Annotated in this window: 37 protein-coding genes and 1 tRNA gene (1 of these 38 running past the window's edge); 28 read left to right on the plus strand and 10 right to left on the minus strand. The window is 65.3% G+C overall.

All coding sequences use genetic code 11. From position 1 onward, the window contains the following. From mdcH to madM, 3 genes are all read left to right on the plus strand, one after another. Positions 1-658, plus strand: partial view of a malonate decarboxylase subunit epsilon gene (gene mdcH, locus EPK82_RS18370; protein WP_134677597.1) — the 3' portion only. 269 nt of this gene lie to the left of the window's left edge; only the last 658 of its 927 coding nucleotides appear in the window; its start codon lies beyond the left edge, outside the window; its stop codon occupies positions 656-658. A gap of 62 nt (positions 659-720) precedes the next feature. Beyond that, complete coding sequence (gene madL / locus EPK82_RS18375) at positions 721-1,122, plus strand: malonate transporter subunit MadL (RefSeq protein WP_037056835.1); 402 nt, start codon at positions 721-723, stop codon at positions 1,120-1,122. 5 nt (positions 1,123-1,127) lie between these two features. Continuing rightward, positions 1,128-1,892 carry a malonate transporter subunit MadM gene (gene madM, locus EPK82_RS18380; protein ID WP_037056837.1) on the plus strand — a complete coding sequence of 255 codons (765 nt, stop codon included), beginning with the start codon at positions 1,128-1,130 and terminating at the stop codon, positions 1,890-1,892. Between the two features lie 79 nt (positions 1,893-1,971). Here the strand turns inward: madM and EPK82_RS18385 are convergent, their stop codons facing one another. Then, entirely contained in the window at positions 1,972-2,883 is a 912-nt protein-coding gene (locus EPK82_RS18385; protein ID WP_134677598.1) for a LysR family transcriptional regulator, read from the minus strand. Positions 2,884-3,052: 169 nt separating this feature from the next. Here EPK82_RS18385 and EPK82_RS18390 point away from each other — a divergent pair, with 169 nt between their 5' ends. From EPK82_RS18390 to EPK82_RS18440, 11 genes are all read left to right on the plus strand, one after another. Then, entirely contained in the window at positions 3,053-3,658 is a 606-nt protein-coding gene (locus tag EPK82_RS18390; protein WP_134677599.1) for a glutathione S-transferase, read from the plus strand. Between the two features lie 447 nt (positions 3,659-4,105). Then, positions 4,106-6,877: a bifunctional glycoside hydrolase 114/ polysaccharide deacetylase family protein gene (locus tag EPK82_RS18395; protein ID WP_134677600.1), complete on the plus strand. Its 2,772-nt coding sequence runs from the start codon at positions 4,106-4,108 to the stop codon at positions 6,875-6,877. Continuing rightward, entirely contained in the window at positions 6,855-10,457 is a 3,603-nt protein-coding gene (locus EPK82_RS18400) for a tetratricopeptide repeat protein (RefSeq protein ID WP_167494372.1), read from the plus strand. Before EPK82_RS18395 ends, EPK82_RS18400 begins: the two co-directional genes overlap by 23 nt. A gap of 27 nt (positions 10,458-10,484) precedes the next feature. Further along, a complete protein-coding gene (locus EPK82_RS18405; protein WP_037056873.1) occupies positions 10,485-11,003 on the plus strand; it encodes a hypothetical protein in 519 nt (172 codons plus the stop codon). 5 nt (positions 11,004-11,008) lie between these two features. Continuing rightward, positions 11,009-12,376, plus strand: a complete 1,368-nt coding sequence (locus tag EPK82_RS18410) for a PelD GGDEF domain-containing protein (RefSeq protein ID WP_134677601.1) — start codon at positions 11,009-11,011, stop codon at positions 12,374-12,376. Then, entirely contained in the window at positions 12,354-13,343 is a 990-nt protein-coding gene (locus tag EPK82_RS18415; RefSeq protein WP_037056857.1) for a HEAT repeat domain-containing protein, read from the plus strand. The genes EPK82_RS18410 and EPK82_RS18415 overlap by 23 nt, the downstream gene beginning before the upstream one ends. After that, positions 13,340-14,866 carry a GT4 family glycosyltransferase PelF gene (gene pelF / locus EPK82_RS18420; protein ID WP_134677602.1) on the plus strand — a complete coding sequence of 509 codons (1,527 nt, stop codon included), beginning with the start codon at positions 13,340-13,342 and terminating at the stop codon, positions 14,864-14,866. Before EPK82_RS18415 ends, pelF begins: the two co-directional genes overlap by 4 nt. After that, positions 14,867-16,237: an exopolysaccharide Pel transporter PelG gene (pelG, locus tag EPK82_RS18425; RefSeq protein WP_047587640.1), complete on the plus strand. Its 1,371-nt coding sequence runs from the start codon at positions 14,867-14,869 to the stop codon at positions 16,235-16,237. Positions 16,238-16,529: 292 nt separating this feature from the next. Next, entirely contained in the window at positions 16,530-18,113 is a 1,584-nt protein-coding gene (locus EPK82_RS18430) for an aldehyde dehydrogenase (NADP(+)) (RefSeq protein WP_134677603.1), read from the plus strand. 255 nt (positions 18,114-18,368) lie between these two features. Next, positions 18,369-18,668 (plus strand): YceK/YidQ family lipoprotein, encoded by a 300-nt coding sequence (locus EPK82_RS18435; protein WP_134677604.1) that lies wholly within the window; start codon positions 18,369-18,371, stop codon positions 18,666-18,668. Continuing rightward, entirely contained in the window at positions 18,665-18,940 is a 276-nt protein-coding gene (locus EPK82_RS18440) for a hypothetical protein (protein WP_134677605.1), read from the plus strand. Before EPK82_RS18435 ends, EPK82_RS18440 begins: the two co-directional genes overlap by 4 nt. Positions 18,941-19,036: 96 nt before the next feature. Here EPK82_RS18440 and EPK82_RS24810 read toward each other — a convergent pair whose 3' ends face one another. Both EPK82_RS24810 and EPK82_RS18450 read right to left on the minus strand, forming a co-directional pair. After that, positions 19,037-19,213 (minus strand): hypothetical protein, encoded by a 177-nt coding sequence (locus EPK82_RS24810; protein ID WP_167494373.1) that lies wholly within the window; start codon positions 19,211-19,213, stop codon positions 19,037-19,039. A 629-nt stretch (positions 19,214-19,842) separates the two neighbouring features. Beyond that, positions 19,843-19,919 (minus strand) — tRNA-Arg (locus EPK82_RS18450). Positions 19,920-20,258: 339 nt separating this feature from the next. Here EPK82_RS18450 and gabD point away from each other — a divergent pair. After that, positions 20,259-21,710, plus strand: a complete 1,452-nt coding sequence (gabD, locus tag EPK82_RS18455) for an NADP-dependent succinate-semialdehyde dehydrogenase (protein WP_037052695.1) — start codon at positions 20,259-20,261, stop codon at positions 21,708-21,710. A 188-nt stretch (positions 21,711-21,898) separates the two neighbouring features. Further along, positions 21,899-23,179: a 4-aminobutyrate--2-oxoglutarate transaminase gene (gene gabT, locus EPK82_RS18460; RefSeq protein WP_037052697.1), complete on the plus strand. Its 1,281-nt coding sequence runs from the start codon at positions 21,899-21,901 to the stop codon at positions 23,177-23,179. A gap of 149 nt (positions 23,180-23,328) precedes the next feature. Here the strand turns inward: gabT and EPK82_RS18465 are convergent, their stop codons facing one another. Then, on the minus strand, positions 23,329-23,688 hold the full coding sequence (locus EPK82_RS18465) for a cupin domain-containing protein (protein WP_037052698.1): 360 nt from the start codon (positions 23,686-23,688) through the stop codon (positions 23,329-23,331). A gap of 255 nt (positions 23,689-23,943) precedes the next feature. On the opposite strand from EPK82_RS18465, the gene EPK82_RS18470 reads away from it, so the two are divergent. Both EPK82_RS18470 and EPK82_RS18475 read left to right on the plus strand, forming a co-directional pair. Further along, on the plus strand, positions 23,944-25,437 hold the full coding sequence (locus EPK82_RS18470; RefSeq protein WP_037052700.1) for an aldehyde dehydrogenase: 1,494 nt from the start codon (positions 23,944-23,946) through the stop codon (positions 25,435-25,437). Between the two features lie 232 nt (positions 25,438-25,669). After that, on the plus strand, positions 25,670-26,821 hold the full coding sequence (locus tag EPK82_RS18475; RefSeq protein WP_037052701.1) for an MFS transporter: 1,152 nt from the start codon (positions 25,670-25,672) through the stop codon (positions 26,819-26,821). Positions 26,822-26,884: 63 nt separating this feature from the next. On the opposite strand, the gene EPK82_RS18480 is transcribed toward EPK82_RS18475, so the two are convergent. Beyond that, positions 26,885-28,309 (minus strand): aminotransferase-like domain-containing protein, encoded by a 1,425-nt coding sequence (locus EPK82_RS18480; RefSeq protein ID WP_134677606.1) that lies wholly within the window; start codon positions 28,307-28,309, stop codon positions 26,885-26,887. Positions 28,310-28,490: 181 nt separating this feature from the next. On the opposite strand from EPK82_RS18480, the gene EPK82_RS18485 reads away from it, so the two are divergent. Next, positions 28,491-28,715, plus strand: coding sequence for a DUF1127 domain-containing protein (locus tag EPK82_RS18485; protein WP_037052706.1), 225 nt, complete (start codon positions 28,491-28,493; stop codon positions 28,713-28,715). A gap of 35 nt (positions 28,716-28,750) precedes the next feature. Here EPK82_RS18485 and EPK82_RS18490 read toward each other — a convergent pair whose 3' ends face one another. Beyond that, positions 28,751-30,064, minus strand: a complete 1,314-nt coding sequence (locus tag EPK82_RS18490; protein ID WP_037052708.1) for an NAD(P)/FAD-dependent oxidoreductase — start codon at positions 30,062-30,064, stop codon at positions 28,751-28,753. Positions 30,065-30,212: 148 nt separating this feature from the next. Between EPK82_RS18490 and EPK82_RS18495 the strand changes: the two genes are divergently transcribed. Continuing rightward, positions 30,213-30,566 (plus strand): YkgJ family cysteine cluster protein, encoded by a 354-nt coding sequence (locus tag EPK82_RS18495; protein WP_134677607.1) that lies wholly within the window; start codon positions 30,213-30,215, stop codon positions 30,564-30,566. A 203-nt stretch (positions 30,567-30,769) separates the two neighbouring features. Here the strand turns inward: EPK82_RS18495 and gcvA are convergent, their stop codons facing one another. Beyond that, positions 30,770-31,687, minus strand: a complete 918-nt coding sequence (gene gcvA, locus EPK82_RS18500) for a transcriptional regulator GcvA (protein ID WP_134677608.1) — start codon at positions 31,685-31,687, stop codon at positions 30,770-30,772. A gap of 109 nt (positions 31,688-31,796) precedes the next feature. Between gcvA and EPK82_RS18505 the strand changes: the two genes are divergently transcribed. After that, the gene (locus EPK82_RS18505) at positions 31,797-32,396 is read left to right on the plus strand and encodes a LysE family translocator (protein ID WP_134677609.1); all 600 of its coding nucleotides are present in this window, start codon (positions 31,797-31,799) and stop codon (positions 32,394-32,396) included. 61 nt (positions 32,397-32,457) lie between these two features. Here the strand turns inward: EPK82_RS18505 and dadR are convergent, their stop codons facing one another. Next, complete coding sequence (dadR, locus tag EPK82_RS18510; RefSeq protein WP_037052716.1) at positions 32,458-32,946, minus strand: transcriptional regulator DadR; 489 nt, start codon at positions 32,944-32,946, stop codon at positions 32,458-32,460. Positions 32,947-33,103: 157 nt separating this feature from the next. Between dadR and dadA the strand changes: the two genes are divergently transcribed. The 6 genes from dadA to EPK82_RS18540 all read left to right on the plus strand — a co-directional run bounded on the left by dadA (position 33,104) and on the right by EPK82_RS18540 (position 39,572). Then, positions 33,104-34,402, plus strand: coding sequence for a D-amino acid dehydrogenase (gene dadA, locus EPK82_RS18515; protein WP_037052717.1), 1,299 nt, complete (start codon positions 33,104-33,106; stop codon positions 34,400-34,402). 39 nt (positions 34,403-34,441) lie between these two features. Next, positions 34,442-34,789 carry a RidA family protein gene (locus tag EPK82_RS18520; protein WP_134677610.1) on the plus strand — a complete coding sequence of 116 codons (348 nt, stop codon included), beginning with the start codon at positions 34,442-34,444 and terminating at the stop codon, positions 34,787-34,789. A 185-nt stretch (positions 34,790-34,974) separates the two neighbouring features. Further along, positions 34,975-36,048: an alanine racemase gene (gene alr, locus EPK82_RS18525; protein ID WP_134677611.1), complete on the plus strand. Its 1,074-nt coding sequence runs from the start codon at positions 34,975-34,977 to the stop codon at positions 36,046-36,048. Between the two features lie 159 nt (positions 36,049-36,207). Further along, complete coding sequence (locus tag EPK82_RS18530; RefSeq protein ID WP_037052720.1) at positions 36,208-36,756, plus strand: cupin domain-containing protein; 549 nt, start codon at positions 36,208-36,210, stop codon at positions 36,754-36,756. Between the two features lie 113 nt (positions 36,757-36,869). After that, complete coding sequence (locus tag EPK82_RS18535; RefSeq protein WP_037052724.1) at positions 36,870-37,292, plus strand: c-type cytochrome; 423 nt, start codon at positions 36,870-36,872, stop codon at positions 37,290-37,292. Positions 37,293-37,418: 126 nt separating this feature from the next. Next, on the plus strand, positions 37,419-39,572 hold the full coding sequence (locus EPK82_RS18540; protein ID WP_134677612.1) for an acetyl-CoA hydrolase/transferase C-terminal domain-containing protein: 2,154 nt from the start codon (positions 37,419-37,421) through the stop codon (positions 39,570-39,572). Here the strand turns inward: EPK82_RS18540 and EPK82_RS18545 are convergent. After that, entirely contained in the window at positions 39,569-40,141 is a 573-nt protein-coding gene (locus tag EPK82_RS18545; protein WP_134677613.1) for a xanthine phosphoribosyltransferase, read from the minus strand. The genes EPK82_RS18540 and EPK82_RS18545 overlap by 4 nt on opposite strands. A gap of 145 nt (positions 40,142-40,286) precedes the next feature. Beyond that, on the minus strand, positions 40,287-42,296 hold the full coding sequence (rep, locus tag EPK82_RS18550) for a DNA helicase Rep (RefSeq protein ID WP_047586067.1): 2,010 nt from the start codon (positions 42,294-42,296) through the stop codon (positions 40,287-40,289). Between the two features lie 271 nt (positions 42,297-42,567). On the opposite strand from rep, the gene EPK82_RS18555 reads away from it, so the two are divergent. Next, entirely contained in the window at positions 42,568-44,241 is a 1,674-nt protein-coding gene (locus EPK82_RS18555) for a putative bifunctional diguanylate cyclase/phosphodiesterase (protein WP_047586066.1), read from the plus strand. Positions 44,242-44,329 lie beyond the last annotated feature (88 nt).

Raw genomic sequence — 44,329 nt, forward strand, 5'->3', positions numbered from 1 at the left:
CGCCGCTGCGGTGGTGGCCGAGGCCCTGGATTTTGCCGATGCGCTGCGCCTGGTCGCCCTGCGCGGCGAGCTGATGCAGCGCGCCTATCCCGCCGGCTACGGCATGACCGCCATCCTCGGCCTCGATCAGGCCAGCGTCGAGCGCCTGTTGGACGACGCCGAAGGGCCGCTGTACCTGGCCAATATCAATGCGGAAAACCAGCTGGTGATCGCCGGCAGCGATGCGGCCATGGCGCAGGTCGCCGAGCGGGCCCGCGCCCTCGGCGCCGCTGCGGTCAGGCGCTTGGCCATGAGCGTGCCGTCGCACTGCGAGCTGCTCGATGCACCGGCGCGCGAGCTGGCGGCGGCCTTCGCCGGGGTTGCGCTGCATGTGCCACGGGCGCGTTACCTGAGCAGCAGCTCGGCACGGGTGATTCGCGAGCCACAGCGTCTGCGCGATGACCTGGCGTTCAACATGAGCCGCCGCGTCGACTGGCAGGCCACGCTCGTCACTGCCTACGAGCGCGGTGTGCGCCTGCACCTGGAACTGCCTCCAGGCGGCGTGCTCACCGGTCTGGCCCGGCGCGTATTCGAACCCGGACAGGCTGTCGCCTTTGCCGGCGCACGTCTGGATACACTCGACGCCATGTTGCGTCAGGAGGTAAGCCTCGACCGCTGAGCCGTAGCGTTTACCGAAGCACAAGAACAACAACTTCGATATGTGAAACGAGGACAACAACAATGATCATCTACGGTGTCGCCTTTCTGGCGTTCTGCACCCTGGCAGGCATCTTCATCGGCTCGCTGCTGGGGCAACTCATCGGCGTGCCCGCCAACGTAGGCGGTGTCGGCATCGCCATGCTGCTGCTGATATTCCTGGGTAGTTACCTGAAGAACCGCGGACTGTTCACCGGCAAGTCGGAACAGGGCGTGGAGTTCTGGAGCGCCATCTACATCCCCATCGTGGTCGCCATGGCCGCCCAGCAGAATGTCTACGGTGCCCTCAGCGGTGGGCCGATGGCGATCCTGGCGGGTATCGCCGCCGTCGTCGCCGGCTTCGCCCTGGTCCCCGTGCTCAGCCGGATCGGGCAAAAGAAGCCTGAAACCGATGTCACCTCCTCCCTGACCAAAGCACCACGGTGATCGCCATGTACGAATCTCTGCTCAAGGTTGTCACCAGCTACGGCATGCTCAGCGGTTTCGCCATCATCGGCATCACCATGTGGGTGTCGTACTGGATCTCCGACAAGTTCACCAAGGGCCGCCTGCATGGCTCGGCCATCGCCATCCTCCTCGGCCTGTTGCTGTCCTATATCGGCGGCGCCTACACAGGTGGCCAGAAAGGCCTGGTGGACATTCCCCTGTTCGCCGGCATTGGCCTGCTGGGCGGCGCCATGCTGCGTGACTTCGCCATCGTCGCCACCGGCTTCGGGGTCAGTGTCGAGGAACTCAAGCGCGCCGGGTTCGCCGGGGTACTGGCGCTGTTCGTCGGCGTGCTGTCGTCCTTCGTCGCGGGTGTCGCGGTGGCCATGGCGTTCGGTTACACCGACGTGGTCAGCCTGACCACCATCGGCACCGGCGCGGTGACCTACATCGTCGGCCCGGTGACCGGTGCGGCGCTGGGCGCCAGTTCCGACGTGATGGCGCTGTCGATTGCCGCCGGCTTGATCAAGGCGATCCTGGTGATGGTGGCCACGCCTTTCGTCGCGCCTTACATCGGCCTGGACAATCCGCGCAGCGCGGTGATCTTCGGTGGCCTGATGGGCACCTCCAGCGGTGTCGCCGGCGGCCTGGCGGCGACCGATCCCAAGCTGGTGCCCTATGGTTGCCTGACCGCGGCCTTCTACACCGCGCTGGGCTGCCTGCTTGGCCCGTCGTTGCTCTACTTTCTGATGCGAGGCCTTCTGGGCTGACCTTTCGCCCGCCGTCATGGCGGGCTTTTTTATGGCCCCGTTCAGGCATGCCTTCAGTCGCGAGGGCGTCGAGATGCCTCTACGCCTGGCGGCTGTACATCCGGCATTCGGCGAGCAGCGCCAGCAGGTTGGGGTCGCGCTCCTTGGCCTTGAGGAACACCACGCCGATATGCTGCTGCAGGTGGTACTTGGCCTGCAGCGGGATCAGCTTCACCCGGTTCTCGTACACCGCCGCCACCCGCCCCGGCAGCAGGGCATAGCCGACGCCGGAGCTGACCATGCTGAGCAGGGTGAAGATGTCCTTCACCTGCATCGCCACCTTCGGTTCGAAGCCGGCCTGCTGGAACACCCGCTCGCCATCGCGGAAGGTGGCATAGCCCTGGGTCAGGGTGATGAAGGTGTCGTTGCGCAGGTCGGCCAGGTCCACCTCGGGCTGTTCGGCGAAGGGCGAGTCGTTCGGTGCGGCGAGGAAGATGTCGTCGGAGAACAGCGCCAGCTGTTCGCAGTCCGGGTCGCTGATGCTGTCGTCGAGTGCGATCAGGATCGCGTCCAGCTCCATGTTCTTCAGCTTGTACAGCAGGTCGACGTTGGAGCCGAGGACCAGGTCGATGTTCAGCTCGCTGCGCCGCAGCTTCAGGCCCATGATCAGTTGCGGCACGGTCTTCACCGTCAGCGAGTAGAGGGCGCCCAGCTTGAAGCGCTCGGCGCCGAAGCCGGCTGCCTCGCGGGTCAGGCGCACCATCTCCTGGGCGTCCTGGATCAGCTTCTGCGCCTTTTCTTCCAGGCAGTAGGCGCTTTCCAGCGGGATCAGGTTGCGCCCCTCGTGCTTGAACAGCGGGCAGCGCAGGGCACTCTCCAGAGAGTGGATGGCGCGATGCACGCTGACGTTGCTGGTCTGCAGTTCGCTGGCCGCGCGCGCCAGGTTGCCGCTGCGCATGAAGGCGAGAAAGACCTCCAGCTTCTTCAGGGTGAGTTCTTCGTCGATGAGCATCGGCCTGTCCTTTTCCTGCGATGCCCGATTGTGCCGTATCCGGACTGTCAACTGGTGTCGGGAATGCTGGTTTCTGCTCTTGTCCGGGGCTATCGTCGCGCTCGGGCAACCTCGCATGAGGCCCGAGGCCTTAACCACCATGCTTGATGAATCACAGAGGACCATGCACATGCAGTTGATCTACGCCGCTGCTTCACCCTTCGCCCGCAAGGTTCGTGTGCTGGCCGCCGAGGCCGGCTTGCTGGCGGACATCGAGCTGCTCGACACTGCCGTGTTGCCGACCACGCTCAACGAGCGGGTCAACCGGGCCAACCCGCTGGGCAAGATACCGGTGCTGCTGCTCGATGATGGGCAGGCGCTGTACGACAGCCGGGTGATCTGTGAGTACCTCGACACCTTGCATCAGGGGTCCAGGCTGTTGCCGGTCGATGCCGGACGCTGGCAGGTGTTGCGCCTGGCGGCCCTGGCCGACGGCCTGATGGAGGCCGCCTTGCTCGCACGTTACGAAAAGGCCGTGCGCGAGCCTGAGCAACAGTCGCAGGCCTGGCTCGATGGCCAGCTGGGCAAGGTGTGGCGGGCGTTGGCCGAGCTGGAGCGTCAGGCCGCACAGCTGCAGGGGCCGCTCGATCTGGCGCAGATCGGCGTGGCCTGCGCCCTGGGCTATCTGGATTTTCGCTTCGCCGACCTCGACTGGCGTGCCACGCATCCGCTGCTGCGTGACTTCCAGCTGGCGTTCTCCGCTCGTGCCTCCATGCAGGCCAGCGCGCCGGTGTGAATCCACCGGCGCGCTGGCGTCCTGGCGGATAGCGCAGCGACGGGCTGCTGGTCTGGATTGAGGTGGCGCCGCGCAACGGCTTCGTGACCGTCTGTCGGTGGAATGGGCGGCGGCATTCGCGAATCCGCGTCTTGACAGGTTTTTGGCGCTCCGCCTCGACACGCCTTTGTCTCTGATATTAAAGGGTTGTTTCCCGTGTGACGGATTTCACGTTAGCGCTCGACGGTAATTTGACTAACTTGAGGGGTGTTCGTTTTTTTGGTCATTGTCTGATCAAAAAATTGACATATCCTTGGTTGGGCTGATTCAATATGCCAGCTTTTTGATGTCAAGTTTCGCTCGGTTTCCGTGGGGTGGAGCCGGTTTCCTGACGTTTATGGGGGAAGTCTCGTCAGAGGCTTTTGTCGAGCAGTAAGCGCACAAGCGCTCTTTCCAGTGCAGTAGGTCATGCAGGTGAAGTCCTCCAAGGGAATTGCCCGGCTTTTCGGCCTGGCGGTCGCATTTTTCGCTTCCACGACATTTGCTCAGCCTGCCAGCGTAGCCTTCTGGTACGCCGATCAGTTGCCCCTGCCCGAGTTGTCGCAGTTCGAGTGGGTGGTGGTCGAGCCCGGTCATGCCACGTCGAAGGATCTGGATTACCTCAAGGCCCAGGGCAGTGAGGTCTTCGCCTACCTGTCCGTCGGCGAATTCGCCGGCGATGTCACCCAGGCGGGGTTGAGCGAGGCGACCAGTGCTGTGCGCAACGCTGCCTGGAACAGCCAGGTGATGGACCTGGATTCGCCGGCCTGGCGCGAATACCTCTTCGAGCGCGCCAGCGCGCTGCGCCAGCAGGGCTACGCCGGCCTGTTCCTCGACACCCTGGACAGCTTCCATCTGCAGGCGCAGGCGCTCCAGGACGGCCAGCGCGAGGCGCTGAAGAGCCTGCTGAACGAACTGCACCGGCGTGAACCGACGCTCAAGTTGTTCTTCAACCGTGGCTTCGACGTGCTGCCGGAGCTGCCGGGCGTTGCCGCCGCAGTCGCCGTCGAGTCCCTCTATGCCGGGTGGGATGCGGGCGGTGGCTACAAGGCGGTGTCGCAGAGCGATCGTGACTGGTTGCAGCTGCACCTCGACAAGGTGCGGGCCCAGGGCATTCCGGTGGTGGCGATCGAGTATTTGCCGCCAGAGCAGCGCGAACAGGCGCGCCAGCTGGCTGCGCGGCTGACCGAGGAAGGCTTCATCCCCTACGTGACCTCCCCAGCGCTGAATGCCATGGGCATCAGCGGCGTGGAGGTCCAGCCCCGGCGTATCGCCCTGGTCTACGATGCGCGCGAGGGCGAGCTCGAAGACAACCCGGGGCACGTGCACCTTGGCGGCCTGCTCGAATACCTGGGGTACCGGGTCGACTACTGGCCGGCCGATACCACGCTGCCGCAGCGCCCGCTGAAAGGGCTCTACACGGGCATCGTGGTGTGGATGACCAGCGGCTCGCCGGTGGACCGCGATTACTTCGAGAACTGGCTGGGCCAGCGCCTCGACGAGCAGGTGCCGCTCGCCTTTCTCGCCGGGATGCCCACCGAGAACGACAGCCTGCTGGATCGCCTGGGTATCCGCACGCGTTCGCAGCCGGTCGGCAAGGATGCCGTGCTGCTGTCCCACGATGCCACGCTGGTCGGCGGCTTCGAAGCGCCTTTGCGTCTGCGCACGCGGGACGTGCCGCCGCTGACCGTGACCGCGCCCGAGCGTACCCAGGCAGCGTTGTCCCTGGAGAGCGACGAACGTGTCTATGTGCCGGTGGCCACCGGGGACTGGGGCGGCTACGCGATGGCGCCCTATGTATTCGAGGAGGGGCTCGATCATCGGCGCTGGGTACTCGATCCGTTCGCCTTCATCACCCGTGCCTTCAAGCTGCCGGCGTTGCCGCGCCCCGATACCACCACGGAAAACGGCCGGCGCATCGCCACCGTGCACCTGGACGGCGATGGTTTCGTGTCCCGTGCCGAAGTCCCCGGTTCGCCTTACTCGGGTATCCAGGTGCTGGAGGATTTCATCAATCCCTATCCGCTGCTGACCTCGGTGTCGGTGATCGAGGGTGAAGTCGGCCCGCGTGGCATGTACCCGCACCTGGCGCGTGAGCTGGAACCCATCGCCCGCAAGATCTTCGCCGATCCCAAGGTCGAGGTCGCCAGCCACACCTTCAGCCACCCGTTCTTCTGGCAGCCGGAAAAGGCCTCGCAGCGCGAGAACTTCGAGGCGGAATACGGCTACATGATGGCCATTCCGGGCTACAAGACGCTGGACTTCACGCGTGAGGTCGTCGGCACGCGGGACTACATCAACCAGCGCCTGACCACTCCGAAGAAGCCGGTGAAGATGATCTTCTGGTCCGGCGATGCCATGCCCAGCGCCGAAACCATCAAGCTGGCGTATGACAGTGGTCTGCCGAACGTCAACGGCGGCAACACCGTGCTGACCAAGGCCTACCCCTCGCTGACCGGTCTCTATCCGCTGATCCGGCCGACCTCCGGCGGGCTGCACTTCTACGCCCCGGTGATCAACGAGAACGTCTACACCAACCTGTGGACGGGGCCCTACTACGGCTTCCGCGACGTCCAGGACACCTTCGCGCTGACCGACAGTCCGCGCCGCCTGCGCGGCTTCCACCTCTATTACCATTTCTACTCGGGGACCAAGCAGGCCTCCATCCGGGCCATGCGCCAGACCTACCAGACCATTCTCGATGGCCAGCCGCTGTCGCTGTGGATGAGCGACTACATCAAGCGGGTCGAGGGACTGTACCGCGCCAGCCTGGCCAGGCGCAGCGACGGCAGCTGGCAGGTGAAGGGCCTGGTAGGCATGCGCACGCTGCGCCTGGATCCGGCCCTGGGCTGGCCGGACCTGGCCCGCTCCAGGGGCGTCGCCGGGGTGCGTGATCTGCCGCAGGGGCGCTACGTGCACCTGAGTGGCGCCGATGCGCTGCTGGCCCTGCGCGACACCCGTGACCCGCGCCCGGCACTGGAAGAGGCGAACATTCCGCTGACCGCCTGGCGTTACCTGGACGACAAGCGCGTGACGTTTTCCTTCCAGGGCGAGTTTCCGCTCAGTTTCAGCGTGCGCTCGGCCGGTTCGTGCCATGTGAAGGCAGGGGGCGGCCGGTTCAGCGGCACGCACGACGATGGCGTATGGCACTTCGAATTGCCGATGAAGCAGGTGAGCGATGCGCAACTCATCTGTAACTAAGAAAAAGGTGCCGCGCACACGCCTGCTCAACCCCTGGATGATCCTGCTGGTTGCCGGGTTCGTGGTGGCGTTGCTGGCGCTGTCGTACAAGAGCGAGGACGTGTTCCTGCCGGACGCGGACGACCGGCCGGACGCCGTCGCCATCAGTTACACCGAACTGCTGATCAAGGCCCACCCGGAAGACGACAAGCTCAAGCTGCGCCTGATCGATCAGCTGATTCAGGTCGGTGACTTCACCCGTGCCCGCGAATACCTGGAGCAGTTGCAGGGCCGTCTGCTGTCCGCGACGCCGTTCTACTCGGCGATGCTCGACGTGCTGCGTGCCCAGGCCCAGCCGGACGGTATCAGCGATGCACAGCGGGCGGCGCTGATCGACGAACTGCGCAGCCTGAAGATCGCCGACCTGGACAATGCCATGCTGGAGCGCCTGGCGCGCTACTCGCTGGAGATCGGCGGACTGGACGTCGCCGTGCTGGCCTACCGCGAGCTGGCCGAGCGCGACAGCGAGAAGCGCACGCACTGGCTGGGCGAGGCGGCGATCTGGAGCCTGGCCAACAACGACCAGAGTGGCGCGGCGCAGCTCTATGAGCAGCTGGCGGCGGAAGACAGCGATCCGCAGGTGCGCATGGAACACCTGCGAGAAGCGTTCGATGCCCTGCTCGCGGCGAATCATCCCGAGCAGGCGGCGCAACTGCTGGCTCTGCACCTGGACGAACTCGACGCGCAACAGGCTTCCCTCGACTGGCTGGCAGCCGGTGTCGATGCCGCCCAGGGCGGGCGCCGCTATGACCTGGCGGAAAGCTTCATTCAGCGCTGGCTGAGCCTGAAGAGGGACGACCCGCGCGCACTGACCGCCGATTTCCACCTGAGCCTGGCATCCGGTGCGGTCGATCGGGCCTGGCAGCTGGCGCCCGAGTTGCTGGCGCTGACGCCCGACGACTACGACATGGTGGCCGAAGTGGCGCGCCTGGCCGAGTGGACCGGGCACACCCAGCAGGCGCTGAGCTACTGGGTGCAGATGCTGGCGCAGCGCGAAGACCCGGAGTTGCGTGAGCGGGTCTGGCGCTATGCCCTGCAGTTGTTCGATTTTGACCAGGTGATCGCGACGCTGTCCACCATCGACGCCCACCGGCAGATGACCGATGTGGAGATCGACACCCTGGTCTACAGCCACGAAACCCGCGGCACCCCCGAGGATGCCGAGGCCTGGCTGGTGGCCTACCTGCAACGCTATCCCAACCACCTGTTCGCGCGGCAGCGTCTGCGCATGCTGATGGAGAACACGCAGCAGTTCAGGAAAGAGGTGGAGCAGTGGCAGGCCCTGGCTGCACGCGGGCCGCTGACGATCAAGGAGCGCATCCGCTGGGCCAAGGTGCACTGGAACCTGTTCGAGCCGGACCAGGCCTGGCAGGTGCTGACCGCAGCCGATTCACCCGAGGTGGACGATCCCGAGTTCTGGCAGCTGCGCGCCAATCTGGCCTGGGAACTCGAACGCGATGGGGAAGTGCGCGCCTCGTACGATCGACTGCTGAGCCTCAACGTGCCATTGGGCCTGGAGGATGAGGATCGCCTGATTCGCCTGTACTGGGATATCGACCCCAAGCGCTCCCTGCGGATTCTCATCGATAGCTGGCAGCGCACGGGCCGGGTGACGCGTCTGATCGTCGCGCTGCAACTGGCCGAGACGTTGCGTGACTGGGATGCCCTGCGAGCACTGCTGGTCGATGCGGAGAAGTCGCCCAACGGACGTGACAACTCGCAGTACTGGATTGCCCGTGCCGCGCTGGCCGCCCAGGACGGCAATTTCGATCAGGCCCAGGCCTACTACCAGCAGGCGCTGGCCCTGTTCCCCGATGACAACCTGGTGCGTCAGCGCATCCTGTGGTTCTACATCGACAACACCCAGCGCGACTCGCTGGCGCAACTGCTGCCGGAGTGGCGTGCTTTGGCCGTGACGGACAGCCGGCTGTGGCTGCCCTATGCCACCGGCTACATGTTGCTCAACAACACCCAGGAAGCCTTGCGCTGGTTCCGTCAGCACCTCAAGTCGAATCCAACCGATCGCCTGGTGCTCGCGGCCTATGCCGATGCGGCCGAGGCCGCCGGCTACGAGGACCTGGCCTGGCGTCTGCGCCGCCAGCTGCTGCGCAACCTCAATCTGCAACGCGTCACTGCGACGCCCGAAGGCTATGCCATGTACCTGCGCCTGCTGGCCGGGTCGCAGGGCACGCTGACGTCGCTGGCGCAGGCGAAGCGTCTGTGGAACGGCGAGCAGGCGACCCTGCAGCTGTGGTTCGAGCATTTCCTCGAGCGCCTCGATGCCAGCAACCAGTCGGCGCTGAAGGACGACTGGCTGGCCTGGGGGGCAGAGCGCGGGTTGAAGGCCGGCAGCTACGACGAGATCCAGCAGGCGCTGCGCAACGACAACCACGCGCAGATGCAGCGTCTGCTCGAACACGGCGGACTCGATGCCGCGAACACGGTGGAAGTGCTCTCGCGTCTCGGCCATGAGGGCGAGGCGCTGGCCTCGGGACTCAGTGCCCAGGGCGATGGGCAACCGGATTCGATCCGCCAGCAGTTGCTCTACCAGACCACCGGCATGCTCGAGCGCTCCCCGCAGGGCCTGCAGCTGGGCTGGCGCAAGACCGACTTCGGCGACCTGGACTTCAAGGGTCCGCGCCTGCAGGTGGCCCGCTACCTCGGCGATGACTGGTATGCCGACCTGCAGCTCGAGCAGGGCCGCTACAACAGCTCGAACCTGGACAGCGCGGTACTCGGCAACGAGCGCAACCTCAAGCTGGAGGCGCGCCGCACCCTGGACGACGGCGACCTGCGCCTGATTCTCGACAGCAGCCTGCGCGACGACGATGACCGCCATGGCCTGGGCATCGAGCGCAGCTGGCGCCTGAGCTCGCGTGATGAGCTGGGGCTGGCGTTCGACTGGCATCGCGAGGCCGAAGACACCGGCCTGCTGCGCGCCCTGGGCATGCGCGACGGCGTGCGTCTCCGGGGCCAGCACGGCTTCTCCGCGCGTGACCAGTTGAGCTGGTCGCTGACGCACAACCACTACAGTTCCCGACAGGGCGATGCCATCGGCAGCGGCCAGGGCGTGTCGCTGGAGTGGGGCCACACGGTGTTCTTCGACGACCCGTCCTGGTTGCTGCGTTCGGGCGTGGACTATCAGAACAACAGCGTGGAGAGCGAGGTCGCCACTGACCTGCTCAACGCCAATGGCGGTGCCTACATTCCGTTCGACAACGAGCCGGGCGCCACGATCGAAGGCACCGAGCTGATGCAGAGCCGCTATGGTCAGCTCTATGTCGCCAGCACCTGGCGGCGAGGCTTCCCGGGCGCCCTGAACAGGACACGTCCGCAGTTCACCTGGATGATCGATACCCTCGCCGGCTGGCAGTGGACGGAGCGGCAATTCAACTACGGCATCAACGTCGGCATCGGCGTCGAGCTGTTCGGCGACGACGAGCTGGCCATGACCCTCGGTTACCAGTCTGCCCCCAGAGGGGGGGAGGGTGATCCCGGTGGTTCGCTCGGTATTACCTACAGCACCCGTTTCGGGCGCTAAGCAAGGATTCTCAAAGGAGGAATGAAGATGCAAAGCATACGTTGCCTGGCCCTGGTGGCCATTGCACTGTTCGTCACGGGTTGCTCCAGTTTCAGCGGCGGCGGCAACCAGACGCTGCCGCGCGATGCCTCGTGGGGCGTCGCCCCGCTGGTCAACTATGCCCAGGCGCCGCAGGCCGGCGAGCGCGCCGAGCAGATCCTGATCAGCATCCTGGCTGAAGAGGGTGTGACCCCGCTGATGTACCCGCAGCAACCGCAGAAGGACCTGCTGCTGCAGGACGACCGTGAGCGTCAGAGCCAGGCGCTGGCCTGGGCGCGTGAGCAGAAGCTGGCCTACGTGATCACTGGTAGCGTGGAAGAGTGGCAGTACAAGAACGGCCTGGACGGCGAGCCGGCAGTCGGCATCAGCCTGCAGATTCTCGAACCGGCCAGCGGTCGTGTGGTCTGGAGTTCCAGTGGCGCACGCGCCGGCTGGTCCCGTGAGAGCGTTGCAGGTGCTGCCCAGAAAGTGCTGCGTAAACTGGTAGGTAACCTCGACTTCGAGTAATCACGATGCAGTCTGCCCACAAGGATTTCACTCTAGCGCCAAGGGCCAGCGGCCGCGTTTCCTGGTGGGAAAGCTGCCTGCTGACGCTCCTGGCCCTCGGTTTCGGCTACTGGCTGTCGCCGGCGGACCCGCTGCTCGTGGCAGCGTCGTTCCCCTGGATGATCCTGGTGCCGATACTGCTCGGCGTTCGCTACGGATTCCTCCAGGGGCTGTTCAGTGCGGCGCTGCTGATCGCGGCGCTGTTCGTGCTGCGCATCGCGGGGAACGAGCTGTACGCGGATACGCCAGCCTCCTTCATCGTCGGCATGCTGCTGTGCAGCATGCTGGTCGGCGAATTCCGCGACATCTGGGAACGCCGTCTGGAGCGTCTGAGCCTGGCCAACGAATACCGCCAGCTGCGCCTCGACGAGTTCACCCGTTCCCACCACATCCTGCGCATTTCCCACGACCGCCTGGAACAGCGGGTGGCCGGCAACGACCAGAGCCTGCGCAGCTCGCTGCTCAGCCTGCGCCAGCAACTGCGTGCGCTGCCGGGGGATCACGATGCGCTGAAGACGCTGGCCGATTCGGTGCTGTCGCTGCTCGGCCAGTACGGCTCGCTGCGGGTCGCGGGACTGTACCGGGTCATCGACAACCAGCGTATCGCCCAGCAGCCGCTGGCCGTGCTGGGGGAGATGGGCGAGCTCAAGGGCAACGACATCCTGCTGAAGCAGTGCCTGGAGCGTGGCGAGCTGGTCAGCGTGCGTTCCGACGTGCTCGATCGTGGAGAGGGCGGGCGCCATTCGATGTTGCAGGCCTGTGTGCCGCTGATCGACACCGAGGAGCGCATCCTGGCCGTGCTGGCCATTCAGCAGATGCCGTTCTTCATGTTCCATGAGCGCAGCTTCAGCCTGCTGGCCATTCTCGCCGGGCACATCGCCGACCTGCTGATGAGTGATGCGCAGGCCCTGCAGCTGCCGGATGCCGATGCCCAGCAGTATTCGCAGCTGCTCAAGCGCTCGCTCAGCGATGCGCGCGATCATGGCCTGCCGGCCAGCCTCTTCGCCTTCGAGCTGGCGGAGGACAACGGCGAGGAGGTCCAGCGTCTGCTGGAGAGCAGCCAGCGTGGTCTTGACGTGCAACTGAAGGTCATCAACGGGCGCGGCAGTCGCCTGGTGCTGGTCCTCCTGCCGCTGACGTCGGGCGAGGGCTCCAAGGGCTATCTGGTGCGTCTGAAGCAACTCTTCGCCGAGCGCTTCGGCCAGGGTCGCGAGCTGGAATCACTGGGTGTGCAGACCCATCGATTCCTCTTCGAAGGCGGCGACGAGCGCGATGCGCTGCGGCACTTCCTGTTCAACGAGTGTGCCCTGAATGATCAGCAAGTGGCTGTTTAGCGGCGCCGCGCTGCTCGAACTGGGCAGCTGGGCCAGTGCGGTCAGCGACCTGCCGGCACACCAGGCAGCGTTGCTGTATGCCTCCGCGCATGGCCTGGGCAGCGCCATGCTGACCGCCGGCATCTGGCTGCTGCTGCCACGCCGCTATCGCTTCCCGCTGCCGTGGAGCCCGCTGTTCATCTTCAGCCTGTCGTTCTTCATTCCGCTGATCGGCATGATCGGCGTCGCCCTGGCGCTGTTCCCCGCGCTCTACCTGCCGCGCAAGCGCAAGGTCCAGCCCTGGGAAGCGACGGCGGTGCCCGAGCTGCCGTTCCGCCCACGGGAGCGCACGCGCGAACTGATGTTCAGCGATGGCGGCCTGCAGGACGTGCTGCGCCACGCGCCGGACCCGGACCAGCGCCTGACGGCGATCTTCGCCACGCGGCGCATGCGCAGCAAGGAAGCCATCCCGATTCTCAAGCTGGCCCTGCGCGACCCCTCCGATGACGTGCGCCTGCTGGCCTACTCGATGCTCGACCAGCGCGAGAGCCGCATCAACCAGCGCATCGAACAGGCGCTGGCGAGCATGGAAAAGACCAAGGCCGAGCGCAAGTTCGCCCTGCATGGCCAGCTGGCGCGCTGGTACTGGGAGCTGGCCTACGTCGGCCTGGCCCAGGGCAGCGTGCTCGAGCACGTGCTGCAGCAGGCCTGGAGCCATGTCGGTACGGCGCTGCAGGGCGAGCCGAGTGGCGAGCTGCATCTGCTGGCCGGGCGTATCGCCATGGAACTGGGCAACCTGGACGAAGCCTCGTCCCAGTTCGAGCAGGCGGCGCAGACCGGCACGGGCGCAGCGCAGCTGGCGCCCTACCAGGCCGAGATCGCCTTCCGTCGGCAACGCTACGACGAAATCCCGCAGATGCTGGCCAGCATGCCGGCTGACATGTTGCAACGCCCCCCCTTCGCGGCATTGGCAAAATACTGGCTATGAGTGAGAAAACCACCGTTCCCGACGTGCGGAACGTCGATATCTGCCTGCTGCTCGAGGGTACCTGGCCGTACGTGCGCGGCGGTGTCTCCAGCTGGATCAACCAGCTGATCCTGGGCCTGCCCGAGCTGACCTTCTCGGTGCTGTTCATCGGCGGCCAGAAGGAGGCCTACGGCAAGCGGCACTACGCGATTCCGGACAATGTCGTGCACATCCAGGAGCACTTCCTCGAGGACGCCTGGAGCGCCATGCCCGCGACCAGCTCGCGGGCGACGCCGGAGCTCGCCGAGCTGATGATGGACGTGCACCGCTTCCTGCATTACCCGGAAGAACCGGGCAGCGAGCAGGGCGATGCCTTCGTCGACACCCTGGCGGTGGGGCGCATCGGCCGCGAGGCGTTCATGCAGAGCCGCGCCAGCTGGGACGCCATGGTCGATGGCTACACCCAGCACTGCGCCGACCCCTCGTTCGTCAACTACTTCTGGACGCTGCGCTCGATGCAGGCGCCGCTGTTCATGCTCGCCGAGGTGTCCCGGAGCCTGCCGCGGGCGCGCATGCTGCACTCCATCTCGACCGGCTACGCCGGCCTGCTCGGTAGCGTGCTGCAGCGCCGCTGGGGTTGCCACTACCTGCTCAGCGAGCACGGCATCTACACCAAGGAGCGCAAGATCGACCTGGCCCAGGCAGGCTGGATCGCCGAGAGCCCGGACGAGCGCCTGAGCACTGGCCTGGATGCGGAAGTCAGCTATATCCGCCGCCTGTGGATCCGCTTCTTCGAGCGCATCGGCCTGATCACCTATCGCTCGGCGCATTCGATCATCGCCCTGTACGAAGGCAATCGCCTGCGCCAGGTCAGCGATGGGGCGCCGGCCGAGCGTACCCGGGTGATTCCCAACGGTATCGACCTCGACAGCTGGGACCAGGCGCTGGCCAGCCGTCCCGAGGGCGTACCGGCGGTGGCGGGGCTGGTCGGGCGCGTGGTGCCGATCAAGGACGTCAAGACCTTCATCCGCGCCATCCGTGGCGTGGTCAGTGTCATTCCGGAGGCCGAGGGCTGGATCGTCGGCCCGGAAGAGGAAGACCCCGACTACGCCGCCGAATGCCACAGCCTGGTGGCGAGTCTCGGCCTGCAGGACAAGGTGCGTTTTCTCGGTTTCCGCCAGGTGCGCGAGGTCGTCCCGCAGCTGGGCGTGATGGTCCTGACCTCGATCAGCGAGGCGCAGCCGCTGGTGGTGCTGGAGGCCTGGGCGGCCGGTACGCCGGTGGTGACCAGCGACGTCGGCTCCTGTCGCGAGCTGGTCGAGGGCTTCAGCGAGGAGGATCGCCAGCTCGGCACGGCTGGCGAGGTGGTGGCGATCGCCGACCCCCAGGCCACCTCGCGGGCGATCCTCTCCCTGCTACGCGATCCGCAGCGCTGGCATGCCGCCCAGGCGGTGGGCCTCGAACGCGTGCGGCGCTACTACACCGAAGAACTGATGCTCGCCCGTTACCGCGAGCTGTACCGCGAAGGCACGGAGAGCGCGTAGATGGCCGGCATAGGTTTTGAACTGAGGAAGATCCTCTCCAAGGACTCCTACACCTCGACGATGCGCGCCTACCTGTATGCCGGCCTGATCAGCTCCGGCCCCTGGGTGCTGTCGATCATCAGCGTGATGCTCATCGGTGTGCTGAGCCTGGGGGCGGTGCTGCCGGAAACGCTGATCGGCCAGTTCCTGGTCACGGTGACCTACCTGATGGCCACGTCGCTGATCCTGACCGGCGGCCTGCAGCTGTTCTTCACCCGCTTCGTCTCCGATCGCCTGTTCGAGCGCCGCCTGGACATGATCCTGCCCAACCTGGTGGGCATCCTGCTGCTGGTCACGGTGTTCTCCGGGCTGCTGGCGATCGTCGTGCTGAGCCTGCTGTTCGAGCAGTCGTTCTCCTACCGCCTGCTGGTGATGGCCAACTTCGTCGTGCTCTGCAACCTGTGGCTGGTGATCATCTTCCTGTCGGGGATGAAGGCGTACAACCGCATCCTCGGGGTGATGTTTCTCGGCTATTCGCTGATGGTGGCATCGGCCTATCTGCTGCGCTTCCTGAACATCGACGGCCTGCTGCTGGGCCTGTTGATCGGCCACTCCAGCCTGCTGTTCATCTTCCTCTTCGACATCCTCCGCGAGTATCCGGCCGAGCGCCTGGTCGCCTTCGACTTCCTCAAGCGCCGCCAGGTGTTCATCAGCCTGCTGCTGACCGGGCTCTGCTACAACCTGGGCATCTGGATCGACAAGTTCATCTTCTGGTTCAACCCGACGACCTCGGAAGCGGTGATCGGCCCGTTGCGCGCCTCGATTCTCTACGACCTGCCGATCTTCCTCGCCTACCTGTCGATCATCCCCGGCATGGCCGTGTTCCTGGTGCGCATCGAGACGGACTTCGCCGAATGGTACGAGCGCGTCTACGACGCGATCCGGGGAGGTGAAACCCTGCAGCACATCGGCTGGCTGAAGGAGCAGATGATCCTGGCGATCCGTCAGGGCCTGATGGAAATCTGCAAGGTGCAGGGCCTGACGCTGGTGCTGCTGTTCCTGCTGGCGCCGCAGCTGCTGTCGTGGCTGGGCATCTCCCATTACTACCTGCCGCTGTTCTACATCGACGTGATCGGCGTGAGCATCCAGGTCGTGTTCATGGCCCTGCTCAACGTGTTCTTCTACCTGGACAAGCGCGCCATCGTGCTCGAACTGTGCGTGCTGTTCGTACTGGCCAACGGTGCGTTGACCCTGTTCAGCCAGATGCTCGGCCCGACCTTCTTCGGCTACGGCTTCACCCTGTCGCTGCTGCTGTGCGTGCTGCTGGGCCTGTACCGGCTCAATGACGCGCTGGAAGACCTGGAGTTCGAGACCTTCATGCTCAGTCGCTGACTGCGCAGCAGCTGCAAGACCTGCCGGCCCGCCAGAGGGCCGGCGCGCCCTTCGCTGCCGCGCTGCAGCGACGTTCCTCCATGCTTCGGAACTCACCGCCGCCACTGGGCAGGCTGTCGTGCCCGATCGCCTGCAGGAAAGCCGCGAGACTGCCGGGGGAGGACAAATACCTAAGTCATCACTTATCATACGTCCTACAACTGTGCAGACGGTTGCGAATCCCGGCATTGCCGCCGGGCTCATACAGTGTCCCGATGGCGCTCCGTTCGCCATCATCTGACAGGAGAACGCCATGCTGAGTCTGACTGGCCACAATTACATCGGCGGTGAGCGCCGTGCTGCGGGCACCGTGGAGCACAAGAGCCTCGACGCCAGCAGCGGTGAAGCGCTGCCCTACACCTTCATCCAGGCCACGCCGGAAGAAGTCGACGCCGCTGCCCAGGCCGCTGCCGCCGCCTATCCGCTCTATCGCAACCTGTCGGCCGTGCGCCGCGCCGAGTTCCTCGAGGCCATCGCCGACGAGATCGACGCCCTCGGCGACGACTTCGTCGCGCTGGTCACCCGCGAGACGGCGCTGCCGGCTGCCCGCATCCAGGGCGAGCGAGGCCGTACAAGCGGCCAGATGCGCCTGTTCGCCAAGGTCCTGCGTCGCGGCGACTTCTACGGTGCACGCATCGACCGCGCCCTGCCGGAGCGCCAGCCGCTGCCGCGTCCTGACCTGCGCCAGTACCAGATCGGCGTCGGCCCGGTCGCGGTCTTCGGTGCCAGCAACTTCCCGCTGGCCTTCTCCACCGCCGGTGGCGATACCGCGTCGGCCCTGGCGGCCGGCTGTCCGGTGGTGTTCAAGGCGCACAGCGGCCACATGGCGACCGCCGAGTGCGTGGCTGATGCGCTGATCCGCGCCGCCGAGAAGACCGGCATGCCCAAGGGCGTGTTCAACATGATCTTCGGCGGCGGCGTCGGCGAGATCCTGGTCAAGCACCCGGCCATCCAGGCCGTAGGCTTCACCGGTTCGCTGAAAGGCGGTCGTGCCCTGTGCGACATGGCTGCTGCCCGTCCGCAGCCGATTCCGGTGTTCGCCGAGATGTCCAGCGTCAACCCGGTGATCGTCCTGCCGGGTGCACTGAAGGCGCGCGGCGCCACCGTGGCCAAGGAACTGGCCGGTTCCGTGGTCCTGGGTTGCGGTCAGTTCTGCACCAATCCCGGCCTGGTCATCGGCATTCGCAGTGCCGAGTTCAGCGAGTTCGTCGCCGGGCTGGCCGATGCCATCGGCGCACAACCGGCGCAGACCATGCTCAACGCCGGCACCCTGCGCAGCTATGCCAACGGTGTGGCGCAGCTCAGCGGGCATGCCCGGGTCAGCCGCCTGGCAGGCAACGAGCAGGCCGGCAACCAGGCCCAGCCGCAACTGTTCAAGGCCGACGTCAGCATGCTGCTGGAAGGTGACCACCTGCTGCAGGAAGAAGTCTTCGGCCCGACCACCATCATCGTCGAAGTCGCCGACAGCGCCGAGCTGACCCGCGCCCTGCAGAGCATGCACGGCCAGCTGACCGCGACCCTGATTGCCGAACGCGACGACCTCGACGCCTTCCGCGACCTGCTGCCGCTGCTGGAAGTCAAAGCCGGCCGCGTGCTGCTCAACGGCTACCCGACCGGCGTGGAAGTCTGTGATGCCATGGTCCATGGCGGCCCGTACCCGGCGACCTCCGACGCCCGTGGCACGTCCGTCGGCACCCTGGCCATCCACCGCTTTCTGCGTCCGGTGTGCTACCAGAACTACCCGGACGATGTCCTGCCAGAGGCCCTGCAGAACGCCAACCCGCTGGGTATCCAACGCCTGGTCGACGGCGTGCACAGCCGTGACGCGCTGAGCTGATTCGAGCGCTGTAACGAACAATGCCGCACCTTTGGGTGCGGCATTGTTCGTTCAGGCGGTTGCAGTCTTACTTGGCGGCTGCCTGAGTTTTCTCCACCGCCTGGATGATTACCTTGGCGACATCGCCTGGGCGCCAACGCTGGGAGTGATCTAAGCCACATCTTCAGGCCGGAAGCGGTAGTCGAGGTTGTGGCCTGGCGGGCAGATGCGTACCCTGCTTTGCGGCCATGATGGCCTCGAATGGAAAAGGATTTCATGCTCAAACGCATTTATCGAATCTCCGCGCTGGCTATTCTAGTGAGCGCATTGTCTGGCTGCGGCACACTGTTCGGCCGATCATCTAGCAGCCATTTCGGGCCCGATTATTACTCCGGCACTGCCTACAACTTTGGCCTGCTGTTTGGCTCCGATGAACTCAATCGCGGCTACTTCCCGGCCACGCTCTGGTGCTGGGCATCGATAGCCTGCCCGGTGTTGACGGTTTATTCGATGCCGGTGGATTTCGTCGTCGATACTGCCATGCTGCCCCGTGATATCTACGAGGCAAGACGATGAACTCTGTCGCTTTGAAATGCCTGCGAGTATTCAGGGTCGCTCTTCCCGTACTGCTGACGCTGGGGTTTAACGACCTGGCGCTGGCCAGTTTCTCATATGGCAATCAGCGTCTTGCCGCCAGCGCAATTGATCTGCTGGCCAAATTCGTGTTTGCCTTCGTTGCGCTCACCGTCATTGGTGCCGTCGTGATGATCATCGGTGATATTCGCCGCTGGCTGCGTCGCAAGTCTGGAAAGGATCAACGCGAGGATGATCAACCCAGAGAGCTCTAGCCTGCCTGCGAATGCCCCGGTGCTGATGGGCAGCAACTGATAGTGTCGATAAGGCACAAGGCTAGGGTTCGACACCTGGGCCTTGTACTTTGTGGCCTAGTCTCCGCCTCCACCACCATCGCCGAAGCCTCCGCCCCCGAGGTCAGGGTTGGAATCCTGCCCGTTCAGACCGCTGCGCTTGCGCCGCTGCTGAGGTAATTTGGGCCTCGAGCGTTGCCAGGAATAAATCGAGAGCACCACGAAGGCGGTCACGATCAGCGTCAGAATTTCCATGCGCTTTCCTCCATCCTCTGCTGCTCATCTCGAGCACCTACGAACGCCTGATAAGGCCATTGCCGTCGCGATGTATGCACCATGAACGGTAAACCCTAGGGCGCGTAACGAGATGTGGCTCGTCTCTGATCTATGAGTCCGCTCTACTGCCTGGGTTCTATCGCGTTTCCAGGCCTTCATATGCCCTGACGTCACGATGTGATGCGCATCCAGCTATCAAGTTGTTCGCGGAGTTTGCGATACGCATCCTGCGACATCGGCCAGGAAGGCTCTGGCAGAAAGGGATTGCTCATGCTCAAACGCCTTCATCGAAGTCCGGCGCTGGTGTTCTGGGCGGTGCGCTCGCCGCTTGTGGCACGCTCTTCGAACGTACCAGCAGCAACGCCTTCGGGTACGGCCCGTGATGTTGGCCTGCGGTTCTGCTCAGGGGATCTCAAGCGCGGCTACTTCCCTGACACGCTCTGGTGCTAGGCATCTATTGCCTGTCGCATTCTCACTCTGTACTCGCTGCCGGCGGATATCGTCGTCGATACCGTTGCGCTGCCATATGGCATCAAGCAGGTTCACAACTGAGTCGCACCTGCAGAAACAAAAAGGCCCCAGGTTTTCACCTGGGGCTTTTCATTATCTGGCGCATCCGGCGGGATTCGAACCCACGACCCCTGCCTTCGGAGGGCAGTACTCTATCCAGCTGAGCTACGGATGCGTTGCGGGGCGCAATCATACGCATGTCGGCGGTTAGCGTCCATTGTGCATGAGTGTTCGTTATTTCAAACGAGCTTTACACTTTTTGCCCTGCCGAGGGCCCCTGTCACAAGTTTTTTGTCATTCTTTCGTCGATTTAGCCCCTCCGGGTATTGCCCTTTACCCGTGCCGATCCTAGGATTCGTTTGAGATTTCAAACGCAGTGTTCAGCTATTTCGAACCCTTCGCCAATCCGCCACTCTGAATCCATTATCTGGCCCACGTAGCGCTGTACGTTGCGTGGACCCTGCTCAATGACTCCACCCCCGACGCCTGGCGTCGGCATCTGAAGGAGACTGCCATGCAACTGCAAGACGCCCAACTGTTCCGCCAGCAGGCCTATATCGATGGCCAGTGGCTGGATGCCGACAGCGGCCAGACCATCGCCGTGAACAACCCGGCGACCGGCGAGATCATCGGTCACGTACCGAAGATGGGCCGCGCGGAAACCCGTCGTGCCATCGAGGCCGCCGAGAAGGCGCTGCCGGCCTGGCGCGCGCTGACCGCCAAGGAACGTGCGGGCAAGTTGCGTCGCTGGTTCGAGTTGCTGATGGAGAACCAGGACGACCTGGGTCGCCTGATGACCCTGGAGCAGGGCAAGCCGCTGGCCGAGGCCAAGGGCGAGATCGCCTACGCCGCCTCCTTCATCGAGTGGTTCGCCGAGGAAGCCAAGCGCGTCTACGGTGACGTGATTCCGGGCCACCAGCCGGACAAGCGCCTGATCGTGATCAAGCAGCCGATCGGTGTCACCGCCGCCATCACCCCGTGGAACTTCCCGGCCGCGATGATCACCCGCAAGGCCGGCCCGGCGCTGGCCGCCGGTTGCACCATGGTCATCAAGCCGGCGTCGCAGACGCCGTTCTCCGCCCTGGCCCTGGTCGAGCTGGCCGAGCGCGCCGGTATTCCGCAAGGCGTGCTGAGCGTGGTCACCGGCAGCGCCGGTGAAGTGGGTGGCGAGCTGACCGGCAACCCGATCGTGCGCAAACTGTCCTTCACCGGTTCGACCGAAATCGGTCGCCAGCTGATGGCCGAATGCGCCCAGGACATCAAGAAGGTATCGCTGGAGCTGGGCGGCAACGCGCCGTTCATCGTCTTCGACGACGCCGACCTGGATGCCGCCGTGGAAGGCGCGCTGATCTCCAAGTATCGCAACAACGGCCAGACCTGCGTGTGCGCCAACCGCATCTACGTGCAGGATGGCGTGTACGACGCCTTTGCCGACAAGCTCAAGGCAGCCGTGGCCAAGCTGAAGATCGGCAACGGCCTGGAAGATGGCACCACCACCGGCCCGCTGATCGACGAGAAAGCGGTAGCCAAGGTCCAGGAGCACATCGAGGACGCGCTGGCCAAGGGCGCCAAGCTGGCCCTCGGTGGCAAGCCGCATGCCCTCGGTGGCACCTTCTTCGAGCCGACCATCCTGGTCGACGTGCCGAAGAACGCCGCCGTGGCCAAGGAAGAGACCTTCGGCCCGCTGGCGCCGCTGTTCCGCTTCAAGGACGACGCCGAAGTGATCGCCATGGCCAACGACACCGAGTTCGGCCTGGCCTCGTATTTCTACGCTCGTGACCTGGGCCGCGTGTTCCGCGTGGCCGAGGCGCTGGAGTACGGCATGGTGGGGATCAACACCGGCCTGATCTCTAACGAAGTCGCGCCGTTCGGCGGCGTGAAGGCGTCCGGCCTGGGCCGCGAGGGTTCCAAGTACGGGATCGAGGATTACCTCGAGATCAAGTACATGTGCCTGGGCGGCATCTGATTCGGAAACCTGATGGTTTCCAGATGGGGGCAAGGTGCGAAAGAGCGCGCGGCGCCCCCGGTTGTACCGAGTAGAACCTGTTGCGTCCCCGCCGGCCCGGCGCAGTCGATCATCGTATGCTGCGCCGACCACCCGCCGGGGGCATTCATCCTTTCACCGAGCCGCCCGATGACGGCCATGAGGACACCATGAGCAAGACTAACGAATCCCTGTTGCAACGCCGCCAAGCCGCCGTACCGCGCGGTGTCGGCCAGATCCACCCGATCGTCGCCGAGCGCGCCGAGAACGCCACCGTATGGGACGTCGAGGGTCGCGAATACATCGACTTCGCCGGCGGTATCGCCGTGCTGAACACCGGCCACCTGCATCCGAAGGTGATCGCCGCCGTTCAGGAGCAGCTGGGCAAGCTGAGCCACACCTGCTTCCAGGTGCTGGCGTACGAGCCCTACATCGAGCTGTGCGAAGAGATCGCCAAGCGTGTGCCGGGCGACTTCGCCAAGAAGACCCTGCTGGTCACCTCCGGCTCCGAAGCCGTCGAGAACGCGGTGAAGATCGCCCGTGCCGCCACCGGCCGCGCCGGCGTGATCGCCTTCACCGGCGCCTACCACGGCCGCACCATGATGACCCTGTCGCTGACCGGCAAGGTGGTACCGTACTCCGCCGGCATGGGCCTGATGCCCGCCGGTGTGTACCGCGCCCAGGCGCCGTGCCCGCTGCATGGCGTGAGCGAGGACGAGTCCATCGCCAGCATCGAGCGCATCTTCAAGAACGACGCGCAGCCGCAGGACATTGCCGCGATCATCATCGAGCCGGTCCAGGGCGAGGGTGGTTTCTACGTCAACTCCAAGCCGTTCATGCAGCGCCTGCGTGCCCTGTGCGACCAGCACGGCATCCTCCTGATCGCTGACGAAGTGCAGACCGGTGCAGGCCGTACCGGCACCTTCTTCGCCACCGAACAACTGGGCGTGATCCCGGACCTGACCACTTTCGCCAAGTCCGTTGGCGGCGGTTTCCCGATCTCCGGCGTGTGCGGCAAGGCCGAGATCATGGACAAGATCGCCCCCGGCGGCCTGGGCGGCACCTACGCCGGCAGCCCCATCGCCTGCGCCGCGGCCCTGGCCGTGCTCAAGGTCTTCGACGAAGAGAACCTGCTGCAGCGTTCCAACGCCGTGGGCGAGATGCTCAAGGCCGGCCTCAATGCCATCGCCGCCAAGCACAAGGTGATCGGTGACGTACGTGGCCTCGGTTCGATGGTCGCCATCGAGCTGTTCGAAGGCGGTGACCACGACAAGCCGGCGGCCGAGCTGGTCGGCAAGATCGTCGCCCGTGCACGCGAGAAGGGCCTGATCCTGCTGTCCTGCGGCACCTACTACAACGTCATCCGCTTCCTGATGCCCGTCACCATCCCTGACGCGCAGCTGGAAAAGGGCATCGCCATCGTCGCCGAGTGCTTCGACGAGCTGGCCTGAGCCGCGTCTGTCATACCTGCGCCCGCGGCTCGCCAGGCCGGGCGCCCCTGAGACCCGCCTTGTGCGGGTCTTTTTTTGCCGGTACGGCGGGCAGAAAAAGGCCCGCACAAGGCGGGCCAAAGGGTGACAAGCAACAGGAACCGGGGCGCTTAACTGGGCTCGAAGATCACATAGACCTTGCGGCAGGTTTCCAGGACTTCCCAGGTGCCGGAGAAGCCGGCAGGAATCACGAAGCGGTCGCCGGCGCGCACGGTCTTGGCGTTGCCATCGGCATCACGCAGTACGGAAACGCCCTGGAGGATCTCGCAGTACTCGTGCTCGGTGTAGCTCACCGTCCACTGGCCGACAGCGCCTTCCCAGATGCCGGTGCTGAACTGGCCGCAGGGGCTGCTGTAGTGGTTGCGCACGCTCTGCTCGGGGTCACCCTTGAGCACTTTCTCCTGGGCTGGACGATAGTGTTCGGGGGCGGTGTTGGCCTGGGCGAAGTCGACGATCTGCTCGATGTTCATCTGGCGTATCCATGGTGATCGGTGGCGACGAGCGCACGGCCTGGAGGGGCCGCGACGGGAGTAGCGTGGCGGCAGTCTATGTTTAATAAAACGAACATGACAAGGCTTTTTGCACGACTTTGTCAAAAATATTGAAAAGCCCCAGCCCAGTGGTTTAGTGTGGCGCACAGGATTTGGCCAGCGAACTGGCCTTGCAGAATTATTGACAGTGCGCGCCTGAACAAGGCGCCACTTCCACCTTATGAGGATGCCGGAATGACTAGCCTGACTCGTGCCGACTGGGAACAGCGTGCCCAGAACCTGACCATCGAAACCCGCGCGTTCGTGCAGGGCGAGTACCGCGATGCGGAGTCGGGTGCCACCTTCGAGTGCATCAGCCCGGTCGATGGCCGCCTGCTCGGCCTGGTGGCCAGCTGTGACCAGGCCGACGCCGAGGTGGCGGTCAAGAACGCCCGCGCCACCTTCGACTCCGGCGTCTGGTCGCGCCTGGCGCCGGCCAAGCGCAAGAAGGTGATGATCCGCTTCGCCGAACTGATCGAGGCGCATGGCGAGGAGCTGGCGCTGCTGGAAACCCTCGACATGGGCAAGCCGATCAGCGACTCGCTGAACATCGACGTGAGCAGCGCGGCCAATGCCATCCGCTGGAGCGGCGAGGCCATCGACAAGATCTACGACGAAGTCGCCGCCACCGCGCATGACGAGCTGGGCCTGGTGACGCGCGAGCCGGTCGGTGTGGTCGCGGCCATCGTGCCGTGGAACTTCCCGCTGCTGATGACCTGCTGGAAGCTCGGCCCGGCGCTGTCGACCGGCAACTCGATCATCCTCAAACCCTCCGAGAAGTCGCCGCTGACCGGTATCCGCATCGCCCAGCTGGCCATCGAGGCCGGTATCCCGGCCGGTGTGTTCAACGTGCTGCCGGGCTTCGGCCACACCGTTGGCAAGGCGCTGGCCCTGCACATGGATGTCGACACCCTGGTGTTCACCGGCTCGACCAAGATCGCCAAGCAACTGATGATCTACGCCGGTGAGTCGAACATGAAACGCGTCTGGCTGGAAGCCGGCGGCAAGAGCCCGAACATCGTCTTCGCCGACGCGCCGGACCTGCAGGCCGCTGCCGAGTCCGCCGCCAGCGCCATCGCCTTCAACCAGGGCGAGGTGTGCACCGCCGGTTCGCGCCTGCTGGTGGAGAACGCCATCAAGGACAAGTTCGTGCCCATGGTGGTCGAGGCGATCAAGGCCTGGAAGCCGGGCAACCCGCTGGACCCGGCCACCAATGTCGGCGCGCTGGTCGACACCACGCAGATGAACAATGTGCTGGCCTACATCCAGGCCGGCCACGAGGACGGCGCCAAGCTGGTGGCTGGCGGTAGCCGGGTGATGGAAGAGACCGGCGGTACCTACGTCGAGCCGACCATCTTCGACGGCGTGAGCAACGCCATGCGCATCGCCAAGGAAGAAATCTTCGGCCCGGTGCTGTCGGTGATCGGTTTCGATACCCAGGAAGAAGCGGTGGCCATCGCCAACGACACCATCTACGGCCTGGCCGCCGCGGTATGGACCAGCAACCTGTCGCGTGCCCACCTGGTCGGCAAGGCGCTGCGTGCCGGTAGCGTGTGGATCAACCAGTACGATGGCGGTGACATGACCGCACCGTTCGGTGGCTTCAAGCAGTCCGGCAACGGCCGTGACAAGTCGCTGCATGCGTTCGACAAGTACACCGAACTGAAAGCGACCTGGATCAAGCTGTAAGGGCAGCGGGGCGTCTTCTCCGGCGTTGGCCCGGAACAAGGTCGGCGGCGCTGCCTGCGTTCGGCGATGCGCTGCGATCACTGCTCACTTCGTGACCCGGTGATCGGCTCCCCTCTTCCATTCATGGGCAAGGGGGAGAGGGCCGGCGACCGCGCTCTGAAACCTGCGGCCGGGCTCCCTGCGGAGTCCGGCCGTTGTCTTTGCAACGGCTCGGCAACCAAGGAAGTGAGTCATGCGTTGGGGCACCTATTTCGCCGTCTGTTCGGCGGTCATCAGCATCGGCCTGGCACTGGGCGTGACCATGCCTCTGGTTTCGTTGCGCCTGGAGAGCTGGGGCTACGATTCCTTCGCCATCGGCGTGATGGCCGCGACACCGGCAGTCGGCGTTCTGCTCGGTGCTTCGCTGGCCGGGCGCCTGGCCGCGCGCTTCGGCACCACCGCACTGATGCAGGCGTGCCTGCTGCTCGGTGCGCTGTCGGTGGCCCTGCTGGCGCTGGTGCAGAGCTACGCGGTATGGGTGGCGCTGCGCCTGTTCATCGGCGTGGCGCTGACCGTGGTGTTCATCCTGGGCGAGAGCTGGATCAACCAGCTTGCCGTGGAGAAGTGGCGCGGGCGCCTGGTGGCCCTGTATGGCACCGGCTACGCCCTCAGCCAGCTCAGCGGCCCGCTGCTGCTCACGGCCCTGGGCACGGATACCGATAGCGGCTTCTGGACCGGCGTCGGCCTGCTCATCGGCGGGTCGCTGATCCTGCTGGGCCGCAGCGGGGCGCCGCGAGTGGATGCACACAGCGCCTCGGGGCGCGGCCTGGCGGTGTTCTGCCGGAAGATGCCGGCGATCGCCTGGGCGGTGATGCTGTTCGCCGCGTTCGAGGCGATGATGCTGACCCTGCTGCCGGTCTACGGCCTGCGCCAGGGCTTCACCCAGGAAGTGGCCCTGTTCATGGTCAGTGTGGTGGTGGTCGGTGACGCGGTGCTGCAGTTGCCGATCGGCTGGCTGGCCGATCGCATTTCGCGGCAGTTGCTGTTCCGTTGCTGCGGCCTGGTGCTGCTGGTGTCCAGCCTGGCGATTCCGGCCCTGCTGCATACCGCGCTGATCTGGCCGTTGCTGGTGGCGTTCGGCGCCAGCGCCGGCGGCCTGTTCACCCTGTCACTGATCCTGATCGGCGAGCGCTACCGTGATGACGAACTGGTACGGGCCAACGCCCATGTCGCGCAGCTGTGGGGTATCGGCTGCCTGATCGGGCCGCTGACCACCGGCGCGGTCAGCCAGTGGATCAGTGGCCATGCCTTGCCCCTGCTGATGGCGACCGGCGCAGCCGTCTTCGTCGTCCTGGCCTGGCGCGACGAGGGCTTGTCGGCCGCGCCGGCCGAAGGGCACTCCTAGCGCGCAGCCAGCAGCAGGGCACGCAGACGCAACGGGCGCACGCCGGCCTTTGCAGGCCAAGGCTCAGTCGCTCAGTTCGCTCAGCAACTCGCTGATGGTCGCGCCGATCTGCCGCACCGCCGCCTCGATGGCCTCGCTGGGTGGCTCGGCGTAGTTCAGGCGGATGCAGTTGCGGTACTTGCCGGCTGCGGAAAAGATGCTGCCCGGCGCGATCTGGATCTTGTGCGGCAGCAGGGCGCGGTTGAGCTTCTGGCTGTCGAAGCCCTGCGGCATCTCCACCCAGAGCATGAAGCTGCCCTGGGGGCGGCTGACCCGCGTGCCGGCCGGGAAATAGCGGCTGACCCAATCCACCATCAGGTCGCGGCTGCGCAAGTACTGCGCGCGCATGCGCCGCAGGTGGGGCTCGTAGTGGCCGTCACGCAGGTACTCGGCGACGGCCACCTGCGGCAGCTGGGCGGTGCTGCCGGTGCCCAGGTACTTCATGTGCACCACCTGCTCCAGGTAGCGTCCCGGGGCGATCCAGCCGACCCGCAGGCCGGGTGCCAGGGTCTTGGAGAAGGAACTGCAGAACAGCACGCGGCCGTCCTCGTCGTAGGACTTGATGCTGCGCGGGCGCGGGTAACTGTAAGCGAGGTCGGCGTAGACATCGTCCTCGATGATGGCCACGTCGAAGCGTTGCGCCAGGGCGACCAGGGCGCGCTTGTTGGCCTCGGGCATGATGTAGCCGAGCGGGTTGTTGCAGTTCGGCGTGAGCTGGATGGCCTTGATCGGCCACTGCTCGAGCGCCATTTCCAGGGCTTCCAGGTTGATCCCGGTCAGCGGGTCGGTGGGCAGCTCCAGCGCCTTCATGCCGAAGCCCTTGAGGGCCTGCATCACGCCGTGGAAGCTCGGCGAGTCGACGGCGACGATATCGCCGGGCTGGCAGATGGCGCGCACTGCCGCCGAGAGCGCTTCATGGCAGCCGGTGGTGATCACCAGGTCCTCCGCCGCCACCTGGCAGCCGGAGTCGAGCATCAGCCGGGCGACCTGCTCACGCAGGCGGTTGTCACCGCGTATGCCGCCGTAGGTGAGGATGTCCGGGTCCTGGCGACGGGCCTGGCGGGACAGGTTGCGCAGCAGCGGTTTCAGTGTCGGGCTGCTGATGTCGGGCCGGCCGCGACCGAGCTGCAGGATGTCGTGCTGCGGGGAGCTGCTGATCAGCTCCAGCACGTGGTCCCACTGCGAAACCTCCACCGGCCGCTGCGCCGCCCGGATGATCTGTGGCAGCGCCGGCACCTGGCGTTCCAGCGGCACGAAATAACCGGACTTCGGCCGTGGTGCGGCCAGGCCCATGTCTTCGAGGTGGCGGTAGGCCTGCTGCACCGTGCTGAGGCTAACGCCGTGTTCCTGGCTCAGGCTGCGCACCGAGGGCAGGCGGTCACCGGGGCGGTAGAGGCCCTGCTCGATGCGTGTGCCCAGCAGTTGGGCCAGGTTCATGTACAGCGTCATGACAGTTACCCGGAAAACTCAGACTGTGTGGTTTGACCAGTACAGATTCGCGCAGAAAATCCAATTCAGCCGGAATCGAGCGGAATCTGTATGGAGTTAATAAGAGTTTTTTGAATCTGTCATGTATTTTCTGGCAGCGGCATCCTGATCTCCCATGACAGAAGGCAACGGGAGCATGACGATGACCAGTTTCAGCAAGACAGACCTCGCAGCTGCGAGCGGGCCCGTTCGCAGTGCGGCCGAGCCGCGCGCGACCCGCTACTTCGGGCGCAACTGGCCGGCCTTCTGGCGTCGTCTGAACACCCGCGGCATGCTGCGCAAGCTCAACGACCAGCAACTGCGCGACATCGGCCTCACTCGCGCGCAGGCCGAGCGCGAGGTCTGCCTGCCGTTCTGGAAGCTGTAGCCCGACCGCTGCAGGAGCGGCCGCCGCCGCTGTGCCTACAGCAGCTCTTTCAGGCGGTGCCAGGCCATGCCCAGGGCCAGGAGTGGCGAACGCAGATGCTTGCCACCCGGGAAGGTCATGTGCGGTACCTGGGCGAACAGGTCGAAGCCCTGGCTGGCCTGGCCGGCGATGGCTTCGGCGAGCAGCTTGCCGGCCAGGTGCGTGGCGTTGACGCCGTGGCCGGCATAGGCCTGGGCATGGAACACGTTGGGCTGATCCTTGAGGCGACCGACCTGCGGCAGGCGATTGGCGCCGATGCCGATCATGCCGCCCCACTGATAGTCGATGCGTACGTTGGCCAGTTGCGGGAACACCTTGAGCATCTTCGGCCGCATGTAGCCGGCGATGTCCGCCGGGTCGCGTCCGGAGTAGTGGCAGGCGCCACCGAACAGCAGGCGGCGGTCGGCCGAGAGCCGGTAGTAGTCCACGGTCACGCGCTGGTCGCACAGCGCCATGTTCTGCGGGATCAGCTCACGGGCCTGCTCCTCGGACAGTTGCTCGGTGGCGATGATGTAACTGCCGGCCGGCAGCACCTTGCCGCTGAGGCTCGGGTTGAGTCCGTTGATGTAGGCGTTGCAGGCCAGTACCAGGAAGCGTGCGCGGACCTGGCCCTGCGCGGTGTGCACGCGCACCTCGTTGCCATAGTCGATGCGGGTGACCGGCGACTCCTCGAACAGCTGCACGCCCAGCGACTGCGCCGCGGCGGCTTCGCCGAGCGCCAGGTTGAGCGGGTGCAGGTGGCCCGAACCCATGTCGATCATGGCGCCGTGGTAGTTGCGGGAACCGACCACCTCGTGGATGCGCTCCTGCGGAACCAGACGCAGCTCGTGGCGGTAGCCGAGGCTTTCCAGCTCGGCCTTGTCCTCGGCGAAGCCGTCGAGATGGGCCGGCTTGTTGGCCAGGTCGCAGTAGCCCCAGGTCAGGTCGCAGTCGATCTGGAAGCGCTCGACCCGCTCGCGCACGATCTCCACCGCCTCCAGGCCCATCAGCTTGAACTGGCGCACGCCTTCCTTGCCCACCACCGACTCGAACTGCTCGACGTCATGGCCCACGCCGCGAATCAGTTGCCCGCCGTTGCGCCCGCTGGCACCCCAGCCGATCCTGCGTGCTTCCAGCAGTGCCACCGACAGGCCTTTCTGGGCCAGCTCGATGGCGGTGTTCAGGCCGCTGAAACCGCCGCCGACGATGCACACATCCACCTGCAGCTCACCGCCCAGGGGCGGGTAGGCCTGCTGGCGATTGACGCTGGCGGCGTAGTAGGAAGCGGCATGCTGTGGGCTGTGGACGGGCTGTTGAACGCGGGCGTTCATGTGCGAAATCCTGATTTTGGTGTGTGGAAAATTTAACGCAGGATAAGCGCGTGATCCGCCCGACGCCAAGAGGCAAGCGGAAAAAAGCAGGATTTATCGGCGGGCCGGGCGCTGTAGACTGTGCCCTTCGTTCCCCGGATGCCCAGGCATGAGCTGCACTGACCGCAAGATAGACTACCTGCGCCGACAGATTCCGCGCTTCGACTGCGTGCCGGGCTGTCACGACTGCTGCGGGCCGGTCACCGCATCGTCGCAGGAGCTGGCGCGCCTGCCGGTGAAGAGCGATGCCGAACATGAGGCGGCGCTGGCCGAGTACAACTGCGTACACCTGGGGCCCAATGGCTGCGAAGTGTATGACCAGCGCCCGCTGATCTGCCGTCTGTTCGGCACCACGCCGAACCTGCCGTGCCCGCGTGGACGTGCCCCCGAGCAGCCCATCGAGCCGGCCATGGAGCAGCAGGTACACCGCCTGATCGCCAGCACGCGGCAGCGTCTGCTGTAGGGAGCACTTGGGCTCGGGGCGAAAAGTCGTCGAGCTAAAGTCAGGCAATCGCGATGGCGGCCCCGTGAAATCGCCCGAGGAAGCGCAGTCTGCGTGCTGTGAACGAGCATTCTGAGCGCGTCTCAACGCAGCATCATTTTCGTGCAAAGCCTGGCTCGCCAGGCCAGGTCCCTGGCGTACGCTGCGCTGCGTGTCGCCGGCAGTTAATGCTCGGCCAGAACCTGTTCCAGGGCTGCGCGTTCCGCCTGCGCAGTGGCGCATATCCACTCCCTGACCGCGGTGATGGCCGGGTTCGCGTCATGGCGCGCTGGCCAGACCAGCCAGTAGGCGTAGTCGTTGGGAATCCGTAGCTGCGGGCAGGGCATGAGCAGACGCCCGGCGCGCAAGTCGCCCGCCGCCAGAAACAGGCGCCCCAGCGCGATGCCCTGTCCGTCGGCGGCAGCCTGGAGGGCGAGGGCGGAATCGCTCAGGTTCAATCCGGCGGGCACCGCCAGGTCAGGGTGACCGGCAGCGCTGAACCAGCGGCTCCAGTTTCCTTTCGGGGTGTCGTGCAGCAGGCGATGACCCAGCAGGTCGGCGGGGGTGCAGGGCGTTGGCAGGGCCTGCCGCTGGGCCGGGCTGCACACCGGGCTCAGGATTTCCGTGGCCAGCAAGGCACTGTTCAGGCCGGCCCAACCGCCGGGGCCTGACCTCAAACCGAGGTCGAAACGGTTGTCCTTGCCATCCCACAGCTCGGCGGTGGTGGTCAGTTGCAGGTCGATCTCCGGGTGGGCGGCCTGGAGCGCGGGAAGATGTGGCATCAGCCAGCGTGAGGCCAGCGACGGCAGTACGCTCATCCGCACCGGGCCATTGGCTGGGCGCCGGGCCGTGGCGCTGGCAGCGGCGATACGGTCCAGCGCCGGCGTCAGGTCGTTCAGGTACGCGGCCCCTGTAGGGGTCAGGGCCAGCACCCGGCCTCGCCGTTCGAACAGGGGTTGGCCCAACCATGCCTCCAGCAGGCGTACCTGATGGCTGATGGCGGCCTGGGTCACCGCCAGTTCATCGGCGGCACGGGTGAAATGCAGGTGGCGGGCGGCAGCTTCGAACGCGCGGACTGCTCCCAGCGGCGGCAGACGGCGCATGAGCCTCTTCCATTAGCTGTATTTATCCAATGGCCGAGATTAGATCATTTCCCCGCCGCTGAAAACGCCGGTTAACTCTCTGAAATCGTTCGATAAATGAGAGGGTGTCATGGCACTTGAGCTGGTTGCGGTGTTTCTCGGGTTTGCGGTACCGATGGTCATCAGTCCGGGGCCGGGGAACACGGTGCTGGCCCTGTCCGGTGCTCGTTTCGGGGTGCGGGGTACTGGGCTGTTCTGGTTGGGGTTCGAGATCGGCAATGTGCTGCTGTGCCTGCTCTACGGCCTGGGTTTCGGAGCCCTGCTCCTGGAGTACCCGCAGAGCCATACGCTGATGCTGTGGGCGGGGGCGGCCTACGTGCTGTATCTGGCCTGGGGCTTCTTCCGTTCCGCAGCACCTGGCGCCAAGCCCCAGACGGTGGAGCGCATGGGGCTGGTCAGCGGCATCGTCGCCGTGCTGCTGAACGTCAAGATCCACTCGATGGTGGCGGTCATGTTCGCCCAGTTCCTGCAGCCGGATCGGGCACTGGCGCCTCAGGTGCTGCTGCTGACGGGCGCCTTTCTGCTGGTGGGCATCGTCTGCCACTTCCCGTGGATCTACGGTGGGCAACTGATTCTGGGGCGCTTCACCTCGGACCAGGCATTAAGGATACAGGGGTGGGTCTTCGGCGGCCTCATGGTCGCGGTGGCGGTGCATATGCTCTGGGTCTGAGCGACGCCTGGCCGTTCAGCGTCGCTCCCGTTGACTCCGGCACAGGCCCTGTCCCGCAGGGCTATTCCGGTACGGGCAGTTGCAGCGACTCTTTCACCTCTTCCATGACGATATAGCTCTTCGATTCGCGCACGTGCGGCAACTTGAGCAGGATGTCGCCGAGCAGCTTGCGGTAGCTGGCCATCTCGTTGATGCGTGCCTTCACCAGGTAGTCGAAGTCGCCGGAAACCAGGTGGCACTCCAGCACGTGCGGCAGCTTGAGCACCGCGCGGCGGAACTCCTCGAAGGTGTCGCCGGACTTGTAGTCCAGGCTGATCTCGACGAATACCAGCAGGCTGGCCTTGAGGTTCTGCGGGTTGAGGCGGGCGTGGTAGCCCATGATGATGCCTTCGCGCTCCAGGCGGCGTACGCGCTCGGTGCAGGGCGTGGTCGACAGCCCCACGCGCTCGCCCAGTTCGGTGAAACTGATGCGCCCATCCTCCTGCAGGATGCGCAGGATGTTGCGGTCGATCTTGTCCAGTTCACGACGGCTTTGATGCTGGGTTCTCATGGGGAATCCGCCTCTGTAAAACGGCTTTTTGCCAAGAATTCTCGCCAAATATAGCTGTGTATATGGTGAAAAGCACTGCACGGCTCTTCCTATACTGCGCCCATCGACAACTCTGGTCCGTTACGTCCGTATCTCAAGGTGCGGCGGGGAGAAAAGCATGCGTGTTCTGGTTCTCGGCAGCGGTGTGATTGGTACCGCCAGTGCATACTACCTGGCCCGTCAGGGCTTCGAGGTGGTAGTGGTCGATCGCCAGGACGGCCCGGCGCTGGAGACCAGCTTCGCCAACGCTGGCCAGGTGTCTCCCGGCTATGCCTCGCCCTGGGCGGCCCCGGGCGTACCGCTGAAAGCCATCAAGTGGCTGCTGCAGAAACACGCGCCGCTGGCGATCAAGGCCACCGGCGACGTCGACCAGTACCTGTGGATGGCGCAGATGCTGCGCAACTGCACCGCCAGCCGCTATGCGGTGAACAAGGAGCGCATGGTGCGTCTGTCCGAGTACAGCCGCGACTGCCTCGACGAGCTGCGTGCCGAGACCGGCATCGCCTACGAAGGCCGTCAGTTCGGCACCACCCAGCTGTTCCGCACCCAGGCTCAGGTCGATGCCGCCGCCAAGGACATCGCCGTGCTGGAAGCCTCCGGCGTGCCTTACGAGCTGCTCGACCGTGATGCCATCGCTCGCGTCGAACCGGCGCTGGCTGGCGTCAAGCACAAGCTGGCCGGTGCCCTGCGCCTGCCCAACGACCAGACCGGCGACTGCCAGATGTTCACCAACAAGCTGGCGGACATGGCCAAGGCGCTCGGCGTCGAGTTCCGCTTCGGCCAGAACATCCAGCGCCTGGACGCCGTGGGCGACCGCATCAACGGTGTATGGATCGACGGTAAGCTGGAAACCGCCGACCGCTACGTGCTGGCCCTCGGCAGCTACAGCCCGCAGCTGCTCAAGCCGCTGGGCGTGCGTGCGCCGGTCTACCCGCTCAAGGGCTATTCGCTGACCGTGCCGATCGTCAACGCGGACATGGCGCCGAAGTCGACCATTCTCGACGAGACCTACAAGGTCGCCATCACCCGTTTCGACAACCGTATCCGTGTCGGCGGCATGGCCGAGATCGCCGGCTTCGACCTGTCGCTCAACCCGCGTCGCCGTGAAACCCTGGAGATGATCACCGCCGATCTGTACCCGGAAGGCGGCGACCTGCAGCGTGCCGACTTCTGGACCGGCCTGCGCCCGGCGACCCCGGACGGCACGCCCATCGTCGGGGCCACGGCCTACCGCAACCTGTTCCTCAACACCGGGCACGGCACCCTGGGCTGGACCATGGCCTGCGGCTCCGGTCGCCTGCTTGCCGACCTGATGGCCAACAAGCGCCCGCAGATCAGCGCCGACGGTCTGGATATCTCGCGTTATTCGCGCAAGGCCCGCGAAGTGCACGGTGAGCCGCAGCCGCTGCGGACCTGATAGCCTCTGCGTTTTTGCAATCCAAGGAGTTCTACCCTTATGTCGATCCAGCGCCTGCACGTGGCCAAACGCTACAGCGAAGTGGTGATCCACAACGGCACCATCTACCTCGCTGGCCAACTGGCTGACGACTTCGAAGGCGACATCCGCGAGCAGACCCGCCAGACCCTGGCCAACATCGACAAGATGCTGGCCGAGGGTGGCAGCGACAAGAGCAAGATTCTCTCGCTGACCATCTTCATCAAGGACATGGCCGATTACGACGGCCTCAACGCCGAGTACGACGCCTGGGTCGCGGACGGCCACGCGCCGGCGCGCGCCTGCGTCGAGGCGAAGATGTACAAGCCCGAAGTGCTGGTGGAAATGTGCGTGGTGGCTGCCGTCTGAGGCAGCCGCTCTGCGGACCCCGATTTGTGTTGGCTTTTCACCCGGCTCCCCTGCCGGGTTTTTTTTGCGACCGGCGCGGCGAGAGCAACGACGCTCCCGGTCGCGTTGAATGACGATGCGCGCTCCGCATTGCCGGGGCTGCGCGTCCCCAATCGCCTCGGCGAACGACTGAGAGACAAGCAACCATGCGCCCTGCCCGTGCCCTGATCGACCTCGACGCCCTGCGTCACAACTACCAACTGGCCCGTGAGTTGAGTGGCGCCCAGGCCCTCGCGGTGGTCAAGGCCGATGCCTACGGGCATGGCGCGGTGCGTTGCGCCGAAGCGCTGGGGGATCTGGCCGACGGCTTTGCCGTGGCCTGCATCGAGGAGGCGCTGGTGCTGCGCGAAGCCGGCGTGCGTGCGCCGATCCTGCTGCTCGAAGGCTTCTTCGAGGCCGACGAGCTGGCGCTGATCGATCAGCATCAGCTGTGGTGCGTCGTCCACGCGCAATGGCAGCTCGAAGCCATCGAACAGGCACGCCTGAGCCAGCCGCTGACCGTCTGGCTCAAGCTCGACAGCGGCATGCACCGCGTCGGCCTGCACCCGGCCGAGTACCAGGCCGCCTACCGGCGCCTGCTGGCCAGCGGCAAGGTCAGCAAGATCGTGCTGATGAGCCACTTCGCCCGTGCCGACGAGCCGGCGTGCCCGCGCACGGCCGAGCAGCTGGCAACCTTCCAGCAGGCTCGTGAAGGTCTCGCGGCGGAAGTCAGCCTGCGCAACTCGCCGGCCGTGCTCGGCTGGCCGCAGGTACCGAGCGACTGGGTGCGCCCCGGCATCATGCTGTACGGCGCGACGCCGTTCGAGGGCGCCCAGGAGCAGGCGGCGCGGTTGCGGCCGGTGATGACCCTGGAGTCGAAGGTCATCAGCGTGCGCGAACTGCCGGCCGGCGAGCCGGTGGGCTACGGTGCGCGCTTCGTCGCCGAGCGGCCGACGCGCGTCGGTGTGGTCGCCATGGGCTATGCCGACGGCTACCCGCGCCATGCGCCGAGCGGTACGCCGGTGGCGGTGGACGGCCAACTGACGCGCCTGATCGGGCGCGTGTCGATGGACATGCTGACCGTGGACCTCACCGATCTGCCTCAGGCCGGCCTGGGCAGCCGCGTCGAACTGTGGGGCAAGCAGGTGCTGGCCAGCGACGTGGCGCTGGCGGCGGACAGCATTCCCTACCAGATCTTCTGCAACCTGCGGCGGGTTCCCCTGCTCTACAGCGGGCGCTGAGCGGAATGCGCCGCGCCCGAGCAAGGCGCTGGCGGATGGGCCTCGGGGCGGGTGCGGATGAGTGGTGTGGGCGAGGATGAACGCAAGTGTTGTAAATTCCGAACGCTATGCCATGATACGGACACTTTTTCGCACCATACCCAAGGGGGGACTCCAGCATTGGACGTCGGCGTTCGACTGCAATCGATTCGTAAGCTCAAAGGCCTTTCCCAGCGTGAACTCGCCAAGCGGGCGGGGGTCACCAACAGCACCATCTCGATGATCGAGAAGAACAGTGTGAGCCCTTCCATCAGCTCGCTGAAGAAGGTGCTTGGCGGCATTCCCATGTCGCTCGTGGAGTTCTTCTCGCTCGACCTCGAGCAGGAGAACCAGACCCAGGTGGTCTACCGGGCATCCGAGCTGACCGACATCTGCAGCGGCGCCATCACCATGAAGCTGATCGGCAAGGCCCACCCCGGCCGCGCCATCGCCTTCCTGGACGAAACCTACCCGGCGGGCACCGACACCGGTGACGAGATGTACGCCCACGAGGGTGAAGAGGCCGGCATGCTGGTAGAGGGCAAGCTGGAACTGACCGTTGGCAACGAGGTGTTCGTGCTCGAAGCCGGTGACAGCTATTACTTCGAAAGCAGCAAGCCGCATCGCTTCCGCAATCCGTTCGACCAGCCGGCACGGCTGATCAGCGCCACGTCCCCGGCGAACTTCTGATCGACGACACTGCGACAATCTGGGTTGTTTCGGCCTGGGCTGCTTGCCGTTATACTGTCGCCCGCTCGCGAAACCGTGGCCGCGGGCGTGACTAGCCACGAAGAGGGTGTACCGTGAATCTGATGAAGAAAATGCTGGCAGTACCGGCTGCCGTATTGGCCCTGTGGGCAGTGACTGCTCAGGCCACGACCGATGAAGCTATCGCCGAGCGCCTGAAGCCGGTGGGCGAAGTGTGCATCATGGGTGAAGAATGCAAGGGCGTCGAAACCGTGGCGGCCTCCGCCGGCGGTGGTGCGCGCACTGCTGACGATATCATCGCCAAGCACTGCAATGCCTGCCATGGCACCGGCGTGCTGGGTGCGCCGAAGATCGGCGATAGCGCTGCCTGGAAAGAGCGTGCCGACCACCAGGGTGGTCTCGACGGCATCCTGGCCAAGGCCATTTCCGGCATCAACGCCATGCCGCCGAAGGGCACCTGCGCCGACTGCTCGGACGACGAGCTGCGTGCTGCGATCCAGAAGATGTCCGGTCTGTAAGACTCGCTTCTTCCATGAAAAAACCGCCTTCAGGGCGGTTTTTTCGTTTCTGCCGGCACCATGCAACCATGCCGGCGACGACAGAGTCCAAGCTGCATTCGCCATGGATGTCGTGAGGAGCGCCAGATGCCGCACAGCTGTACCCTCGAGCAAGCCGTCGACCGTGTACTGAACGCGATCGATGGCCCCATCCATCTCGGCCTGCCGCTGGGGCTGGGCAAGCCCAATCGCTGGGTCAATGCACTCTATGCGCGGGTGCGGCAGATGCCCGAGCGCCAGCTGACCATCTACACCGCGCTGTGCCTGGCACGCCCGCGTGCCGGGCAGGCGTTGCAGCAGCGCTTCCTCGAGCCGTTCGTGGCGCGGGTCTTCGGCGACTATCCCGAACTGGAGTTCCTGGCCGACCTGCACGGCGGCAGCCTGCCCGCTAATGTCAGGGTCGAGCAGTTCTTCTTCCAGCCGGGCAGCCTGCTCGAATGCGAGCCGGCGCAGCAGGACTACATCAGCAGCAACTACAGCCACGTCGCCCGTGACCTCAATGCCAAGGGGCTGAACGTGGTCGCCCAGCTGGTCGCCGCCGACGCCGGGCAGCCCGAGCACTTCAGCCTGAGCTGCAACCCGGACGTGACCCTCGACCTGCTGCCGCTGCTGGAGCGGCGCCGCGCCGCTGGCGAGACGGTGCTCAGCGTGGCGCAGGTGCATGTCGACCTGCCGTTCATGAGCGGTGACGCCCTGGTGCTGCGTGACACCTTCGACATCCATGTCGCCGAGGACGAGCGCACGACGCTGTTCTCCACGCCGAACATGCCGGTATCGCTGCAGGATCACTGCATCGGGCTGCTGGCCAGCAGCCTGGTGCGCGATGGCGGCACCCTGCAGATCGGCATCGGCTCGATGGGCGATGCCCTGACGGCGGCGCTGATGGCGCGGCAGCACGACAACACCGGCTATCGGGCGCTGCTGCAGGCGCTGGGCGGCGATATATGGACGGCGGAGATCGCCGCCAACGGCGGCCTGGAGCCGCTCGAGCAGGGCCTCTACGGTTGCAGCGAGATGTTCGTCAACGGCCTGCTGGCGCTGGCCGAAGCCGGCCTGGTCAGGCGTCCGGTCTACCCGGATCTGCGCCTGCAGCGTCTCGCCGACAACGCCGCACTGGACGAGCAGGGCCGCCCGCACAGTGTCCAGGCGCTGCTCGCTGGCGGGCTGCCGGCGCAGCTGGGCGCGGCCGATCTGGACTGGCTGCTTGCCTGCGGTCTGCTGCAGGGCGAGGTGCGCTGGCAGGCCGGGCGCCTGCACCTGCCCGACGGCAGCTGGGTGGCGGCCGACCTGGACGATCCGCACAGCCGTGCTTGCCTGCAACCCTATCTGGGCCGTGCCAGCGGCGGCGTGGTGCTGCATGGCGGCTTCTTTCTCGGGCCCGGCAGCTTCTACCGACGCCTGCGCGAGCTGGACGACGCCGGGCGGCAACGCTTCGCCATGACCGGCATTCGCTACATCAACGAGCTGTATGGTCAGGAGGCGCTGAAGCGCCTGCAGCGCCGCGATGCGCGCTTCATCAACACGGTGTTCACCATGACCCTGCTGGGTGCCGGCGTGGCCGACCAGCTGGAGGATGGCCGGGTGCTCAGCGGCGTGGGCGGGCAATACAACTTCGTCGCCCAGGCACATGCGCTGGACGACGCGCGCTCGATCCTGCTGCTGCGCAGCTGGCGCGAGTCGGGTGGCGAGCTCAGCTCCAATCTGGTCTGGGAATATGGCCATGCCACCATTCCCCGGCACCTGCGCGACATGGTGGTGACCGAGTACGGCATCGCCGACCTGCGCGGCAAGACCGACTCCCAGGTGATCGAGGCACTGCTGAAGATCAGCGACTCGCGCTTCCAGCCGCAGTTGATCGAGCAGGCGCAGCAGGCCGGCAAGCTGCCCGAAGACTTTCGCCTGGACGAGCGTTTCACCCGCAACCTGCCCGAGCGCCTGGAGGCGCTCCGCGAGCAGCACGCCGCGCTGTTCGCCGAATACCCGCTGGGCAGCGACTTCAGCGACGTGGAACAGGACCTGCTGCGCGCCCTGAACTGGCTCAAGCGCACACTGCGCCTGAGCGAGGTGCTGGAGCTGGGCAAGGCGACACTCGATGCGCCGGAGCCGGAGGCCTACCCCGAGCACCTGCGGCGCATGGGGCTGGAGGCGCCGGATGGCGTGCGCGAGGCCCTGTACCAGCGTTTGCTGCTGGCGGGCCTGCAGGCGAGCGGCGCCGGCGAGGCCGGGCCGCGTTCGACCTAGTCGAGGAAGCGCACCTGGCCGTTCTCCAGCGCGGCGACGCGGGCCAGCGACTCGACGCGATAGCCTTCGCTCTGCAGCAGGTTGCGGCCTTCCTGGAAGGACTTCTCGATGACGATGCCGATGCCCGCGACCTGGGCGCCGGCCTGCTGGATCAGGTCGATCAGCGCCTTGGCGGCGTGGCCGTTGGCGAGGAAGTCGTCGATCACCAGCACCTTGTCGGCCGCGGTCAGGTGACGTGCGGAAATGGCGATGGTGCTCTCGGTCTGTTTGGTGAAGGAAAACACCTTGGAGATCAGCAGGTCGTCCTTGAGCGTCAGCGACTGGAACTTGCGAGCGAAGATCACCGGGATGCCCAGCTCCAGGCCGGCCATCACCGCCGGGGCGATCCCCGACGCCTCGATGGTGACGATCTTGGTGATGCCCTGGCTCTTGAAGCGCTCGGCGAACTCGTGGCCGACCTGCTTCATCAGCAGCGGGTCGATCTGGTGGTTGAGAAAGGCATCGACCTTGAGCACCTGCTCCGACAGTACGATGCCTTCTTCGCGAATCTTCTGTTTCAGCGCTTCCACGCGGTTTCCTCTCAGATGAACGTAGCCCGGATGCAATCCGGAACGATGTCCCCGGATTGCATCCGGGCTACGGAATAAACCTGTTTTTTTGTCGCCTGCCGGAATCGGCGGGCCATCGCGGCGCGATGGTGAAACTAGCTCCCGGCTATTTTTTCAGCATCGCGCGCATGTTGGCTAGGGCATCGTTGCCGCGTGCGGCCTTGGCTTCCACGGGGGCTTCTTCCTGGCCTTCCCAGACCAGGTCCTCCGGCGGCAGTTCGTCGAGGAAGCGGCTCGGCGTGCAGTCGATGATCTCGCCGTACTGCTTGCGCTTGGCGGCGAAGGTCAGTGCCAGGTTGCGCTTGGCGCGGGTGATGCCGACATAGGCCAGGCGCCGTTCTTCCTCGATGGTGTCGGCCTCGATGCTGGAGCGGTGGGGGAGAATCTCCTCCTCGAAGCCGATGATGTACACCGAGGGGAATTCCAGGCCCTTGGAGGCGTGCATGGTCATCATCTGCACACCCTCGGCGCCTTCTTCCTCTTCCTGCTGGCGCTCGAGCATGTCGCGCAGCACCAGCTTGCCGATGGCGTCCTCGACGGTCATGTCGCCGTCCTCGTCCTTCTCCAGGGTGTTCTTCAGCGCATCGACGAGGAACCACACGTTGCCCATGCGCGCATCGGCCACCTTGTCGCTGGAGGCGTTCTGCCGCAGCCAGTTCTCGTAGTCGATGTCCATCACCATGCTGCGGATCGCGGCGATCGGGTCGTTCTGCGCGCATTGCTGGCGCACGCCGTCCATCCAGCGCTTGAAGCGTGCCAGGCGTTCGGTGAAGCGGCTGTCCAGGTGTTCGCCGAGGCCGATCTCGTCGCTGGCGGCGTACATCGAGATGTTGCGCTGGCTGGCGTAGTTGCCGAGCTTCTCCAGGGTGGTCGAGCCGATCTCGCGGCGCGGCACGTTGATCACCCGCAGGAAGGCGTTGTCGTCATCCGGGTTGACCAGCAGGCGGAAGTAGCTCATCAGGTCCTTCACCTCCTGGCGGGCGAAGAAGCTGGTGCCACCGGAGAGGCGATAGGGAATCTGGTGGTGCTGCAGCTTCAGCTCCATCAGCTTGGCCTGGTAGTTGCCCCGGTAGAGGATGGCGAAGTCGCTGTACGGGCGCTGGGTGCGCAGGTGCTCGGTGAGGATCTCCAGGGCCACCCGTTCGCACTCGGCATCCTCGTTGCGCGTGCGGATCACGCGGATCTCGTCGCCATGGCCCATCTCCGACCACAGCTGCTTCTCGAACACGTGCGGGTTGTTGGCGATGAGGATGTTGGCGCACTTGAGGATACGGCTGGTGGAGCGGTAGTTCTGCTCCAGCATCACCACTTTCAGCGACGGGTAGTCCTCTTTCAGCAGCATCAGGTTTTCCGGGCGCGCGCCGCGCCAGGCGTAGATCGACTGGTCATCGTCGCCGACCACGGTGAACTGGTTGCGCATGCCCACCAGCATCTTCACCAGCAGGTACTGGCTGGCGTTGGTGTCCTGGTATTCGTCGACCAGCAGGTAGCGGATGCGGTTCTGCCACTTCTCGAGGATGTCGGCGTGCTCCTGGAACAGCGTCACCGGCAGCAGGATCAGGTCGTTGAAGTCCACCGCGTTGTACGCCTTGAGCGTGCGCTGGTAGTGCAGGTAGACGATGGCGGCGGTCTGCTCCTTGGGCCCGCGCGCGTTGGCCAGCGCCTCGTCGGGCAGGATCAGGTCGTTCTTCCAGCTGTCGATGAGGTTCTTGATCTCGTCGGCACCGTCGTCGCCGGCATACTCCTTCTGCATGATGTCGGTGAGCAGCGCCTTGATGTCGCCGTCGTCGAAGATCGAGAAGCCGGGCTTGTAGCCCAGGCGCGCGTATTCCTTGCGGATGATGTTCATGCCCAGGTTGTGGAAGGTGGACACGGTCAGGCCGCGCGCCTCGCTGCCCTTGAGCAGGGTGCCGACGCGCTCCTTCATCTCGCGCGCGGCCTTGTTGGTGAAGGTCATCGCGACGATGTGCTGGGCACGGATGCCGCAGTTCTGCACCAGGTGGGCGATCTTGCGGGTGATCACGCTGGTCTTGCCGGAACCTGCACCGGCGAGCACCAATAGTGGGCCGCCGACATAGTTCACGGCCTCTTGTTGCCGGGGATTCAGTCGGGACATGGGATCGTTCGCAGGAAAAATGGCCGCGCATTTTAACAGGCCTGGCGCGTTCTGCCGCGACCGTCCGGAACTGTGCTCTGGAGCACGGAATTGACTGACGGCACGCTTGGTTAATCGGTGGATTCCAGTACTCTCGTTTCACTTGCCGGTTTGTTAGCTATACCTCAGGATGTGCACCACCTTTCGCACGGATGTGATTGATTAGACGTCGATAACGGCGCGTTCAGGCGATGCAATTCGCCATCATCTTTGTGTCATTGGGGGAGGTTGCTTGTCCACGCTCGTCGAACCCTTGCGGTTGGTTCTGCTGTCGGAATCGCCAGACTGGGCGGAATTGTTGCGCGAGCAGTTGGGTGCTCTCGGGAGTGCTTCCCCGCTGATTACCGCGCCCTCCTGGGACGCTGCCAGCAGCCTGTTCGACGACCATGCCAGTGGCCTGGTGCTGGCCACCCCCGAGCGTCTGCCAGCCGCTCATCAATGCCCCTTGCCGATCGTCCTGCTGCTCGAAGAAGAACCCGTCGAGGAGCCATCCGGCGTCAGCGACTGGCTGGTACGCGGTGCGCTCAGCCTCGATGTGCTGCGTCGCTGTCTGCGCTACGTGCGCGAGCAGGGCAGTCTCAAGCAGACCCTGCAACGCCTGGCCGAGCAGGACCCGCTGACCGGTATCGCCAATCGCCAGGGCTTCCAGACGCTGCTCGCGGCACGTCTCAGCGAATGCAACGGGCGTGGCCTGGTGCTGGGGCATCTCGATCTGGACAACTTCCGCCACGCCAACGATGCCCTTGGCTACCAGGCCGGCGACCGCCTGATCCTGCAGGTGGTGGCGCGTCTGAAGGGCCTGCTGCAGCCCTGCGACCAGCTGGCTCGGCTGGGCAGCGACGAGTTCGCCCTGCTGCTCGATGTGCGGCGCGACCCGCAGCGCGTCGAGCGACTGGCCGAGCGCGTCACCGAGGTGCTTGGCGAACCCTACTGGGTCGATGGCGAGAGCCTGCTGATCGGCTGCAGCCTCGGTCTGGCGCATGCCCGTGCCGGGGAGGGCGCCGACCCGCTGCTGTGGCACGCGCATATCGCCATGCAGCAGGCGAAGAACCAGCAGGGCTGCGTGTTCCACGTCTATGACGAGCGCCTGAACCGCAGTGCGCGCAGCCAGGCGGATCTCGAAAGCGAATTGCGCCGCGCCCTGCGCCGCGATGAGCTGGAACTGCATTACCAGCCGCGCCTCTGCCTGAAGAGCGGGCGCATTGTCGGTCTCGAGGCGCTGGTGCGCTGGCAGCACAGCGAACGCGGCCTGCTTTCGCCCAACGAGTTCGTGCCTCTGGCCGAGGAAACCGGGCTGATCGTGCCGCTGGGCTACTGGGTGATCTCCCGCGCACTACGCGACATGCAGTGGTTGCGCGGGCGCGGCCTGCCGTCGTTGCACATGGCGGTCAACCTGTCGTTCCGCCAGTTCCAGGACAGCCAGTTGCTGGCCACCCTGAGCCGCCTGATCGAGGAGCGTGGCGTCGAGGCGCAGTGGCTCGAATTCGAGCTGACCGAAACGGCGGTGATGCGCCGCAGCGATCAGGTGCAGCAGACCATGCTGGAACTGGGACGCCTGGGCGTGCGCTTCTCCCTGGATGACTTCGGCACCGGGTTCTCCTCCTTCGTCCACCTCAACAACCTGCCGATCACCCTGCTGAAGATCGACCGCAGCTTCGTCGCCGGCATGGGCGAGCGCGCCGAGAACCGCCAGTTGGTGCGGGCGATGATCAACCTGGCACACAACCTCAATCTCGAAGTGGTCGCCGAAGGGGTGGAGAACATCGAGCAGCTCGACATGCTGCGCCAGTTCGGCTGCGACCAGGTGCAGGGCTATCTGATCAGCAAGGCGGTACCGCTGGCCGAACTGGCGCGCTTTCTCGTGTTCGGCATGCGCCAGCCGCTGCTCGGCGGCGGGGGCGCCTAGCCCCGCGTCGCGCTAAGGCAGGCTTCGCCGCCAACCGTGCAGGGTTGCTGCAGCCGCGCCGTTTTCCACTGGAAGCCCAGCACCAGGC

This window comes from Ectopseudomonas khazarica (assembly GCF_004521985.1).
Lineage (GTDB): Bacteria > Pseudomonadota > Gammaproteobacteria > Pseudomonadales > Pseudomonadaceae > Aquipseudomonas > Aquipseudomonas khazarica.

Bases quoted from the DNA above. Each gene is read 5' to 3' on its own strand.
- rep (WP_047586067.1), bottom strand. From the start codon at position 42,296: ATGTCCCGACTGAATCCCCGGCAACAAGAGGCCGTGAACTATGTCGGC.
- EPK82_RS18490 (WP_037052708.1), bottom strand. From the start codon at position 30,064: ATGAACGCCCGCGTTCAACAGCCCGTCCACAGCCCACAGCATGCCGCT.
- EPK82_RS18400 (WP_167494372.1), top strand. From the start codon at position 6,855: ATGCGCAACTCATCTGTAACTAAGAAAAAGGTGCCGCGCACACGCCTG.
- dadR (WP_037052716.1), bottom strand. From the start codon at position 32,946: ATGAGAACCCAGCATCAAAGCCGTCGTGAACTGGACAAGATCGACCGC.
- EPK82_RS18465 (WP_037052698.1), bottom strand. From the start codon at position 23,688: ATGAACATCGAGCAGATCGTCGACTTCGCCCAGGCCAACACCGCCCCC.
- EPK82_RS18390 (WP_134677599.1), top strand. From the start codon at position 3,053: ATGCAGTTGATCTACGCCGCTGCTTCACCCTTCGCCCGCAAGGTTCGT.
- madL (WP_037056835.1), top strand. From the start codon at position 721: ATGATCATCTACGGTGTCGCCTTTCTGGCGTTCTGCACCCTGGCAGGC.
- gcvA (WP_134677608.1), bottom strand. From the start codon at position 31,687: ATGCGCCGTCTGCCGCCGCTGGGAGCAGTCCGCGCGTTCGAAGCTGCC.
- EPK82_RS18540 (WP_134677612.1), top strand. From the start codon at position 37,419: ATGCCGCACAGCTGTACCCTCGAGCAAGCCGTCGACCGTGTACTGAAC.
- EPK82_RS18410 (WP_134677601.1), top strand. From the start codon at position 11,009: ATGCAGTCTGCCCACAAGGATTTCACTCTAGCGCCAAGGGCCAGCGGC.
- dadA (WP_037052717.1), top strand. From the start codon at position 33,104: ATGCGTGTTCTGGTTCTCGGCAGCGGTGTGATTGGTACCGCCAGTGCA.
- EPK82_RS18395 (WP_134677600.1), top strand. From the start codon at position 4,106: ATGCAGGTGAAGTCCTCCAAGGGAATTGCCCGGCTTTTCGGCCTGGCG.
- EPK82_RS18430 (WP_134677603.1), top strand. From the start codon at position 16,530: ATGCTGAGTCTGACTGGCCACAATTACATCGGCGGTGAGCGCCGTGCT.
- EPK82_RS18470 (WP_037052700.1), top strand. From the start codon at position 23,944: ATGACTAGCCTGACTCGTGCCGACTGGGAACAGCGTGCCCAGAACCTG.
- EPK82_RS18505 (WP_134677609.1), top strand. From the start codon at position 31,797: ATGGCACTTGAGCTGGTTGCGGTGTTTCTCGGGTTTGCGGTACCGATG.
- EPK82_RS18440 (WP_134677605.1), top strand. From the start codon at position 18,665: ATGAACTCTGTCGCTTTGAAATGCCTGCGAGTATTCAGGGTCGCTCTT.
- alr (WP_134677611.1), top strand. From the start codon at position 34,975: ATGCGCCCTGCCCGTGCCCTGATCGACCTCGACGCCCTGCGTCACAAC.
- madM (WP_037056837.1), top strand. From the start codon at position 1,128: ATGTACGAATCTCTGCTCAAGGTTGTCACCAGCTACGGCATGCTCAGC.
- EPK82_RS24810 (WP_167494373.1), bottom strand. From the start codon at position 19,213: ATGGAAATTCTGACGCTGATCGTGACCGCCTTCGTGGTGCTCTCGATT.
- EPK82_RS18480 (WP_134677606.1), bottom strand. From the start codon at position 28,309: ATGACGCTGTACATGAACCTGGCCCAACTGCTGGGCACACGCATCGAG.
- EPK82_RS18520 (WP_134677610.1), top strand. From the start codon at position 34,442: ATGTCGATCCAGCGCCTGCACGTGGCCAAACGCTACAGCGAAGTGGTG.
- EPK82_RS18405 (WP_037056873.1), top strand. From the start codon at position 10,485: ATGCAAAGCATACGTTGCCTGGCCCTGGTGGCCATTGCACTGTTCGTC.
- EPK82_RS18485 (WP_037052706.1), top strand. From the start codon at position 28,491: ATGACCAGTTTCAGCAAGACAGACCTCGCAGCTGCGAGCGGGCCCGTT.
- gabT (WP_037052697.1), top strand. From the start codon at position 21,899: ATGAGCAAGACTAACGAATCCCTGTTGCAACGCCGCCAAGCCGCCGTA.
- EPK82_RS18435 (WP_134677604.1), top strand. From the start codon at position 18,369: ATGCTCAAACGCATTTATCGAATCTCCGCGCTGGCTATTCTAGTGAGC.
- pelG (WP_047587640.1), top strand. From the start codon at position 14,867: ATGGCCGGCATAGGTTTTGAACTGAGGAAGATCCTCTCCAAGGACTCC.
- EPK82_RS18385 (WP_134677598.1), bottom strand. From the start codon at position 2,883: ATGCTCATCGACGAAGAACTCACCCTGAAGAAGCTGGAGGTCTTTCTC.
- EPK82_RS18415 (WP_037056857.1), top strand. From the start codon at position 12,354: ATGATCAGCAAGTGGCTGTTTAGCGGCGCCGCGCTGCTCGAACTGGGC.
- EPK82_RS18495 (WP_134677607.1), top strand. From the start codon at position 30,213: ATGAGCTGCACTGACCGCAAGATAGACTACCTGCGCCGACAGATTCCG.
- pelF (WP_134677602.1), top strand. From the start codon at position 13,340: ATGAGTGAGAAAACCACCGTTCCCGACGTGCGGAACGTCGATATCTGC.
- gabD (WP_037052695.1), top strand. From the start codon at position 20,259: ATGCAACTGCAAGACGCCCAACTGTTCCGCCAGCAGGCCTATATCGAT.
- EPK82_RS18475 (WP_037052701.1), top strand. From the start codon at position 25,670: ATGCGTTGGGGCACCTATTTCGCCGTCTGTTCGGCGGTCATCAGCATC.